Origin of the sequence: Streptomyces adelaidensis (genome assembly GCF_016598475.1) — a bacterium.
GTDB lineage: Bacteria > Actinomycetota > Actinomycetes > Streptomycetales > Streptomycetaceae > Streptomyces > Streptomyces adelaidensis.
In genome coordinates, this window is sequence record NZ_JAEMUX010000051.1 from 1 (window position 1) to 57,671 (window position 57,671).

43 protein-coding genes, 9 tRNA genes, 1 other RNA gene and 2 pseudogenes (1 of these 55 running past the window's edge) are annotated in these 57,671 nt (G+C 70.2%); 27 read left to right on the top strand and 28 right to left on the bottom strand.

The features are described 5' to 3' along the window. Positions 1 to 93: 93 nt before the first annotated feature. Positions 94 to 1,356, bottom strand: a complete 1,263-nt coding sequence (locus I8N67_RS26185) for a DUF3631 domain-containing protein (protein ID WP_200306196.1) — start codon at positions 1,354 to 1,356, stop codon at positions 94 to 96. Between the two features lie 266 nt (positions 1,357 to 1,622). Next, positions 1,623 to 1,862, bottom strand: a complete 240-nt coding sequence (locus tag I8N67_RS26190; RefSeq protein ID WP_200306198.1) for a hypothetical protein — start codon at positions 1,860 to 1,862, stop codon at positions 1,623 to 1,625. Between the two features lie 111 nt (positions 1,863 to 1,973). Between I8N67_RS26190 and I8N67_RS26195 the strand changes: the two genes are divergently transcribed. Together I8N67_RS26195 and I8N67_RS26200 are read left to right on the top strand one after the other, a co-directional pair. After that, entirely contained in the window at positions 1,974 to 2,639 is a 666-nt protein-coding gene (locus I8N67_RS26195) for a helix-turn-helix domain-containing protein (protein ID WP_200306270.1), read from the top strand. Next, positions 2,636 to 4,231, top strand: coding sequence for a site-specific integrase (locus I8N67_RS26200; protein ID WP_200306200.1), 1,596 nt, complete (start codon positions 2,636 to 2,638; stop codon positions 4,229 to 4,231). Before I8N67_RS26195 ends, I8N67_RS26200 begins: the two co-directional genes overlap by 4 nt. Positions 4,232 to 4,323: 92 nt before the next feature. Here the strand turns inward: I8N67_RS26200 and I8N67_RS26205 are convergent, their stop codons facing one another. The 6 genes and pseudogenes from I8N67_RS26205 to I8N67_RS26230 form a co-directional block, all read right to left on the bottom strand. Next, complete coding sequence (locus I8N67_RS26205) at positions 4,324 to 7,848, bottom strand: WD40 repeat domain-containing protein (protein ID WP_234046306.1); 3,525 nt, start codon at positions 7,846 to 7,848, stop codon at positions 4,324 to 4,326. A gap of 269 nt (positions 7,849 to 8,117) precedes the next feature. Beyond that, positions 8,118 to 8,190: transfer RNA gene (locus I8N67_RS26210), tRNA-Lys, on the bottom strand. Positions 8,191 to 8,517: 327 nt separating this feature from the next. After that, positions 8,518 to 10,100, bottom strand: a pseudogene (locus tag I8N67_RS26215) (amino acid permease). A gap of 159 nt (positions 10,101 to 10,259) precedes the next feature. Then, the gene (locus I8N67_RS26220) at positions 10,260 to 12,710 is read right to left on the bottom strand and encodes a DEAD/DEAH box helicase (RefSeq protein ID WP_200306204.1); all 2,451 of its coding nucleotides are present in this window, start codon (positions 12,708 to 12,710) and stop codon (positions 10,260 to 10,262) included. Positions 12,711 to 13,000: 290 nt separating this feature from the next. Continuing rightward, entirely contained in the window at positions 13,001 to 13,531 is a 531-nt protein-coding gene (locus tag I8N67_RS26225; RefSeq protein WP_200306206.1) for a hypothetical protein, read from the bottom strand. Between the two features lie 113 nt (positions 13,532 to 13,644). After that, complete coding sequence (locus I8N67_RS26230; RefSeq protein ID WP_099505412.1) at positions 13,645 to 13,995, bottom strand: metallopeptidase family protein; 351 nt, start codon at positions 13,993 to 13,995, stop codon at positions 13,645 to 13,647. Positions 13,996 to 14,170: 175 nt separating this feature from the next. Here I8N67_RS26230 and I8N67_RS26235 point away from each other — a divergent pair, with 175 nt between their 5' ends. The 8 genes from I8N67_RS26235 (at position 14,171) to I8N67_RS26270 (ending at position 22,525) form a co-directional block, all read left to right on the top strand. Beyond that, positions 14,171 to 15,757: a metallophosphoesterase family protein gene (locus I8N67_RS26235; RefSeq protein WP_372443804.1), complete on the top strand. Its 1,587-nt coding sequence runs from the start codon at positions 14,171 to 14,173 to the stop codon at positions 15,755 to 15,757. A 200-nt stretch (positions 15,758 to 15,957) separates the two neighbouring features. Then, a tRNA-Glu gene (locus I8N67_RS26240) sits at positions 15,958 to 16,030 on the top strand. Positions 16,031 to 16,067: 37 nt separating this feature from the next. Next, positions 16,068 to 16,142: transfer RNA gene (locus I8N67_RS26245), tRNA-Asp, on the top strand. A 24-nt stretch (positions 16,143 to 16,166) separates the two neighbouring features. Beyond that, positions 16,167 to 16,240, top strand: a tRNA-Phe gene (locus I8N67_RS26250). Between the two features lie 63 nt (positions 16,241 to 16,303). Continuing rightward, entirely contained in the window at positions 16,304 to 17,935 is a 1,632-nt protein-coding gene (locus I8N67_RS26255) for a hypothetical protein (RefSeq protein WP_234046307.1), read from the top strand. A gap of 81 nt (positions 17,936 to 18,016) precedes the next feature. Further along, positions 18,017 to 22,021, top strand: a complete 4,005-nt coding sequence (hrpA, locus tag I8N67_RS26260) for an ATP-dependent RNA helicase HrpA (protein ID WP_200306208.1) — start codon at positions 18,017 to 18,019, stop codon at positions 22,019 to 22,021. 111 nt (positions 22,022 to 22,132) lie between these two features. Next, positions 22,133 to 22,207, top strand: a tRNA-Asp gene (locus tag I8N67_RS26265). Positions 22,208 to 22,345: 138 nt separating this feature from the next. After that, complete coding sequence (locus tag I8N67_RS26270) at positions 22,346 to 22,525, top strand: DUF6274 family protein (protein ID WP_200306210.1); 180 nt, start codon at positions 22,346 to 22,348, stop codon at positions 22,523 to 22,525. A gap of 568 nt (positions 22,526 to 23,093) precedes the next feature. On the opposite strand, the gene bldC is transcribed toward I8N67_RS26270, so the two are convergent. Beyond that, complete coding sequence (gene bldC, locus I8N67_RS26275; protein ID WP_003949541.1) at positions 23,094 to 23,300, bottom strand: developmental transcriptional regulator BldC; 207 nt, start codon at positions 23,298 to 23,300, stop codon at positions 23,094 to 23,096. Between the two features lie 591 nt (positions 23,301 to 23,891). After that, the gene (locus tag I8N67_RS26280) at positions 23,892 to 24,734 is read right to left on the bottom strand and encodes a DUF8083 family protein (protein WP_200306212.1); all 843 of its coding nucleotides are present in this window, start codon (positions 24,732 to 24,734) and stop codon (positions 23,892 to 23,894) included. 251 nt (positions 24,735 to 24,985) lie between these two features. Between I8N67_RS26280 and I8N67_RS26285 the strand changes: the two genes are divergently transcribed. Then, positions 24,986 to 26,080, top strand: a complete 1,095-nt coding sequence (locus tag I8N67_RS26285; RefSeq protein ID WP_200306214.1) for a Leu/Phe/Val dehydrogenase — start codon at positions 24,986 to 24,988, stop codon at positions 26,078 to 26,080. Positions 26,081 to 26,381: 301 nt separating this feature from the next. After that, positions 26,382 to 26,639 carry a DUF3073 domain-containing protein gene (locus I8N67_RS26290; RefSeq protein ID WP_200306216.1) on the top strand — a complete coding sequence of 86 codons (258 nt, stop codon included), beginning with the start codon at positions 26,382 to 26,384 and terminating at the stop codon, positions 26,637 to 26,639. Positions 26,640 to 26,834: 195 nt separating this feature from the next. Here I8N67_RS26290 and purM read toward each other — a convergent pair whose 3' ends face one another. The 8 genes from purM to purS form a co-directional block, all read right to left on the bottom strand. Continuing rightward, the gene (gene purM / locus I8N67_RS26295) at positions 26,835 to 27,905 is read right to left on the bottom strand and encodes a phosphoribosylformylglycinamidine cyclo-ligase (RefSeq protein WP_200306218.1); all 1,071 of its coding nucleotides are present in this window, start codon (positions 27,903 to 27,905) and stop codon (positions 26,835 to 26,837) included. A gap of 50 nt (positions 27,906 to 27,955) precedes the next feature. Beyond that, positions 27,956 to 29,482 (bottom strand): amidophosphoribosyltransferase, encoded by a 1,527-nt coding sequence (purF, locus tag I8N67_RS26300; RefSeq protein ID WP_200306220.1) that lies wholly within the window; start codon positions 29,480 to 29,482, stop codon positions 27,956 to 27,958. A gap of 84 nt (positions 29,483 to 29,566) precedes the next feature. Further along, complete coding sequence (locus I8N67_RS26305; protein ID WP_200306275.1) at positions 29,567 to 30,394, bottom strand: META domain-containing protein; 828 nt, start codon at positions 30,392 to 30,394, stop codon at positions 29,567 to 29,569. 42 nt (positions 30,395 to 30,436) lie between these two features. Then, positions 30,437 to 31,234 (bottom strand): maleylpyruvate isomerase family mycothiol-dependent enzyme, encoded by a 798-nt coding sequence (locus I8N67_RS26310; protein WP_200306222.1) that lies wholly within the window; start codon positions 31,232 to 31,234, stop codon positions 30,437 to 30,439. Positions 31,235 to 31,309: 75 nt separating this feature from the next. After that, positions 31,310 to 31,792, bottom strand: coding sequence for a hypothetical protein (locus I8N67_RS42905; RefSeq protein ID WP_234046308.1), 483 nt, complete (start codon positions 31,790 to 31,792; stop codon positions 31,310 to 31,312). A gap of 977 nt (positions 31,793 to 32,769) precedes the next feature. Beyond that, entirely contained in the window at positions 32,770 to 35,028 is a 2,259-nt protein-coding gene (gene purL / locus I8N67_RS26320; RefSeq protein WP_200306224.1) for a phosphoribosylformylglycinamidine synthase subunit PurL, read from the bottom strand. Next, positions 35,025 to 35,705, bottom strand: coding sequence for a phosphoribosylformylglycinamidine synthase subunit PurQ (purQ, locus tag I8N67_RS26325; protein ID WP_200306226.1), 681 nt, complete (start codon positions 35,703 to 35,705; stop codon positions 35,025 to 35,027). The genes purL and purQ overlap by 4 nt, the downstream gene beginning before the upstream one ends. Continuing rightward, a complete protein-coding gene (gene purS, locus I8N67_RS26330) occupies positions 35,702 to 35,965 on the bottom strand; it encodes a phosphoribosylformylglycinamidine synthase subunit PurS (protein WP_200306228.1) in 264 nt (87 codons plus the stop codon). The genes purQ and purS overlap by 4 nt, the downstream gene beginning before the upstream one ends. A 350-nt stretch (positions 35,966 to 36,315) precedes the next feature. On the opposite strand from purS, the gene I8N67_RS26335 reads away from it, so the two are divergent. From I8N67_RS26335 to I8N67_RS26370, 8 genes are all read left to right on the top strand, one after another. Continuing rightward, a complete protein-coding gene (locus I8N67_RS26335; protein WP_200306230.1) occupies positions 36,316 to 36,633 on the top strand; it encodes a histone-like nucleoid-structuring protein Lsr2 in 318 nt (105 codons plus the stop codon). A gap of 184 nt (positions 36,634 to 36,817) precedes the next feature. Next, positions 36,818 to 36,889 (top strand) — tRNA-Gly (locus I8N67_RS26340). Positions 36,890 to 36,967: 78 nt separating this feature from the next. Beyond that, a tRNA-Gly gene (locus I8N67_RS26345) sits at positions 36,968 to 37,040 on the top strand. 167 nt (positions 37,041 to 37,207) lie between these two features. Next, positions 37,208 to 38,227, top strand: coding sequence for an ABC transporter ATP-binding protein (locus I8N67_RS26350; protein ID WP_234046309.1), 1,020 nt, complete (start codon positions 37,208 to 37,210; stop codon positions 38,225 to 38,227). Next, positions 38,224 to 39,021 carry an ABC transporter permease gene (locus tag I8N67_RS26355; protein WP_200306232.1) on the top strand — a complete coding sequence of 266 codons (798 nt, stop codon included), beginning with the start codon at positions 38,224 to 38,226 and terminating at the stop codon, positions 39,019 to 39,021. The genes I8N67_RS26350 and I8N67_RS26355 overlap by 4 nt, the downstream gene beginning before the upstream one ends. A gap of 13 nt (positions 39,022 to 39,034) precedes the next feature. Further along, positions 39,035 to 40,303 (top strand): sensor histidine kinase, encoded by a 1,269-nt coding sequence (locus I8N67_RS26360; RefSeq protein WP_200306234.1) that lies wholly within the window; start codon positions 39,035 to 39,037, stop codon positions 40,301 to 40,303. Next, a complete protein-coding gene (locus I8N67_RS26365) occupies positions 40,300 to 40,932 on the top strand; it encodes a response regulator transcription factor (protein ID WP_200306236.1) in 633 nt (210 codons plus the stop codon). The genes I8N67_RS26360 and I8N67_RS26365 overlap by 4 nt, the downstream gene beginning before the upstream one ends. Before the next feature lie 23 nt (positions 40,933 to 40,955). After that, positions 40,956 to 41,028 (top strand) — tRNA-Gly (locus tag I8N67_RS26370). A gap of 58 nt (positions 41,029 to 41,086) precedes the next feature. On the opposite strand, the gene I8N67_RS26375 is transcribed toward I8N67_RS26370, so the two are convergent. The 6 genes from I8N67_RS26375 to ffs form a co-directional block, all read right to left on the bottom strand. Further along, positions 41,087 to 41,986, bottom strand: a complete 900-nt coding sequence (locus tag I8N67_RS26375; RefSeq protein ID WP_200306238.1) for a phosphoribosylaminoimidazolesuccinocarboxamide synthase — start codon at positions 41,984 to 41,986, stop codon at positions 41,087 to 41,089. A gap of 227 nt (positions 41,987 to 42,213) precedes the next feature. Continuing rightward, positions 42,214 to 43,731, bottom strand: coding sequence for a N,N-dimethylformamidase beta subunit family domain-containing protein (locus I8N67_RS26380; RefSeq protein WP_200306240.1), 1,518 nt, complete (start codon positions 43,729 to 43,731; stop codon positions 42,214 to 42,216). A gap of 292 nt (positions 43,732 to 44,023) precedes the next feature. After that, positions 44,024 to 46,069: a M48 family metalloprotease gene (locus tag I8N67_RS26385; RefSeq protein WP_200306279.1), complete on the bottom strand. Its 2,046-nt coding sequence runs from the start codon at positions 46,067 to 46,069 to the stop codon at positions 44,024 to 44,026. A gap of 502 nt (positions 46,070 to 46,571) precedes the next feature. Continuing rightward, entirely contained in the window at positions 46,572 to 47,825 is a 1,254-nt protein-coding gene (gene purD / locus I8N67_RS26390) for a phosphoribosylamine--glycine ligase (protein ID WP_200306242.1), read from the bottom strand. 217 nt (positions 47,826 to 48,042) lie between these two features. Then, positions 48,043 to 50,559, bottom strand: coding sequence for a DNA polymerase III subunit gamma and tau (locus tag I8N67_RS26395; RefSeq protein WP_200306244.1), 2,517 nt, complete (start codon positions 50,557 to 50,559; stop codon positions 48,043 to 48,045). A gap of 89 nt (positions 50,560 to 50,648) precedes the next feature. Continuing rightward, an RNA gene (gene ffs / locus I8N67_RS26400) (signal recognition particle sRNA small type) lies at positions 50,649 to 50,745 on the bottom strand. A 118-nt stretch (positions 50,746 to 50,863) separates the two neighbouring features. On the opposite strand from ffs, the gene I8N67_RS26405 reads away from it, so the two are divergent. The 4 genes from I8N67_RS26405 to I8N67_RS26420 all read left to right on the top strand — a co-directional run bounded on the left by I8N67_RS26405 (position 50,864) and on the right by I8N67_RS26420 (position 54,390). Continuing rightward, a tRNA-Ser gene (locus I8N67_RS26405) sits at positions 50,864 to 50,951 on the top strand. 298 nt (positions 50,952 to 51,249) lie between these two features. Beyond that, entirely contained in the window at positions 51,250 to 53,685 is a 2,436-nt protein-coding gene (locus I8N67_RS26410; RefSeq protein WP_200306246.1) for a helicase C-terminal domain-containing protein, read from the top strand. A 70-nt stretch (positions 53,686 to 53,755) separates the two neighbouring features. Continuing rightward, a complete protein-coding gene (locus tag I8N67_RS26415) occupies positions 53,756 to 53,971 on the top strand; it encodes a type II toxin-antitoxin system VapB family antitoxin (RefSeq protein WP_200306248.1) in 216 nt (71 codons plus the stop codon). Further along, a complete protein-coding gene (locus I8N67_RS26420; protein ID WP_200306250.1) occupies positions 53,968 to 54,390 on the top strand; it encodes a PIN domain nuclease in 423 nt (140 codons plus the stop codon). Before I8N67_RS26415 ends, I8N67_RS26420 begins: the two co-directional genes overlap by 4 nt. A gap of 259 nt (positions 54,391 to 54,649) precedes the next feature. On the opposite strand, the pseudogene I8N67_RS42910 reads toward I8N67_RS26420, so the two are convergent. Then, positions 54,650 to 54,865, bottom strand: a pseudogene (locus I8N67_RS42910) (site-specific integrase); the annotation flags it as partial. Between the two features lie 62 nt (positions 54,866 to 54,927). Here I8N67_RS42910 and I8N67_RS26425 point away from each other — a divergent pair. Beyond that, complete coding sequence (locus I8N67_RS26425; RefSeq protein ID WP_200306252.1) at positions 54,928 to 55,251, top strand: transposase; 324 nt, start codon at positions 54,928 to 54,930, stop codon at positions 55,249 to 55,251. Next, positions 55,188 to 55,823: an IS3 family transposase gene (locus tag I8N67_RS44670; protein WP_372443806.1), complete on the top strand. Its 636-nt coding sequence runs from the start codon at positions 55,188 to 55,190 to the stop codon at positions 55,821 to 55,823. The genes I8N67_RS26425 and I8N67_RS44670 overlap by 64 nt, the downstream gene beginning before the upstream one ends. Before the next feature lie 189 nt (positions 55,824 to 56,012). Here I8N67_RS44670 and I8N67_RS26435 read toward each other — a convergent pair whose 3' ends face one another. The 3 genes from I8N67_RS26435 to I8N67_RS26445 form a co-directional block, all read right to left on the bottom strand. Beyond that, complete coding sequence (locus I8N67_RS26435) at positions 56,013 to 56,414, bottom strand: PIN domain-containing protein (RefSeq protein WP_200306255.1); 402 nt, start codon at positions 56,412 to 56,414, stop codon at positions 56,013 to 56,015. Further along, entirely contained in the window at positions 56,411 to 56,659 is a 249-nt protein-coding gene (locus tag I8N67_RS26440; protein WP_058850160.1) for a hypothetical protein, read from the bottom strand. Before I8N67_RS26440 ends, I8N67_RS26435 begins: the two co-directional genes overlap by 4 nt. Positions 56,660 to 56,887: 228 nt before the next feature. Further along, positions 56,888 to 57,199, bottom strand: a complete 312-nt coding sequence (locus I8N67_RS26445; protein ID WP_200306257.1) for a hypothetical protein — start codon at positions 57,197 to 57,199, stop codon at positions 56,888 to 56,890. Positions 57,200 to 57,464: 265 nt separating this feature from the next. Here I8N67_RS26445 and I8N67_RS26450 point away from each other — a divergent pair, with 265 nt between their 5' ends. Beyond that, on the top strand, positions 57,465 to 57,671 hold the 5' end (the start) of the coding sequence (locus I8N67_RS26450; RefSeq protein ID WP_200306259.1) for an SCO1167/SCO6262 family helicase. It continues 2,601 nt past the right edge of the window; only the first 207 of its 2,808 coding nucleotides appear in the window; its start codon is at positions 57,465 to 57,467; its stop codon lies beyond the right edge, outside the window.

Consider the following 57,671-nt stretch of genomic DNA (forward strand, 5'->3'; position numbering starts at 1 on the left):
GGTCTTGCCCCCGGTTTCCGTCCCGGCCGCATGCCGTTTGACCTGCGAGATCACGGCAGGGACGGCAGGGACGCTCACCGGGGGAGGCGGGGCTCAGCCCGAGGCTGGGGTGGTGGGTTCGGCGTTCACTGAGTGAACGGTGGGGCAGTAGCGCCGCCACGCATCGAGGAACTTGTTGCGCGTGTAACCCTTGCGCTGGGTGCCGTCGGCGAGTCGGACGTTGCCGGGCCTGATGTCGAAGGCGCGCAGCAGCGAGCCGAGCTCACGCGGACCCAGCCCCTTGCGACCCCACTCCGCCCACGGGCCTTCCAGGTCCTGGCGCAGGTGGTGCAGGAGTTCGTCCGTGGAGAGGCTGTCGACCTCGCGCTGGGCTACGAAGACCCGGCGGATGTCGGCCAGGATCCGCGCTGAGCTGGGGTGGTCCTCCTCGGCCGCCACTTCGGCCGCCACCATCTCCGCGCACGCCGCGCGGGCGAGGCGGGGCCAAGGGCCGGCGGCCAGGTCGGCGACGATCACCAGAGGCTCCCAGGTGTCGGCGGCGCGGTCCTCCACCGGCATCGCCGGTTCCATGTCGGCGGCCTCGTCGAGCAGCGGCCGGGCCCAGGCGGCGATGCGGTCGCGCAGGTCGTGGAGGGCAGGGATGTCGCGGCGCGAGCGGAACGGCTTGACGCTCTCACCCTCGGCCCGGCGCCGCATCCGGATGACCACCGACCGGTCCATGATCGTGTCGGGCAGGTCGCCGATGCCCGCGAGGGCGGCCATGGCGAAGGTGGCGAACCGGTGCGGGGTGTGGTCGTTGCCGACCACCCGGGTCACGTACCGGTTGCGCTGGTGACCGGCGTTGAGCAGGCCGCGCATCTCCTCGTTCTTCTCCGCCTGCTTCGGCGTGCCGAAGATGGTGTCCGCCTCATCCACCAGCAGGGTGGGCGGCTCCTCGGTGATGGACCGGAAGACCGCCGCCGGGGTGGTGTTGATGGTGAGCATCGGCTCGTGGACCGTCTCGGTGAGCACGTCCAGCAGCCGCGACTTGCCACAGCGCTTCGCCGGCCCCACCACCGCCAGACGCGGGGCATGCTGCCACGCGGGCTGCAGATGCGTCGCCGCCACCCACAGCGTGACCGCGTCCAGCGCCTCCGGCGAGGGCAGGATCACGAACCTGGCTATCTTCGCGCGCAGTTCGTCCAGCAGCGCCGAGCCCGGTGTCGGCTCCGGATCCAGGGGTGTGTCCGAGGGCGCGGCGGCTTCGACCGGCACGGTGTCCTCGGGTTCGCGCTGGTCGGGGTTGCCCGGCACCGTGACCAGCGGCCAGGCGGCGGTACCGGGCGCGGAATAGGGCTCGGGTGTCGTAGGTTGCACAGGGCGGCTCCTCTTCTGCGGCAACCGGGCATCGCTGGCCCGGTGCGCGCGGATCGTTCGTTGGATGCGGGCGGCGGGGTTTCCCGAGCCTCCGGCGTTGCCGCGCCGGAGGCTCGCTGCGTTCAGAGACTGAACACTCGCTCTGTCCCGAGACGGGACGCTCGCGTTGTTCCCCGAGGGAACACGGACAGTACGTTCACGCCCGTCGACAGTCCAGCATTTCTGTGTCAGCTCAGCGCAGAACTGTCTGCTACGCTGCCCCGCTTTCACGCCGCCAGCCCGAGCAGCTCCAGCAGGTCTGCGGTCACGACCCGGTAGGCGTTGCCGAGCCGCAGCACCTTGCACGGATACTCGCCCCGCTTCGCCAGCTCATATCCCTTGCTCCGCCCCAGCCCCAGTGCTCGGTTGCTCGTATCCAGGTCAACAGCCACAGGCAGGGCGATCAGCTCTTCCCGGCTCATCCCCTTCGAGCCCTTCGACTGCCCGTTCGTCGCGTCTTCGCGCATACAGTGCGCCCCTTTCGGTACAGCCCTCGGCGAACGTGCCCATCACATCCGGCTCCAGGCGGGTACCAACCATCATGCGCAAGCTACTGTGTCTTCATGACACAACGCCGTATGGATGCTGATGAGGACGACTTCCCGGAGTGGGCAGATCGGATCAAGGCCAACGTGGCCGGCGAAGTCCGGCGCAGAAGGAAGGAGATGGGATGGAGCGCACAGGACTTGGCGGACCGGTGCGAGCAACTCGGGCATCCCATCCCGCGCAACGTGATCGCCAACATGGAGTCTGGCCGTCGGGCCAATCTGCCGCTCGTGGACGTCATGGTCCTGGCGGCAGCCCTGGAGACGTACCCGGTCTGCCTGATCTTCCCGGTCGGTTACGTCGAGGAGACCCAGGAACTCCCCTTCCAGCACCTCATCCCCACCTGGGACGCGCTACGGCACTTCACCGGTGAAGAGGAGGTGCCGATGTACGACGCGGGCCTGGTCCCCGACTTCGAGCGCCACGCCAGCCTCGTACAAACCGCCCTCGCCGCCCTCGAAGAGGAAGAACAGGCCCGGTTCGCGGCCAAGACGGCCACCAGCCGCGCCCAGCAGGAGGAAGCCGAGCGCAAGCGGACCAAGTACGCCGACCAGACCATCTCCGCCAAGTACAGCCTCCGCCACCTCCGTCGCGAGCTCCGCGAGGAGGGCGCCACCCCACCCCATCTGCCACCCGCACTGGGCGACGTAGACCCGCCCGATGAAGAACCCAACACCACCCCGGAGGAACGCGTTTGAAAGGCTCCACCCACCGCCGCTGCTACTGCCGCGACCCCAAGACCGGCAAACCGCTCGGCAAGAAGTGCCCCCAGCTCTCCAGCCGCAAGCACGGCGCATACTCCATACGCCAGGAGCTCCCGCCCCACGAGGACGGCACCCGTCGCTCCTTCAGCCGAGCTGGCTACGAGTCCCTGAAGGCCGCCCAGGCGGACCTCGACCACGTCCGCTCCCTGCTCGCCCTGGCGGACAAGGACGACCCGGACAGCCTCCAGCGCCTCGTCGCGATGCTGGAGGAGGTCGCGGTCGAGAAGGCCCCGCTGCCGGCCATCGAGGAGACCCGACGCCGTCTGAGGGCGGGTCTCGCTCTTCGTGGCAGCCTCACCGTCGGCGAGTGGCTCGACCAGTGGTTCGCCGCGAAGAAGCGCCGCAAGACCACGCTCAACGGCTACGCCTCCCACATCCGCGTCCATCTGAAGCCCCGCCTCGGGCACGTACGCCTCGACCGCCTCAACGTCGGCCACCTGGTGGAGATGTTCGACGCGATCGCCGACGAGAACGAGGTGATCGCGGCCGAGAACGAAGCCCGCCGTGAGCAGATCGCCCGCTGCAAGCCGAGCAAGCCCGGTCGCCCCGTCGGAGCCGAGCGCCAGCTGCTCGCGGCCGAACGGGCCAAGCTGGCGGAGATGAAGCCGTTCCGGAAGTCAACCGGCCCGGCCAGTCGTCAGGCGATTCGCCGCACTCTCCGCGCGGCCCTCAACTCCGCGATCGCCCAGCAGCTGATCACCTTCAACCCGGCCTCCCACGTCGAGTTGGACTCCGGCAGGCGCCCGAAGCCCCTCCTGTGGACGAACGAGCGGGTCCGGCGGTGGCGCGAGACGGGCGAGATGCCTGGCCCGGTCATGGTATGGACCCCGCAGCAGTTCGGCGCCTTCCTCGACGCCGCCGAGGGCGACCGCCTGTACGCGATCTTCCCTCTCATGGGTACGCGCGGCCTCCGGCGGGGCGAGGCAGTCGGCCAGGACTGGCACGAGATCGACCTCGACGCCGGCCTCATCACCCCCGCCAAGGAGATCGTGGTGGACGGCTGGGACCCCTACGAGTCCGAGCCGAAGACGGACGGCAGCGCGAACACGATCGCGCTCGACAGCATGAACATCGCCGCCCTGCGCGACCACAAGGCCCTCCAGGAGAAGGAGCGCAAGGAGTGGGGCACCGCCTGGCAGAACACCGGAAAGGTGTTCACCAAGGAGGACGGCTCCTGGCTCCACCCGGAGACGGTCTCGGAAGCGTTCCGCCGCATCCTGGCCACAACCGACCTGCCACCCATCACCCTGCGGGACCTTCGTCACGTCGCCGCGACGCTCACGCACGGAGGGGGCGGCGACATCCATACGGTGAAGGAGACCCTGCGCCACTCCACCATCACGCTGACCTCGGACACGTACACGAGTCTGCTCCCTGAGCTGGACCGTGAAATAGCGGAGAAGGCGGCGAAGCTGATCCCGCGGTCTCGTCCGGTAGCCATCGAACCGTCGGCCTCAGCCGCAACCGATCCGCAGGCCGCGGACACATCCGCTCACGCTTCGCGCACGCAGGGCCCCGAAAGCTGAGCAACGGCTGAGGCGGCCGAAGCCGACCCTCGCGCGGCGTATCAGGCCAGGGACGATCCCCTCCCGTCTCCGGCAGCAGCCGGACCGTGAATTCACCGGCTCGGGAGAAGAAAGCCCTGCCGTTCGTCCTCGGTGAGTTGCCGGAAGACGCGTGCACGAGCCGAGCCGAGCAGGGTGTCGAGATCTGTGGACGGCTCCCAGATCCTGACGGTGCGGTCGCGGGAGACCGTGGCCAGGAGCGAGCCGTCGGGGTGCCAGGCCAAGCCGTTGACCTGATCGTCATGGACTCCGATCACCTTCAGCTCCTGGCCGTCGGCCGGGTTCCACAGCCGGATGGTCCGGTCCCAGGACGCGGTGGCGAGACAAGCGCCGTCGGGAGACCAGGCAACACCCTGGACCCGTTCCCGGTGGCCGGTCATGGTGTGGAGTTCGGTGCCGGTGAAGGGGTCCCAGATACGGACGGTGTTGTCCCGGGAGCCAGTGGCGAGCCGCTGTCCCTCGGGAGACCAGGCGATGCTCCACGCATAGTCCGTGTGACCGTGGAGCGTTGTCGCAAGGGTTCCCGCTTCGACGTCCCAGACGCAGAGCGCCCTGTCCGTCAACGACGTGGCGAGATGGCGGCTGTCGGGAGACCAGACGGCGCCACCGAGCCAGTGGTCCCGGCCTTGGAGCACCATGAGTTCGGCGCCATCCGCCGCGTTCCACAGGCGAGCGGTACGGTCCCGCGAGGTCGTGGCGATCCGCGTGCCGTCAGGCGACCAGGAGGCGCTCGTCACCTCGTCACGGTGCCCGCGAAGCAGGAAGAGTTCGGTCCCGTCGCCGACGTTCCAAACGGTTGCGGTACCTCCTTGGGAAACCGTGACCACCCGTGTGCTGTCGGGGGACCAGGCCACGCCGGTCACGTCCCCTGCATGTCTGAGGGACGCCACCGCCGAGCCTCGGGCGACGTCCCAGATCACTGCCGTACCGTCCTGGGACGCGGTGGCGAGACGGGTGCCGCACGGGGCCCAGGAGACGTTCACGACCGATCCCTTGTGGCCGAGAAGGGCGCTGCTCTGTCCGCCGGGCGCGGTGCTGTCCCAGACGGCGACGGTCCGGTCGCGGGAGACGGTGGCTATCCGAGAGCCGTTCCAGGCAATGCCGTTGATGCTGTCGGTGTGACCGGGCAGCAGTGTCTGCTCGTCGGTGTCCAGGTCCCAGATGAGGGCTGTACGGACTTCGTCGCCCACGGCAAGACGCCGTCCGTCGGGGGACCACGCGACGCAGCTCAGTTTCTCCCTGCATTCCAACTGCTTCAGCAGCGATCCCGTACCAGGGGTTCCCGGAGGGGGGTCGACCTCGGCGACGGCCGAGACGAGGACCATGCGGTCCTCCGACACCGAGGCGAGCAGCCGACCGTCGGGCGACCAGGCCACAGCCGAGACCCCGGCCCTGTGCCTGGCCAGAGCGGCGGCTTCGCGGCCGGTGGCCACGGACCAGACACGCACCGTTCCGTCGTCCGACGCACTGGCGACCTTCCCCCCGTCGGGAGACCACGCCACATCCCACACGGTCCGCTCGTGGCCGGTGAACCGGGCCACCTCCACCGAGTTCGCCACGTCCCAGAGCCGCACGGTGCGGTCACCGCTCGCCGTGGCCAGCCGTTCCCCTTCCGGTGCCCACTCGATGCTCTCGATCGCCTCGCCATGACCGGTGAGCAGACGGGCCTCGGTCCCGGTCTCGACATCCCACACAGTGGCGGTGCCGTCCCGGGAGCCGCTCGCGAGATGCTTCCCGTCGGGCGACCAGGCCACCGACTGCACGCGGTGACCGCCGCCACCGGGCATGAGGATGACGGGATCAGCGGACCGCTCGGTGTTCCAGACCCGGATCGTCCCGTCGTCGGAGCCGGTGGCCAGGCGGGCTCCATCGGGTGACCAGGCAACAACGTTGATGTCCTGCCCGTGGCCGCGGAGGACCGCCCGTACCCGAGAGGCGTTGAGGGCGGTGTGCAGCGCCTGCTGGGCGGCCGAAGTAGGGGCGCACTCCTCAAGAGCGGCGAGCGCACCCAGGAGCGCCAGCTCCGGATCACTTGTGGCGATCTCCATCGCGCGGGCGGCCACCGCGTCGGCGAGCCGCTCCAGGGACGCTCGGTCCAGACGGGTGGAGCACTCCAGGAACTCGGCCACGAGCGGCACATTGGCCAAGAAGCCGTCCGCCTCGTCCACCCATTGGCGCGCCACGCGCAACCGCTCGCCGTTCAGCAGGTACGCCTCTTGGCGGGCCGAGCGCTCCCAGTCCCGTGCCCACCGTTCCAGCTCCGTACGGTGGCGAAGCTCCTCCGTACGGGCCGCGACAGCCTGGCGCAGCGGCGGCCACTGTCGGAACAGCGCCTCATGGGCGACGTCCAGCACGCCGTCGGCGCCGGTGAGCAGCCGGCCGGCGACGAACGCCTCGGCCACGGCGCGCTCCCGCTCCGTGAGGTGTCCGCGTTCGACGCGGCGGCGGGTCGGCTCGCCGTGCTCCATGGTGACGAACTTCAGCAGGGTCGTCAGTACCGGAGCGTCCCCGTCCGACGCCCGCAGCTCCGCGGTGATCCGGTCGGCCTGTTCGGACAGCGTCCCGGCGACACCGCCCAGACTGCGGTAGTCCTCCGCCGTCACGGTGCCGCCCGCGCCCACCCGCAGATACAGCTCCTGGAGCGTGTACGCGAGCAGCGGCAGCGCGTCGCCGCCTCCGGCGTCGTCCACCATCACAGCGGTGACACCTGGTGCGAAGGCCATGCCCGCGCACGCGGCCGGTTTCTCGATCACCTGCAGCAACTCCGGACGTCCGAGCACTCCCACCACCGTCGGTTGCCGCACCAACTCGGCGTGCCCGCTCTCCAGGAAATCCGTGAGGAAGTCCGACCGCAACGTGGCCACCACCCACAGCAGCGGATCCGCGGCGATCGCATCCCTGATCAGGGAGAGGAAGGTCTCCCGCTCCTGCTCCCCGCTCAGCGTGAAGATCTCCTCAAGCTGGTCGATGACCAGCAGCAGCGGCACGGCCCGCCCACCCCGCACGGCACGCAGCCGGTCCGCACACCGCCTCAGACCCGCCACGCCCACCGCCAACTCCGTCCGCACCTGCTCGACGGTCATGTCCATCCGCGTCGCGGCCAGACTCGACGCCAGGCTGGTCAGTGGATCGGTACCCGGCGCGCAGGGAGGCACGATCTCCCAGTGCCCTCGCCGCCGTCTGAGAGCCGGGAGCAGCCCGGCCGACACCAACGAGGACTTCCCGCTGCCGGAGGGGCCGATCACGCCGACGAACCGGTGCGCACGAGCTGGTACGGAGGGATGCAGCCTGCCGACGAGATCCCTGATCTCCGAGTCCCGGCCGAAGAACACGCCGGCGTCGTCTTCGGTGAATGCCTCCAGACCGGGATAAGGCGGCTGCGTGGCATTCCACTGCCGCCGGATCGAGGCGGGGCGCTCCAGGAGATACAGCCACACCTGCCCCGCGACCAGAAGCACGAGCGCGAGCACGATCAGCGGGACCGACCACTCCCGCAGCACACGCAGTCCCCAGGGCGCGGTATCCGTGTCGTCAGTGGCGTAATTGGTCGCGATGCCCAGCAGAGCACCGACCAACATGATCAGAACATCTGCGACAAGTCTGACCGGACGACGATCCACCCTTGCCCCCACCTCGACGGATCACCAACGTGCCGCCGACTCTATGCACACGCGTTCGCCGTCGACCAGCAACCGCCGGACGCGGACGGCCGATCCCCAGGCCACGGACACATCCGCTCACGCATCGCTCACGCAGAACCCCGGAAACGCCACAGCGCCCGACCCGACCGAAGTCGACTCGGACGCTGCACTGCAGGTCAGAAGGGGTATCCCCCACCCGCGAACCGTAGGCCCTGTGGGACTCGAACCCACAACCAATGGATTAAAAGTCCACTGCTCTGCCAATTGAGCTAAGGGCCCAGGCGATGTTGCCTACCCGAGCATAGCCGGACGTGGCCGGGACTCCGATCGGGTATCGGGGTCCCGGCCGCGTCGGGGGGCCGCAAAAAGGGCCGCCGTAGAACAGAACGGGCGGAAGATCGGCGGAAGTCGGGGGAGTTGGCTGGGGTGCGGGGCGCGGTCCCCGTCCTCGTGGTGGGGCAGCGGCGCGTGTGCGGTCGGGTAGCGGCGCGCGATCGGACCGCGCGCCCGACCTCGCCGCACCCGCCCCTCACCACCTGGCACCCCACCACCTGGCACCCCACCCCACCCCACTCCACCCCACCCCACCCCACGCCCCGCCCCGCCCTACAGATCCACCCCCTTCCGCGCCGCCTCCCGGGCCACGCTCCGTTCGTGTTCGGGGTTGAGGAACCAGTGGCGGGCGGAGGCGGTCCACCAGATCGCGGCGAAGCCGAGGACGGCCAGGACGGCGACGGGGGCGTAGTTGAAGGTCTCCCAGGTGACCGGGGAGAGCTGCGGGAGCATGAAGAGGACGGTGATGACGAAGACCCAGATCACCGAGATGAGGCCGATCGTGCGCGACCAGCGGCCCAGATGCCACGGCCCGCGTTCGAAGGCGTCGCCCTTGCGCAGCCGGAGCAGGGTCGGGATGACGTAGGCGATGTAGAGGCCGATCACCGCGATCGAGGTGACGGCGGCGTACGCGGTGACATTGATCAGGTACGGCAGGCCCAGGACCAGCGCGCCGCCAGCCACACCGCCGCCACCGGGGTGCGGGTGCGGGGGCTGACCGTGTGCCAGAGGTGGGAGAACGGCAGGGCGCCGTCGCGTGGGAAGGCGTAGATCATGCGGCTGTTCGCGGTGACGGAGGCCATGCCGCAGAAGAGCTGCGCCCCGATGATGACGAGGAGGAGCAGCTTGCCGCCGGTCGCGCCCAGGGCGTCCAGCAGGATCTGCGCGGGCGGCACCCCGGTCTTGGAGCCGAGGGCGCCGTCGTAGGACTGGATGGCGAAGGTGAAGCCGAGGAGGAGGACGAACCCGGCCACCCAGGACGTCCAGATGGACCGGACGATGCCCTTGGGGCCGGCCGTCGACGCGTCGTGCGTCTCCTCGGTCATGTGGGCGAAGGCGTCGCAGCCGGTGAAGGTGTACCGCGCCATCAGCAGGCCCAGCAGCACCACGTACAACCCGCTGCCCCAGCCCGTGTTGTTGACGAACTCGGTGAAGACGAAGGACGCCGACTGGTGGCTGTCGGGGACGATCGCGAGCGCGCCGACGATGACCACCAAACCCAGGACGTGCCACCACACGCTGATGCTGTTCAGCAGACCGACGATGCGTACGCCGAAGGTGTTCAGGAGGCCGTGCAGCAGCAGGATCGCCGCGAAGAGGAGGATCGTCCGGCCCGGCGTCACCTCGAAGCCGAATTCGAGGTTCAGGTACGCCGCAAGGAAGGACGCCGCGCCGAAGTCGATGCCGGCGGTCACGGCGACCTGGCCGAGCACGTTGAACCAGCCCGTGAACCACGCCCACGCGGCCGCGCTGCGCTCCGGCGCCAGCCGGTGGGCCCAGAAGTACAGGCCCGCGGAGGTCGGGTAGGCCGAACAGATCTCGGCCATGGCCAGGCCCACGAAGAGGGTCATCAGGCCGACCCCGACCCAGCCCCAGGTGATCACCGCGGGCCCGCCGGTGTTCATGCCGAACACGGGCCCGCCGGTGTTCATGCCGAACAGATAGAGCGTCATACAGCCGGACAGGACCGAGATGATCGTGAACGAGACCGCGTAGTTGGAGAACGCGGACATACGGCGGGCGAGGACCTGCGTGTAGCCCAGCTGGGCCAGCCGTTCCTCGTCGGACACCGAGACCGACACCTGGACCGGGGCGGAAGCCCCGGGCGCCCCACGGGCTATGTCGTCGTCTGTCATGCCCCCCAGCAATTCCCTCGCCGAGGGCATGACATGCGCCACACCATGGCCGAAAAGCGGCGGAGGCGGAACAGAGACAGGGCGGAGACAAACGGGAAGGGCCCGTACGACCGGAGTCGTACGGGCCCTTCCTCAGATCACGTGCTGATCGGTTCGACCTCAGCCGTTGCGCTTCCAGCGCGGCTTGTCGTCACGACGGCCGAAGGACGAGCCGGAGCCCGAACCGGTGCCGGTGCCGGTGCCGGTGCCGGTGCCGGTGCCGGTGCCGGTGCCGCTGCCAGTGCCGCGGTGGTCGTCACGACGGCCGTAGGGGCGCTCGTGGCCGCCGGAGCGGAAGCCCGGGCGGTCGCCGCCCTGACGGTCACGGTTGAACGGACGGTCGCTGCCACGGTGCCCACCGCGCTCGTCACGACGCTCGAAGGTGCGGCCACCACGGTCGTTGTCCCGGCGGAACCCGCCGCCACCGCTGCTGCTGCGGTTGTCGTCGCGACGCTCGAAGGTACGGCCGCCACGGTCACCACCGTCGCGACGCTCGAAGCCGCCACGGTCGTTGTCACGACGCTCGTTGTCCCGACGGAACCCGCCACCGCTGCTGCTGCCACGGTTGTCGTCACGACGCTCGAAGGTACGCCCACCACGGTCACCGTCACGACGGTCGTCCCGGCGGAAGCCCCCACGGTCGTTGTCGCGACGCTCGAACGTACGCCCACCACGGTCACCGTCACGACGGTCGTTGTCCCGGCGGAACCCGCCACCGGTGCCACCGCTGCTGCCGCGGTTGTCGTCACGACGCTCGAACGAACGCCCGCCACGGTCACCATCACGGCCACCGTCACGACGGTCGTCCCGACGGAAGCCACCGCGGTCACCCCGGTCACCACGGTCGTTGTCACGACGCTCGTAGCTGCCGCTGCCGCTGCCCCGCTCGTCGCGGCGCTGGCGCGGCTGGTCGTACGAGGAACGCTCGTACGCCGGACGCTCGGCCGACTGCTCGACGATCTCGACGGCGGCCGCGACGGGCGCGCCGTTCTGCTCGGCGGCGGTGGCCGTCACGGTGCCGGTGCCAGTGGTGGCCTCCGTCGCCGCGGCGACGGCCGCCTGCGGGTCCTCGCCCCGCTCCCGCGCGGCACGCGCGGTCAGCCGGTCGGCCTCCTCGCGCAGCTCGGAGGCGCGGCGCGTGGCCCGCTCCAGCTCCTTGTTGAGGTGAGCGACCTCACGCTCGGCCTGCTGCGCGGCGTTGCCGGCGGACTCGGCCTGGACCTCGGTCATCGACCGGGCGCCGGTGATGTCGGCGACCTCGGGGTCGAACGACGTACCGCCCTGGATGATGTGACGCCCGGCGTCGACGCCCGCGTCCTCCATCAGCCGGAAGATCTGGCGGCGCTGGTGCGGCAGGGAGAGGGACACGACCGTGCCCGTACGCCCGGCACGCGCCGTACGGCCGGCGCGGTGCAGGTAGTCCTTGTGGTCGCCGGCCGGGTCCACGTTCAGGACCAGGTCGATGCCGTCGACGTGGATACCGCGGGCGGCGACGTCGGTCGCGACGAGCGCGTTGACGTAGCCCTTCTTGAAGTCCTCCAGCACGCGGGTACGCGCGCCCTGCGTCATGCCGCCGTGCAGCGCGTCGGCCTTCACACCGGCGTCGCACAGCTGCTCGGCGATACGGTCGGCGCCGAGCTGGGTGCGGACGAAGATGATCGTGCGGCCCTTGCGGGAGGCGATCGCGGCCGTGACCGGCGCCTTGTCCTTGGGCTTCACGATGAGGATGTGGTGCGACATGGTCGTGACGTTGCCCTGGGCGCTGTCGACCTCGTGCGTGACCGGGTTGGTCAGGTAGCGCTTGACCAGCGTGGAGATCTCGTTCTCCATCGTGGCGGAGAACAGCATCCGCTGACCGCCGGCCGGCACCTGGTCGAGCAGCTCGGTGACCTCGGGCAGGAAGCCCAGGTCCGACATCTGGTCGGCCTCGTCGAGCACGGCGATCTGGACGTTCTCCAGCGAGCAGGCACCGCGGTTGATGATGTCGCGGAGACGGCCCGGCGTGGCGACCAGCACGTCGACGCCCCGCTCCAGGGCGTAGATCTGGTTGCCCATCGAGGTACCGCCGCAGACGACCTTCATCTTCAGGCCGAGGACGTCCCCGTACGGCTGCAGCGCGTCCGCGACCTGCATCGCGAGCTCACGGGTCGGGGTGAGGATGACGGCACGCGGCTTGTGCTTCTCGGTGCGACCGCCGGCCAGCGTGGCCAGGGTCGGCAGACCGAACGACAGCGTCTTGCCGGAGCCGGTACGGCCGCGGCCCAGGATGTCCTTGCCGGCCAGCGCGTCCGGAATGGTCGCGGCCTGGATCGGGAAGGGAGAGGTCACACCGTTCTGCGCGAGCTTGCGCACGATGCCCTCGGGAAGACCGAGCGTCGCGAACGTGACCTCGGGAGCCTTCTCGACGACGTCGACGACGTCGACGGCCTCGGCGGCCTCGGCGGGCTCGACAGCCGCGACGGCCTCGACAGAGAGGTTCTCGACGTTCTCGGGGTTCGTGATGTTCTCGGTGTTCTCGACGTCCTGGCCGTTCTCGGGCACCACGACGTGATCAGTACTGGAAATGGACATGCGTATGCGAAACCTTCCGGAGTCTCGTCGGCACGCGCCCGTCAACTCCGTGATTCGCACACGACCGCCTCTATGCGGTCCGCCACGGCAAGGGAGAGTACGCGCCACACGGCGCGCTCTGTAGTGGCGCCGGGCAATGGGATCAAACGATCTACTACCATACGCACCCACCGCCCATCAAGGCAAACTGAGTGCGTATCCGCAGGTCAGGGTGGATGACAGCCCCTGTGACGCAACAGCCACCCCGACCGGTCCCGCCGAACAGTCACCCCACCCCCGGTCCGCCGAAGCTAGGCCGCCGCGTCCCCCGCCTCGGGCGCCGGCTCCCGCTCCACCAACTGCGCCCCTTGCTCGTGCGCGGACGACGACGGCTCCGCCGAGGGCTCGGGCGTCGGCGACTCCACCGGCTTCGTCGGCTCGGGTTCCGGATCCGGCACCGTGGGCGTGGGAGTCGGCTCCTCCTTCGTCGGCTCGGGCTTCTCCGGCGGTTCCTGCTCGCCGTCGCCCTTCCCGCCCTTCGGCGGCTTCGCCTTCCCGGACGGCTTCGCGCTACCGGAGGCCGACGCCGACGGGGTCGCCGACCCGGACCCGGAGGGGTCGGGCTCGGCGGAACCATGCCGCTTCCCCCGCCCGGCCTCGTACCCCGAACCGCCGTCGCCCGTCACCGCGGAGCCCCCGTCCGGCTTCTCACCGCCCGACTGCCCGACGGAGGGCGACGGCCCGGGCTTCCGCCCGTCGTCCCCCACGCTCATGCAGCCGGCGGCCGCCGCGACGGCCATGACCGTGGCGGCCAGACGGACAGGTACGTTCAAGGCGCGCACGGCAGCCACCTCCGAGGGGGGCGGAAAAAGGAATCCCCCTGCCCAACTCCCGCCGCCCACAAGAAGACACGCGCCGTCCTCGGCCCCGCACACGCCCCGGCCGGACCCAGCGGCTATCCGTACCCCAACGCGTGCAACCGCGCGTCGTCGATCCCGAAGTGATGCGCGATCTCGTGCACCACGGTCACCTCGGTCTCCGCGACCACGTCCTCCCGCGTATCGCACATCCGCAGGGTCGGCCCCCGGTAGATCGTGATCCGGTCCGGCAGCACTCCGGCGTACCACTCCCCGCGATCGGTGAGCGGAGTCCCCTCGTACAGCCCGAGCAGCTCGGGATCATCGGCGGGCGGCTCGTCCTCGACGAACACCGCCACGTTGTCCATCAGCCGCGTCAGCTCCGGCGGAATCCGGTCCAACGCCTCGGCGACCAGTTCCTCGAACTCCTCGCGCGTCATCTCCAGCACACCGCCATTGTCATGCACGACCCGCTCGTACGAGAGATACCAGCGGGCCCAGGGATACGGGCAGCGGCGCCGAAGGCACGTCAAGCCACGGAAGTCGCGGCAGACACGGACCGCACGGCAGGCGCGGCAGGGCTCCCGCCGCATATCCACCCCCACCCTTGGGCATACGCGACCAATGGCCCGCGTCCCCGCAGCCCTGACCACCGCCACCAACGCAGCCGCCACCACGGCCACCACCATCGCCCACGCCCTGCGCGGCACTCTGCGCCGTATCCCCCGGGCCATGCCGAAGGCCCCCCGCGCCCTCGCCCGCCACTACCGCTCGCGCCGCACGCACCCGACCGTCGAGCTGGTCCACCACCCCCACCCCTGGGGACGGGCCCTCGGCCTGATCGCGGTCGTGCTGCTCGGCGCCTGGCTGGGCCTGCTGATCGTGGGGAACGTACGCGCCCCCGTCGGCCCCATGAACACGACGATGACCCTGCGCCCGTCGCTCACCGGCGGCACGAAGATCAACGTCTCCCCGCTGGGCGCACTGGAACTGCGCAGCCACAACGCTCCCGTACGGCTGGACGTGAACGTCGACCAGTTGGACCCGGACCGCGCACAGGCGCTGGTGGACCACCCCGAGCGGATCTCGGGCCTGCAGGACGAGATCGCCTCGGACGTACAGCACGGCACCCTGGACCTGGCCGTACGGTCGGGCGTCGCCGTCGTCTCCGGGGCCACCGCGCTCGGCCTGGCCGTCTTCCGCCGCCCCCGCCGCGCCCTCGCGGCCGGCGGCCTCGCCTTCGCCCTCCTGGCCGCCTCCGGCGGGACCGCCGCAGCCACCTGGAACCCGAACTCCGTCCTGGAACCGAAGTTCTCCGGACTGCTGTCCTCCGCCCCGTCCATCGTCGGCAACGCGCGCAGCATCGTCACCGAGTTCGACGTCTACCAGAAGGAGTTGGCGCGCCTGGTGACGAACGTGACCAAGCTGTACGACGTCACGTCGACCCTCCCCGCGTACCAGCCGGACCCGACCACGATCCGTGTCCTGCATGTCTCGGACATCCATCTGAACCCCGCGAGCTGGAAGATCATCGCCTCGCTGGTGGAGCAGTACGAGATCAACGTCATCGTCGACTCCGGCGACACCATGGACCACGGCACCGCCGCCGAGAACGCCTTCCTCGACCCGATCGCCGACCTCGGGGCGCCGTACGTCTGGGTGCGCGGCAACCACGACTCGGGCGAGACCCAGCGCTATCTGGAGAGCATCTCGAACACGCACGTCCTCGACGAGGGGAAGGCGGTGAACGTGGGCGGGCTGCGTTTCGCGGGGATGGGTGATCCGCAGTTCACGCCGGACCGCTCGACCGGCGAGTCGGGGCTGCCCTCGGAGGAGGCGGCCGGGCAGCGGCTGGCGGGCGCCCTGCGCGCGCAGGAGGCGGCCGGCACGCCCGTGGACATCGCCGTCGCGCACAACCCGGACGCCGCCCGCGAGACGGACGGCGAGGTCCCGCTGGTCCTCGCGGGGCATCTGCACCACCCCGAGATGGAGGTCCTGAAGGGGGGCACCCGGCTCCGGATCGAGGGGTCCACCGGCGGCAGCGGTCTGCGCGCGCTGGAGGGGGACTACCCGGACCCGATCGAGGCCTCGGTCCTGTACCTCGACCGCGACACCCACCGCCTCCAGGCCTGGGACGAGATCAAACTCGGCGGCCTGGGCCTGACGACCGCCGAGGTCAGCCGCCACCTGCCCGAAGGGAACCGGCCCTGAGCGGCCGCGCCTATTCGGTTTGGCCCACGTCCAACTGCCGTAGTACAGTCTCGTCGTGCCCAAGGGCACCGGTCAGGGCTTGACCGTCCCGAGCCTCGTAAGAGGTGAAGGAGACGCGGAACCCCTCGGGGGAAGCGGAGTCACATGCTTCTCACGTCCCCTCTGGGGCGCTGAGACGAAGCAGAGCAGTATCTGTGTTCGCCCTCATCGTCTAGTGGCCCAGGACGCCGCCCTTTCAAGGCGGTAGCACGGGTTCGAATCCCGTTGGGGGCACGCAACACTCTGTGCGAGACTAGTCCCGCACAAGCTTGGTCCTGTGGAGCAGTTTGGAGTGCTCGCCACCCTGTCAAGGTGGAGGCCGCGGGTTCAAATCCCGTCAGGACCGCTGGTGTTTCACGTGAAACATCGCGGCTGGGTAGCTCAGTTGGTACGAGCGATCGCCTGAAAAGCGATAGGTCGCCGGTTCGACCCCGGCCCCAGCCACATCGCATGAAAACCCCCTCCGGATGACCGGAGGGGGTTTTCGTCGCTCACCAAGGGGGGTCCTTGAGACGCATCACCAGGGGACTTGTGACGGCCGGCGCCGTCCTGTTCTCCACGCTCGCGATACCCGGCACGGCCCACGCCGCCGCTCCGGTCGTCAAGGAAGCGGGCAGCTCCGGCGACTGGGCAGCCATCGACGTACGCCTCAACCACGGCAGCGCCATCGGGGAGGACGTCACAGAGATCACCGCGACGCTCCGCCCGGCCGGAAGTGCCGAGTCGGACGCCCCGGTGGTCAAGGTCACCGATTTCAAGCAGACGAACTGGATCAGCAACTGGGAGGGCGTGTGGTCCTCCCAGCCCGTCCACCTGGACACCCTCGGCGACTACACGATCGACGTCGAGGCCACGACCAGCGCGGGTGAGACCACGGTCCGGAAGGACGCCGGCACACTGCGGTACCGCGAGCAGCCGGTCTTCCAGGACTTCACCGTCACACCCACCGAGCCGACCATCGAGGACAAGACGGTCACGGTCAGCGGTGACCTGGTCGTTCGCAATCCGAGCACCCGCGCGACCGAGCCGCTGCCGGGCGCCTCCGTGAACCTCAGGATCGGCCAGCGGATCGAGACGACCGCCACCACGGACGAGAAGGGCCACTTCTCCGTCTCCCGCGAGCTGGCGGAGGGCGGCTGGGCCTGGGCCACGCACCAGGGCGACCTGGGCTACGCCTCCACCTCCTGGGTCGACATCGCGCCCAAGCCGGCCCCGACCCGCTTCGTCCTCGACAAGGCGAGCTTCCACCCCACGGCGGGCGAAAGGATCACGGTCTCCGGCACGCTGCAGTACCAGAGCGGCTCCGAGTGGAAGCCGCTGTCCGGCATCCCGCTGGAGATGGACCACAAGGACAGCAGCACCTCCAACCCCATCGAGGCAATCACCGACGCCGCCGGCCGCTTCAGCTTCGCCGCCGGCCCGTACCAGAAGACCGTGTACGAGCTGGCCTTCGCGCCGTACCCGCACAACCAGTGGATCCAGCGCTCCGCGACCGCCGACATCTCCGTCTCGGTCACGGCTACGACGAAGTTCCGGGGGTTCACGGCCTCGCTGGACAAGTACGCCGAGCTCAGCGTCTCCGGCACCCTCGGGATCGTCGGTGACGACCACAGCGAGCGGGTGAGCGTCGCCGTTCAGTACTCGCCCGACGGCAAGACCGGCTGGACCACGGAGCAGACCGTGAAGACCAGCTTCGACTCGCAGTTCCACACCAGGCTGCCGGGCTACACGGACGGCTACTGGCGACTGAAGTACGCCGGTTCCACCACGTACGACGTCAAGGGCACCACCAGCGGCGCCCTGCGCGAGAACCGGGCCCTCACCCGGATCAAGGACGCGAACGCCTCGCCCGAGCCGGTCCGCAAGGGCCGGACGATCACCGTCAAGGGTGTGCTCCAGGAGCGCAAGGCCGGCTCGTCAACGTGGAAGGCGTACGGCACCAAGAAGGTTCAGATCCTCTTCCGGCCCAAGGGCAAGAAGACCTGGTACCTGATGACGACCGTCACCTCGAAGGCCAACGGTTCCTTCGGCAAGGGCATCACGGCCCGGCAGGACGGCACCTGGGTGCCGGTGTTCCTGAAGCCCGACAGCAAGCACTTCGTCGGCAGCGGCAAAGAGGACTACGTCGACGTGCGGTAACGCGCATCACAGGCACGGGACGAGGGGCGGACGCAAAAGCGTTCGCTCCTCGTTTCGTCGAGGTGAGATCCTGGTCCGCGTATGTCCACTCACCCTGCCCCCGCCTTCGGCGCCCTCGCCCCCCGTCTGGCCGAGCTGTCCCTGCGCGACGCGCACCGGCTCGGGCGCAGACTCGAAGGCGCGCGCAAGATCCGTAAGCCCGAGGCCCGGGCCGCCGTGCTCGCCGAGATCGAGGCGGAGGTCGCCAAGGGCGAAGTCCGCATGGCCGCGCGCGCCTCGCGCGTGCCGGCCGTCTCGTACCCCGAGCAGCTGCCCGTCAGCCAGAAGAAGGACGAGATCGCGGCGGCCATCCGCGATCACCAGGTCGTCATCGTCGCCGGCGAGACCGGCTCCGGGAAGACGACCCAGATCCCCAAGATCTGTATGGAGCTGGGTCGCGGCGTACGCGGCATGATCGGGCACACCCAGCCCCGTCGTATCGCCGCTCGTACGGTCGCCGAGCGGGTGGCCGAGGAGCTGCGCACGCCCCTCGGCGAGGCCGTGGGCTGGAAGGTCCGGTTCACCGACCAGGTGAACCCGGACGCCACCTTCGTCAAGCTGATGACCGACGGCATCCTGCTCGCCGAGATCCAGACGGACCGCGAGCTGTACGCCTACGACACGATCATCATCGACGAGGCCCACGAGCGGTCCCTCAACATCGACTTCCTGCTGGGCTACCTCGCCCAGCTGCTGCCCAGGCGCCCGGACCTCAAGGTCGTCATCACCTCGGCGACCATCGACCCCGAGCGCTTCTCCCGCCACTTCGGCGACGCCCCGATCGTCGAGGTCAGCGGCCGTACGTACCCCGTCGAGCTGCGCTACCGCCCCCTGTTGGAGGAGGACGGCGACGACTCCGACCGGGACCAGATCACCGCGATCTGCGACGCCGTCGAGGAGCTTCAGGGCGAGGGCAAGGGCGACATCCTCGTCTTCCTCTCCGGGGAGCGGGAGATCCGCGACACCGCCGACGCGCTGATCAAGAAGAACTATTCCCGCGCCGGAGGCGCTAATGGGCAGGGCACCGAGGTCCTGCCTCTCTACGCCCGGCTCTCGCACGCCGAGCAGCACCGGGTCTTCCAGGCACACACGGGCCGCAGGATCGTGCTGGCCACGAACGTCGCCGAGACCTCCCTCACGGTCCCCGGCATCAAGTACGTCATCGATCCCGGCTTCGCCCGTATCTCCCGCTACAGCCATCGCACGAAGGTCCAGCGCCTCCCGATCGAGGCGATCTCCCAGGCCAGCGCCAACCAGCGCAAGGGCCGCTGCGGCCGTACGTCGGACGGCATCTGCATCCGGCTCTACTCCGAGGACGACTTCGACGCCCGCCCGGAGTTCACGGACGCCGAGATCCTGCGTACGAACCTGGCGAGCGTCATCCTCCAGATGACCGCGGCCGGTCTCGGCGACATCGAGAAGTTCCCCTTCATCGACCCGCCGGACCACCGCAACATCCGCGACGGCGTCCAGCTCCTCCAGGAGCTCGGCGCGCTCGACCCGGCGCAGAAGGACGCACGCAAGCGCCTGACCGAGATGGGCCGCAAGCTCTCCCAGCTGCCCGTCGACCCGCGGCTGGCCCGCATGGTCGTCGAGGCCGACAAGAACGGCTGCGCCCGCGAGGTCATGGTGATCGCCGCCGCGCTCTCCATCCAGGACCCGCGCGAGCGCCCCGCCGACAAGCAGGCCCAGGCGGACCAACAGCACGCCCGCTTCAAGGACGAGACCAGCGACTTCCTGGCGTTCCTCAACCTCTGGCGGTACGTCCGCGAGCAGCAGAAGGAACGCGGCTCGTCGTCCTTCCGCCGCATGTGCAAGCAGGAGTACCTCAACTTCCTGCGCATCCGCGAGTGGCAGGACATCTACAGCCAGCTGCGCACGGTCGCCAAGCAGATGGGCATCCACCTGAACGAGGAGGACGCCCCCGAGCAGCACGTCCATCTCTCGCTCCTGGCCGGCCTGCTGTCGCACATCGGCATGAAGGACGTGAAGGAGGCCGGGGGCGAGGGCGGCGGGCGGAACACGGGGAAGAACGAGTACCTGGGCGCGCGGAGCGCCAAGTTCGCGATCTTCCCGGGCTCGGCGCTCTTCAAGAAGCCCCCGCGGTTCGTCATGTCGGCCGAGCTGGTGGAGACGAGCCGCCTCTGGGCCCGCGTCAACGCCAGGATCGAGCCGGAGTGGGTCGAGCCCCTCGCCGAGCACCTCCTGAAGCGGACGTACAGCGAACCGCACTGGGAGAAGGACCAGGCCGCCGTGATGGCGTACGAGAAGGTCACGCTGTACGGCGTGCCGATCGTCGCCCAGCGGAAGGTGAACTACGGGCGTATCGACGCGGAGGCCAGCCGCGAGCTGTTCATCCGCAACGCGCTCGTCGAGGGCGACTGGCGTACGCACCACAAGTTCTTCGCCGACAACCGCCGGCTGCTCAGCGAGGTCGAGGAGCTGGAGCACCGCGCCCGGCGCCGGGACATCGTGGTCGACGACGACACGCTGTTCGACTTCTACGAGCAGCGGGTCCCCGACCACGTCGTCTCCGGCGCCCACTTCGACTCCTGGTGGAAGCACAAGCGGCACGAGCAGCCCGACTTTTTGGACTTCGAGCGGGAGATGCTCATCCGGGAGTCCGCGGAGGCCGTGACGAAGGCCGACTATCCGGACTCCTGGAGTCAGGGTCAGCTGAAGTTCCGCGTCACGTACCAGTTCGAGCCGGGCGCCGACGCGGACGGCGTCACCGTCCACATCCCCCTCCAGGTCCTCAACCAGGTCACGGACGAGGGCTTCGACTGGCAGATCCCGGGCCTGCGGGAGGAGGTGGTGACGGAGCTGATCCGTTCCCTCCCGAAGCCGATCCGCCGGAACTACGTACCGGCACCGAACTTCGCGCAGCGCTTCCTGAAGCAGGCGGTCCCCCTCCAGGAGCCGCTGACGGTGACGCTGGCGCGTGAGCTGAAGGGCATGGTGGGCGTCCCGGTGACGCCCGAGGACTTCGACTGGTCCCGGGTCCCCGACCATCTGAAGATCACGTTCCGGATCGTCGACGAGCGGCGCCGGAAGCTGGCCGAGGACAAGGACCTTCAGGCCCTGAGTCTCCGGCTGAAGCCGAAGGCGCGCCAGGCCCTCTCCCAGGCGGCCGCGGCCACCGCCGAGCGCCAGGGCGGCGAGTCCCTGGAGCGCAAGGGCCTCACGGACTGGACGATCGGCTCGCTCACCCGGGTCTTCGAGACCCGCCGGGCCGGCCAGCCGGTGAAGGCGTACCCAGCGCTCGTCGACGACGGACCGACGGCGAACACCGTCTCCGTGCGCCTCTTCGACACGGAGGCGGAGCAGGCGGAGGCGATGTGGAAGGGCACGCGCCGGCTGATCCTGCGCAACATCCCCGTCAATCCAGCGAAGTTCGCTTCCGAAAAACTGACGAACGCTCAGAAGCTCGCGCTGTCCGCGAATCCGCACGGTTCGATCCAGGCCCTGTTCGACGACTGCGCGATGGCCGCGGCCGACCGGCTGATCGCCGACTTCGGCGGGCCGGCCTGGGACGAGGAGTCGTACCGCAAGCTGTACGACAAGGTCCGCGCCGAGATCGTCGACACCACCGTGCGGACGGTCGGGCAGGTGCAGCAGGTCCTCGCCGCCTGGCAGGCCTGTGAGCGCCGCCTGAAGTCCACCCGCAGCCCCACCCTCCTCGCCAACCTCACGGACGTACGGGGGCAGCTGGACGCCCTGGTGAAGCCCGGCTTCGTCACGGAGGCGGGCCTGCGCCGGCTCCCGGACCTGATGCGCTATCTGGTCGCCGCGGACCGCCGGCTGCAGCAGATGCCGACCGGCGTGCAGCGCGACACGGCGCGGATGGAGAAGGTCCATGAGATGCGGGACGAGTACGCCTGGCTGCTGGAGCAGCTCCCGCGGGGGCGGCCCGTGCCCGCCTCCGTCCTGGACATCCGCTGGATGATCGAGGAGCTGCGGGTCAGCTACTTCGCGCACGCCCTGGGCACGGCCTATCCGGTCTCCGACAAGCGGATCGTGAAGGCGATCGACGCGGCGGCCCCATGACCGGCCCGTAACGGGCCCTGCGCAGCGGGTGAGTTCGACCGGGGGGCTCCCGCTCCTGTACAGTCTCTTCTCGCAGGCCAGCGCGGGAACAAGGCGCGGACTGCGAAGCTTGGTCCTGTGGAGCAGTTTGGAGTGCTCGCCACCCTGTCAAGGTGGAGGCCGCGGGTTCAAATCCCGTCAGGACCGCATTGATTTACGAGAGGGCCCGCATCCCGCGAGGGATGCGGGCCCTCTCGCGTTGGCCGAGGCGGAGCGCCGGGGCTTGACGGCGTCACATTCCACCGGTACTTCAGATTCAGGGCACAAAGACCCTGGAGGTGGCGTATGACGGCGACCGCTCGGCACGAGACCCGCGCATTGCTCCGTGCTCACCTGGCGGCCGCCTCCGCGTACCGCCACCTCACCCCCCACTGCCCGATCTGCCACCGGCTCCTGCGGCTGGCCGCGGGCGACGAGGGCGCCGCGGAGCGGCCCACGGAGGACGAGGCGCCCGCCAAGGCGTGAGACGCCTTCAGCAGGGAACACACTCGGCGAGGGCGTGTCTCCTTCAACTCCCGCCTCTAATACCGCAGATGCCCCTGGGGCAGCAAGGACCACGGCATGTGACGGGTGTCACCGCACAAGTTTCCAGAAGGCCGGCGCTTACAGACCCCCTACAACTGGTCAATTTAATATGTGCAATTGCACCAGTCTCCGAAGGCCTGCACAGGAGATCCGACACCCCTCCCCAGAGTCCGACAAGCCCGCTCACAACCCGGCGCTTCCGTACGCGAAACGCCGACCCGCGCCCCAGGCTTGCGCACCTGCCACGCAGCCCGCACGCACTCGGCGCGCACCCCCGACGCACAAAAAAAGATCGCGCTGGACCCGGCGGAGTCCAGCGCGATCTACGACGCACCCTTGTTGCTTGCCTGGCGAAACCCAGATGACCCGAAGGTCCTGGAAAGCTCTGTGTGGCTGGGGCGTGGGACCTGTTGGGGCAGGACCCGCGTCGCTCGGAGCTGCTTGAGCGGTGCTGTCAGGCGCCTCGGCCGATTGGGGGACCAGCCGAAATGCCCTGTTGTGCGGTTCTTCAGGCCTCGCTGCGCTGCTGCGGAATGCCCGCGAGCAGTGCGCGGACCTCAGCCTCGCGATAACGGCGGTGTCCGCCGAGCGTGCGGATGGATGTGAGCTTGCCGGCCTTCGCCCACCGTGTGACCGTCTTGGGGTCGACACGGAACATGGTGGCGACCTCAGCCGGGGTCAGCAGCGGCTCGGCATCAGGGGTGCGAGCGGTCATGAGCGGCCTCCTCGGGAGAACCGAACCATCTCGGTTCTTTCCTCTAAATTCTGCACCTTGACCCGCGTTGCCCGAAATGGCGGACGCGAGTCGAGTCGGTTATAGGACGAACGGCTTGTCCTCGGCACTACAACTACACCATCTGTCCAGCGACGTCGGCCAAACCGATGGAATTGCCCTCCCAGGTGTTCATCAGCGACGGATGCCGATGGACCATGCCATAGCGGACAGTCACGCCACTGTGACGATCAGTCACAGTGGCGTGCAGGAGTCACGAGACCCCCCATAGCGTGCAATGCTGAGATTCCACCCATACACGGGCAGAGGGAGCCTCCCCCGGACTCCTTGTCCTATTTTGGCATGAGGAGGTGCGTAAGAGGCAAGGCCCGCGTAAGTGCAATCCGTCACGCTTGGCACCTGCTTGACACAAAAGCCCGGATCGGGACCTACGTCCCGTGATGACTCCCGCACACAGCTTCGGTGCGTCAAGCCTGGGCCAATGGTGGACAGTTCACCATGCTTCAGCTTTTGTGGAAAGCCTTTTCCCACAGGCCTCACAAGTCACAAGTACGGCTGAGAGGGCCGCTCGACTCAGTTCGCCGAGCGCCGGTCCAGGACCGCCCGCCACCGCTCGACCAGCCGCCCGTACGCCTCCCCGGCCGTGAGATCGTCCCCGCAGCGGAGGGCCTCGATGCCCTCGGCGACATCGGCGGCGGAGTGATCGCCGTCCAGTTCGTCGGCGGGCAGGACGTGCACGAGGCCGCCGTAGTCCAGCTCGACGAGCGAGCGCGGGTGGAACTCCTCCAGCCAGCGGCCCACGTCGATCAGACCGTCGACGAGCGGCCCCTCCTCGATGGCGTCCCGCAGTGCCCGCAGACCGCGCGCCACCCGCCGCCGGGCCTGCACCATGGGCGTGCGATAGCGAAGCACGGGCGAACTCTCGCCCGAACCCTTCTCGTACGTCCGCTCCTCGTCCGAGACGAGGACGAGCCAGTTCAGCGGCACCTGCCAGGTCGAGGTGCGGATCCACGGCCGGGCGTCGGGGTTGCGGACCATCCAGCGCTCGTAGTCCAGACTCGCCTGCCGGCGCACCAGCGGCGGCAGCACCGCGTCCAGGACCGGCGCGGGCAGCTCCTCGGCCAGGTCGCCGAGCGCCTGCCAGCCGCGCAGCCGGGTCCGCCAGGGGCAGACACAGACCACCCCCTCGACATCCAGCACGAAGGCGTCGCCGCTCTCGTGCACCGGCACCGCGACGGGCGGGGTCGGCAGCAGATCGGCCAGCGAGCGGCGCAGCTCCACCTGGTACGAGGGCCGGTCCGGGCGCCGGGCGTAACGGGCCCAGTGGCCGCGCTCGGGCTCGGGGAAGGCCGCCAGCGGCTCGTACACGCGGAGGTAGGACGCGTACGGGACGATCACCGAGGACACCTTGGGCACGCCTGCTCCCTCCCCCGGCTGCCACCGGGGAAACCTGCGAAACCCGCTCACACGGGGGCCGGAAACCTGTAGAGATCCCACCACGGCCGTACTCCGGGAGTGGGTGATCCTGAGGCTGCGCCGCTGTCGGGCGGACGCAGGCTCTACTCTCATGCTCACAGACCCCGCCGCCCTCCCCCACAGCCAAAAGCGCGGGGGGACCCCCGGGGAGCCTGTCACCCACCGCCGCTTCTTACCCAGGAGTCACCACCGTGACCGAAGTATCTGACGGCGTCCTGCACACCCTGTTCCACTCGGACCAGGGCGGTCACGAGCAAGTCGTGCTCTGCCAGGACCGGGCCAGTGGCCTCAAGGCCGTCATCGCCCTCCACTCCACCGCGCTGGGCCCCGCTCTCGGCGGCACGCGCTTCTACCCGTACGCGACCGAGGCGGAGGCCGTCGCCGACGCGCTGAACCTCGCGCGCGGGATGTCGTACAAGAACGCCATGGCCGGGCTCGACCACGGCGGCGGCAAGGCCGTCATCATCGGCGATCCGGACCGCGACAAGAGCGAGCGGCTGCTGCTCGCCTACGGGCGGTTCGTGGCCTCGCTGGGCGGCCGGTACGTCACCGCGTGCGACGTCGGTACGTACGTCGCCGACATGGACGTCGTGGCACGCGAGTGCCGCTGGACGACCGGCCGGTCCCCCGAGAACGGCGGCGCCGGCGACTCCTCGGTCCTGACGGCCTTCGGGGTCTACCAGGGCATGCGGGCCTCCGCCCAGCACCTGTGGGGCGACCCGTCGCTGCGCGACCGCAGAATCGGCGTCGCGGGCGTCGGCAAGGTCGGCCACCACCTCGTGGACCATCTGCGGGCGGAGGGCGCCGAGGTCGTCGTCACGGACGTCCGCGAGGAGGCCGTACGGCGGATCCTCGACCGCCATCCTGATGGGGTCACCTCCGTCGCCGACACCGAGGCACTGATCCGGGTGACGGGGCTCGACATCTACGCGCCCTGCGCGCTCGGCGGGGCCCTCGACGACCACTCCGTGCCCGTTCTGACGGCCGCGGTGGTGTGCGGCGCGGCCAACAACCAGCTCGCCCACCCCGGAGTCGAGAAGGACCTCGCCGACCGCGGGATCCTCTACGCGCCGGACTACGTGGTGAACGCCGGCGGGGTCATCCAGGTCGCCGACGAACTCCATGGGTTCGACTTCGAGCGGTGCCGGGCGAAGGCCGCGAAGATCTACGACACCACGCTAGGAATCTTCGCACGTGCGAAGATGGATGGCATTCCGCCGGCCGCGGCGGCCGACCGGATCGCCGAGCAGCGGATGCACGAGGCGACCGCACGGCACGGACGCTGATCCGTCCGCGCGAGGTCGCGCGGTCTCGGCCGGTACCCGCCGGTGGCTTGAGAGAGAACTCTCACTCCAACCGGCGGGTCGTCGGCCGAGAAACGGTTAAAATCACCCTTGACCAGCGAGGACAGGGCACCTCGCGGGTTCTGGGTACCGCCACGTCCTGCGGGCGACGTACCGTATGGGCGTGGGCTCAGGTACCGTGGAAGCCCTACGGACCGGTCTCTCTGCGGAGAGCCCGTTCCAGATCATGAACGCGTGTCAAGACTCTGGGGCCACCGAGCCCCGTATCCGAGGGGGTCGAGCCATGGGGCGCGGCCGGGCAAAGGCCAAGCAGACGAAGGTCGCCCGCCAGCTGAAGTACAGCAGCGGCGGGACTGACCTCTCGCGTCTGGCCAATGAGCTGGGCGCTTCGACTTCGAACCAGCCGCCGAATGGCGAGCCGTTCGAGGACGACGACGAGGAAGAAGACGACCCGTACGCCCAGTACGCGGATCTCTACAACGATGACGACGAGGACGAGGACGATGAGTCCGGTCCCGCGTCGCATCGTCGCGGGGCTTGACGCTCCAGCTGCGCTTCACCCGGTCGGCGGTTGCTACCGCCGGACCGGGTTTTGTGCGTTGTCGCTCCGCTGGGGGAGCAGGGCGCCTAATAGCTCGGGGCCCACTGTGAGTTGCGAGTGCGAGTGCGTTGTGGCTGGTCGCGCAGTTCCCCGCGCCCCTATTGGGCCTTCGGCCCATCAGGGGCGCGCCGCCGCCTAGGCCCGTGCGTAGTCGTTCACCAGTTCTGCGCCCGTGGTGTGGGTGTTGCGGTCGGTGATTTCGCCTGCTACCCAGGCTTCGACGCCTCGGTCCGTCAGGGTGGTGAGGGCCACGTCCGCGGATTCCTGCGGGACGATCGCGATCATGCCGACGCCCATGTTGAGGGTCTTCTCCAGCTCCAGGCGGTCGACCTGGCCGGTGCGGCCGACGAGGTCGAAGATCGGGGCCGGGGTCCAGGTGGAGCGGTCCACGGTGGCGTGCAGGGCGTCGGGGACGACGCGGGCCAGGTTGGCGGCCAGGCCGCCGCCGGTGACGTGGCTGAAGGCGTGGACCTCGGTGGTGCGGGTGAGGGCCAGGCAGTCCAGGGAGTAGATCTTGGTGGGCTCCAGGAGCTCCGCGCCGAGGGTGCGGCCGAGGTCGGCGATCTCGGCGTCCAGGGAGAGGCCCGCCTGGTTGAGGAGGACGTGGCGGACGAGCGAGTACCCGTTCGAGTGAAGGCCGGAGGCCGCCATGGCGATCACCGCGTCACCCGTACGGATACGATCCGGGCCGAGCAGGTGCTCCGCCTCGACCACGCCCGTGCCGGCGCCCGCGACGTCGAAGTCGTCCGGGCCGAGGAGGCCCGGGTGCTCGGCGGTCTCGCCGCCGACGAGGGCGCAGCCGGCGAGGACACAGCCCTCGGCGATGCCCTTGACGATGGCGGCGACACGCTCGGGATGGACCTTGCCGACACAGATGTAGTCGGTCATGAACAGCGGCTCGGCGCCGCACACCACGATGTCGTCCATCACCATCGCGACCAGGTCGTGGCCGATGGTGTCGTACACGCCCAGCTGACGGGCGATGTCGACCTTCGTGCCGACGCCGTCCGTGGCGGAGGCGAGCAGCGGGCGCTCGTAGTGCTTGAGGGCGGAGGCGTCGAAGAGGCCGGCGAAGCCGCCGAGGCCGCCGAGGACCTCGGGGCGCTGCGTCTTCTTCACCCACTCCTTCATCAGCTCTACGGCGCGGTCGCCCGCCTCGATGTCGACGCCCGCGGCTGCGTAGCTGGCACCAGTTGTCTCAGACATGACGGTGAGAACTTTCGTGTCGTACTGCGGAGAAGCAGGTGTACGGGGCCCTACGGGCGACGGATCGCGTCGGCCGCGGCCGTGGCGGCGGGCCCGGCGGCCAGCTCGGTCTCCAGCAGCTGCTTGCCGAGCAGCTCGGGGTCCGGCAGCTCCATCGGGTACTCGCCGTCGAAGCAGGCGCGGCAGAGGTTCGGCTTGGCGATGGTGGTCGCCTCGATCATGCCGTCGATGGAGATGTAGGAGAGGGAGTCGGCGCCCAGCGAGGTGCCGATCTCGTCGATGGTCATGCCGTTGGCGATGAGCTCGGCGCGGGTGGCGAAGTCGATGCCGAAGAAGCAGGGCCACTTCACCGGGGGCGAGGAGATCCGGATGTGGACCTCCGCCGCGCCCGCCTCACGGAGCATCCGCACCAGCGCGCGCTGGGTGTTGCCGCGCACGATCGAGTCGTCGACGACGACCAGGCGCTTGCCCTTGATGACTTCCTTCAGCGGGTTCAGCTTCAGGCGGATGCCGAGCTGGCGGATCGTCTGGGAGGGCTGGATGAACGTACGTCCGACGTAGGCGTTCTTCACCAGACCGGCGCCGAACGGGATGCCGGAGGCCTCCGCGTAGCCGATGGCGGCCGGGGTGCCGGATTCCGGCGTCGCTATGACGAGGTCGGCGTCGACCGGGGCTTCCTTGGCGAGCTTGCGGCCCATCTCCACGCGGGAGAGGTACACGTTCCGGCCGGCGATGTCGGTGTCCGGGCGGGCCAGGTACACGTACTCGAAGACACAGCCCTTGGGCTTCGCGTCCGCGAATCGGGAGGTGCGCAGGCCGTTCTCGTCGATGGCGATGAACTCGCCCGGCTCGATCTCGCGGACGTAGGAGGCGCCGCAGATGTCGAGGGCGGCGGACTCGGAGGCGACGACCCAGCCGCGCTCCAGGCGGCCGAGGACCAGCGGGCGGATGCCCTGTGGGTCGCGGGCCGCGTAGAGGGTGTGCTCGTCCATGAAGACGAGGGAGAAGGCACCGCGCACCTGCGGGAGGACCGTGTGAGCGGCCTCCTCGATGGTCAGCGGCTTGCCGTCGGAATCGACCTGGGCCGCGAGGAGCGCGGTGAGCAGGTCGGTGTCGTTGGTGGCCGCCACCCGGGGCGTACGGCCCTCCTGCTTGGGCAGGTCGGCGACCATCTCGGCGAGCTGCGCCGTGTTGACGAGGTTGCCGTTGTGGCCGAGGGCGATGGAGCCGTGCGCGGTGGCACGGAAGGTCGGCTGGGCGTTCTCCCACACGGAGGCGCCGGTGGTCGAGTAGCGGGCGTGACCGACCGCGATGTGACCTTGGAGGGAACCGAGCGAGGTCTCGTCGAAGACCTGGGAAACGAGGCCCATGTCCTTGAAGACGAGGATCTGGGAGCCGTTGCTGACCGCGATACCCGCGGATTCCTGGCCCCGATGCTGGAGGGCGTAGAGCCCGAAGTACGAAAGCTTGGCGACCTCTTCACCCGGGGCCCAGACACCGAAGACGCCACACGCGTCCTGGGGGCCTTTCTCACCGGGGAGAAGGTCGTGGTTGAGTCGTCCGTCACCACGTGGCACGCCTCCGAGTGTAGGCGAGATCGTGCACCGGTCCGAATCCGGTGATCCCGCCCGCCCCGGTTCCCGACTGCGGGCCGCCGCATGTCACTTGTCGGCGACGGCACCGATACCGACGTTGTTTTCGCTGGTCAGCGTGATACTGCGGTGATCGATCCGATATTCCACCGTGCCCTTGAAGACCTCCAACAGGGCCCGCTCGGTGGCCATGAGTGAGTCGGAGCACATCTTGCGCGTGGTACGCGGGTTGCCAAGGGTGATCTTGTCGTCGCTCACCGTCGCCCTGGCGGAGACCTCGTTGCAGCCGAGGCTGCCGTTGACGGTGCCCGCCTTCTTGTCGAGGGTGAACCAGGCCTTGCCCTCGGCGGCCTCGGGAAGGGAACTGGCCACGTCGTGGTCGAGGAGGGAGTCGACGCGCCACTTGGTGGCGTACAGCTCGGCGGGCTTCTCCTCGCTGAGCTTGACGGTGTCGCCGTCGGCCGTGGTGAGGGTCAGTCCACCGTCGGTGGTCTCGGCGGTGAACTTCTCGGCGTCGAGCGCGCGGGCGAAGCTCTCCTCGAACTTCATCGGGGCATCGCCGCAGGCCATCTCGGTGGAGCGGGCGGCCTCGAAGTCGATGCCGTCGTCCTCGAAGGCGGCGGTCGAGCCGAACGTGTTGCAGCCGTAGTTGCCGTTGACCTCGCCGTCGTCGGCGATCTTCAGATAGGCACCGCCGGGGGCCTGCGCCGTCTTGCCGTCGACGGTCAGGCTGTCGACGGCCCAGCGGACGCCGGTGACGGAGGCCTTCGTGGTCCCCGAGCCGACGGAACCGCTGCCGGAGCCGCTGCCCGACTCGGTGCCGCAGGCCGCGAGGAGCGGCAGCAGGGTCAGGGCCGTCAGGGGCAGAGCGGTGCGGGTGAGTCGCTGCATGTCCATGCCGGTGGGACGGGTGGGGTCCGTGGGCGGTTCCACCTGGGCTCAGCCCATGAGGGGCAACAGCTTGCTCAGGTCCGCGCGCTCACCGCTCGCGCTCACCTTCGCCTCGTCGAGGGCGGTGGCCCAGTCCAGCCGGCCGGTCGCGAGCCGGATCCAGGTCAGCGGATCGGTCTCGACGACGTTCGGCGGCGTGCCCCGGGTGTGCCTCGGCCCCTCCACGCACTGCACGACGGCGTACGGCGGGATCCGCACCTCGGTCGAACCGCCGGGGGCGCGCGTGGCGAGGGTGTCGGCGAGGAGGCGGACGCAGGTGGCGAGGGCGTGCCGGTCGTACGGGATGTCGAGGCCGGGGACGGCCGCGTTCAGGTCGTCTGTGTGGACGACCAGTTCGATGGCGCGGGTCAGCAGGTAGTCGTCGAGCAGCATGCCGCCGGCGCGGGTGTCGATGACCCGGCCCGGTCCGGCGGCGGCGAGCGCGTCGGCGATCCGCTGCCCGACCCGGGCGTAGAGGGCGGTGACGTCGGGGTTGGCCTCGGCCAGGGTGCGGCTGCCCTCGGCGATGGCACCGGCGTACGCGCCGGTGGCGGAGGCGTAGTCGAGCGGGTCCAGCTCCGCCTTCGCGGGCTCCGGCCGCTCCAGCGCCCGGCTGACGCTCTCCACGGCCATCGTGATGTGCGCGGCCAGGTCCCGCACGGTCCACTCCCCGAGCCGGGTGGGCAGCGCCAGCTGTTCCGGGGTGAGGGTGCCCACGGCCGCCCGTACGTTCTCGAACTGGGCCGGCACGGCCTTGCGGGTCTTGGCGGGATCGTAGGTGCGGGGGCGTTTCCTGGCCGGGGGCATGGTGGGGAGCCTATGGGGAGGGGAGGGCGGAGGTGGTGGGGAACTCGATGTTCGTGCAGTCGCGGTCCGGGAAGCTCAAGACGCGGCCCTCTCGGCGTACGAAGCCGTGAACGTCTCGTACGCGGGGAACTCGATGTCCGCGCAGTTGTGGCGTTCGGCGGCGTCGGTGACATACGCGCGGAAGACCTTCTCGTACGCGAGGGCGGTCAGCTTGTCGTAGCCGACGGCGATGGTCATCGTGTGGATCCGCGGCTTCCCGTCGCAGACGGAGGAGGCCCACCAGACGGCCTCGCCCTGGTTGTCGCGGCCTGCCTCGCCCGGTGCCGCGACAGCCGGGGCCTCGTCGGGGTCGGGGTCCCTGAGCTGGACGTTCTTCGCGAGTTCGCCGGAGTAGGTGTGGAAGGAGACGAACCACTGGCCCGGGTTCACCGGCCTGACGACGTAGCCGTACTTCTCCTCGTCCGCGTGGAGCCGGTAGAGGCCGCTCGCCCGTTCCCGGCTGAGCACCAGGGCGCAGCGCTCGTCCCACGTCTCGCCCTTCCGACGGCTCTCGAACACCTGGTCGGCGAGTCGGTCCTGGCGGGCGAAGCCGGCCTCGCGGTACCAGGCGCAGGTCGCCGTTCGCCCGGGAAGCCGGGGTCGGGCCGTCCGTCAGGGCGGGGATGTCCTCCGGCGGATCGGGCAGCCGGTCGGCGCAGCCCAGCCGATCGGCGAAGTTGTTGGCGGTGAGCACGGCGGTCTCGGCGAGAATGTTCCGGTCGTGGTCGGTGAGCTGGCCGTTGTCGTGGAACGCCGACCCGAGGTCCATCAGCGAGGCCCTCGCCCACAGCGGCTTGACCGGCCGTCCGTCCGACTCGCCCTCGGCGCAGGGCAGTTCGACGATGACAGCCGAGTCGGTGACCAGACCCGCGATGCCGCCGCCGAGCGGCTCGGTCGGGTGGTTGGGCTTGCCGAGTGGGTCGAGGAGGAAGTCCCAGAAGCCTTCCGGAACCGTCGGGACCTCATCCGGGTAGACGCCCACCGCGGCTGTGAAGAACCACCTCTCACCGGAGCGCGTGCCGAGTTTCCCGCCCGCCTCGGTGCTGAAGATCTCGCAGTCCTGGGGCAGCCCGGCGTCCAGTTCGATCGTGCCCTCGTCGCCCAGGCGGTGTCTGATGCTGCCGCCGGCCGGGGAGAGCGCCAGCACCCGCCCGGCCGGGACGAGTCCCGCGCAGCCCGCGCCGATCTGGCGTCGGTTGTTCCAGACCTGCCAGATCTCCTTGCCGCTCCACCCGATGCCCACGAGCGCGACCAGACACAACAGCACGTTGAGGGACTTGCGTATCCCGTCAGGGACTCCCACCGATTACTTCCCCGTTCCACCGACGGCCGTGTCCTCACCGAAGGCCCGCGATCTCACCGGCCGGCTGTCGAAGTCAGCAGCGGTACCAGGTGGTTCGGAGGTGGAGTCCCGCATCCCTACAGGACCGTCACGCATGACTTGGGCCCCGCCTGTCGTGACAGGCGGGGCCGAAGTGCCGTACGGGGAAGAGGACTTACGCCAGCAGCGCCGGGATCGTGCCCTCGTGTGCCTCGCGCAGTTCCTCCAGGGTGAGCGCGAACTCGCCCTGGATCTCCACCGAGTCGCCGTCGACGACGCCGATGCGGGTGGCCGGGAGACTCCGCGCGCCGCACATGTCGTTGAAGCGGAGTTCCTCGGAGCGGGGGATCGCGACGATCGCGCGGCCGGCCGACTCCGACAGGAGGAAGGTGAACGCGTCGAGACCGTCCGGGACGACCAGGCGCGCGCCCTTGTCGCCCAGCAGGGCCGACTCCACGACCGCCTGGATCAGGCCGCCGTCCGACAGGTCGTGCGCGGAGTCGATCATTCCGTCGCGGGAGGCGGAGATGAGGATCTCGGCGAGGAGGCGCTCGCGCTCCAGATCCACCGCCGGGGGCAGCCCGCCGAGGTGGTCATGGACGACCTGGGACCAGGCCGAGCCGCCGAACTCCTCACGGGTGTCGCCGAGGAGATAGAGGAGCTGGCCCTCTTCCTGGAAGGCGACCGGGGTGCGGCGGGCGACGTCGTCGATGACGCCCAGGACCGCGACGACCGGGGTGGGGTGGATGGCCACCTCGCCCGTCTGGTTGTAGAGCGACACGTTGCCGCCGGTGACCGGCGTGCCCAGCTGCAGGCAGGCGTCCGCCAGACCGCGTACGGCCTCCGCGAACTGCCACATGACCGCCGGGTCCTCGGGGGAGCCGAAGTTCAGGCAGTCGGAGACGGCGAGCGGCTTGGCGCCGGTCGTCGCCACGTTCCGGTACGCCTCCGAGAGCGCCAGCTGCGCGCCCGCGTACGGGTCGAGCTTGGCGAACCGGCCGTTGCCGTCCGTCGCGATGGCGACACCGAGGCCGCTCTCCTCGTCGATGCGGATCATCCCGGAGTCCTCGGGCTGGGCCAGCACCGTGTTGCCCTGCACGAAGTGGTCGTACTGGCTGGTGATCCAGGACTTGGAGGCCTGGTTGGGCGAGGCCACCAGCTTCAGGACCTGCTCGCGGAGCTCCTCGCTCGTCGCCGGGCGCGCAAGCTTGTTCGCGTCGTCCGCCTGGAGCGCGTCCTGCCAGGACGGGCGGGCGTACGGGCGCTCGTAGACCGGGCCGTCGTGCGCGACCGTGCGCGGGTCGACGTCGACGATCTTGCCGCCGTGCCAGAAGATCTCCAGGCGGTCGCCGTCCGTCACCTCGCCGATGACGGTGGCGATGACGTCCCACTTGTCGCAGATCTCCAGGAACCGGTCGACCTTCTCCGGCTCCACCACCGCGCACATGCGTTCCTGCGACTCGCTCATGAGGATTTCCTCGGGAGAGAGGGTCGAGTCGCGGAGAGGTACGTCGTCCAAGGTCACACGCATGCCGCCCGAGCCGTTCGAGGCCAGCTCGCTCGTCGCGCAGGACAGGCCGGCCGCGCCCAGGTCCTGGATGCCGACGACCAGCTTCTCGGCGAAGGCCTCGAGCGTGCACTCGATGAGGAGCTTCTCCTGGAACGGGTCACCGACCTGGACGGCGGGGCGCTTCGACGGCTTGGCGTCGTCGAAGGTCTCGGAGGCGAGGATGGACGCGCCGCCGATGCCGTCGCCGCCCGTGCGGGCGCCGTAGAGGATGACCTTGTTGCCCGCGCCGGAGGCCTTCGCGAGGTGGATGTCCTCATGCCGCATGACGCCGATGGCACCGGCGTTGACCAGCGGGTTTCCCTGGTAGCAGGCGTCGAAGACGACCTCGCCGCCGATGTTGGGCAGGCCCAGGCAGTTGCCGTAGCCGCCGATGCCCGCGACGACGCCGGGCAGGACGCGCTTGGTGTCGGGGTGGTCGGCCGCGCCGAAGCGCAGCGGGTCCACGACCGCGACCGGGCGCGCGCCCATCGCGATGATGTCGCGGACGATGCCGCCGACGCCGGTGGCCGCGCCCTGGTAGGGCTCGACGTACGACGGGTGGTTGTGCGACTCGACCTTGAAGGTGACCGCGTAGCCCTGGCCGACGTCCACGACGCCCGCGTTCTCGCCGATGCCGACGAGGAGCGCGTCGGACTGCGGGGCCTTCTCGCCGAACTGGCGGAGGTGGACCTTCGAGGACTTGTAGGAGCAGTGCTCGGACCACATGACCGAGTACATGGCCAGCTCGGCGCCGGTCGGACGGCGGCCGAGGATCTCCACGACCCGCTCGTACTCGTCCTTCTTCAGGCCCAGTTCGGCCCAGGGCAGCTCGACGTCGGGGGTCTTTGCCGCGTGCTCGACCGTGTCCAGAGGCGTCCGGCTCATGCGTTGACCAGCTTCTTGAGGATCGAGGTGAAGAAGGGGAGGCCATCGGTGCGGCCCGAGCCGATGAGGGGCTCGACGGCGTGCTCCGGGTGCGGCATGAGGCCCACGACGTTGCCGGCCCCGTTGGTGATGCCCGCGATGTCGTTGAGCGAGCCGTTGGGGTTGAAGCCGAGGTAGCGGAAGGCGACGCGGCCCTCCGCCTCCAGCTCGTCCAGCGTGCGCCGGTCGGCGACGTACCGGCCGTCCATGTTCTTCAGCGGGATGTGGATCTCCTGGCCGGCCGTGTAGTCGGTGGTCCAGGCGGTCTCCGCGTTCTCCACCCGCAGCTGCTGGTCGCGGCAGATGAAGTGGAGGTGGTCGTTGCCGAGCATCCCGCCCGGGAGCAGGTGGGCTTCGGTGAGGATCTGGAAGCCGTTGCAGATACCGAGGACCGGCAGTCCGGCCTTCGCCTGCTCGATGAGCGTCTCCATCACCGGCGAGAAGCGGGCGATGGCTCCGGCGCGCAGATAGTCGCCGTAGGAGAAACCGCCGCACAGCACCACGGCGTCGACCTGCTTGAGATCCTTGTCCTTGTGCCAGAGAGCGACGGGTTCGGCGCCCGCGAGCCTGATCGCACGCTGGGTGTCCCGGTCGTCGAGGCTGCCCGGAAAAGTGACGACGCCAATACGTGCGGTCACTTCGCCGCCTCCGCGACTTCTTCGACCTTGACGGTGAAGTCCTCGATCACGGTGTTGGCGAGGAAGGATTCCGCCAGTTCATGGATGCGGGCGAGCGCGGCGTCGTCCACCGGTCCGTCAACTTCCAGTTCGAATCGCTTTCCCTGACGTACGTCGGAGACGCCCTCGAAACCGAGGCGCGGCAGCGCGCGCTGCACCGCCTGGCCCTGGGGGTCGAGGATCTCCGGCTTGAGCATGACGTCGACTACGACGCGTGCCACTGGCACTCCCGGTGTTGTGGTGCTGAGCGTTCCTACAGGTCTGTTCAGACTACCCGTACAAAATTTCTACGCGAGTAGATTCGTAGGAAACTACAGAGAATGCAGGTGATGGCGGTCACGATCAGGTATCAGGTGATCACCCTCGCGAAAACTTCCGGGAAAGATCCATGAACCCTATTGCGCGCGGGACACGCGGGCGGATTAAGTCTGTCTTCACATTGCAATGCCGGGCACTGTACAAATGAATTGGCAATAGCCGATACTTTGCCCAAATAACAGCCGGACAGCCGACATCTCCCTGACGTCAGGGCACGTCAACGGAGAGATGTCGCACGAAGGGACCGATATTCGTGGCGCAGCGTGTCGTGGTCACTCTCTCCGACGACATCGACGGCTCGGAAGCGGCGGAGACGATCGCCTTCGGACTCGACGGAAAGTCGTACGAGATCGACCTGAACGAAGCCAATGCCAAGAAACTGCGTAAGGCGCTCGCGCCCTACGTCGACGCCGGCCGTAAGCGGTCGAAGTCGGGCAAGGCCTACAAGCAGACCCAGATCGCCCCGGACCCGGCGGCGGTCCGCGCCTGGGCCCAGGCCAACAAGCTGGACGTTCCCGCGCGTGGCCGGATCCCCAAGAGGGTCTACGAGGCGTTCGCCGAGGCGCAGTAGAGCGGCGGCGCGGCAGACGCGCACACCGGCCGTCCGTGGGGTTCGTCAGGCTTCGTCAGCGAGCCCCGCGGACGGGCGACTTGGTCCCTGGCGGACAACCGACTTGCGTTGCCCCCCGGCCGATCAGCTAGAGTCTGGAGCACGCCGAGGGGCAAGGCCGAAAGGTCGGGCTCACCGGAGTCACGCGGGTGTAGTTCAGTAGCAGAACATCCCCCTTCCAGGGGGAAGGCGCAGTGTGCAATTCCTGTCACCCGCTCTGATCACTTACCAACCACTCCGGTGGATCAGGTAAAGTGGTCGACGCGCCGATCAGTGAGAGCCGGTCGGAGGCAATGCGGACGTAGCTCAGTTGGTAGAGCGCAACCTTGCCAAGGTTGAGGTCGCCAGTTCGAACCTGGTCGTCCGCTCGTGAAAGAAGGCCCCGGTCCACTGGACCGGGGCCTTCTTCGTGGTCTTGTTCGTGGTCTTGTTCATGGGTCTTCTTCGTGCCGAGGCGGGCGCGTCTGACATTTGTCATGCCGAGTGATGACACCGCGCACTGCTGTCCGGCCCGTATCGCCGAGACGCTGAAGGCATGAAAACGAACGCACACGACGAGGTGAACACCCCCGATCACGAGAACGTGATCGAGGTCACCGACCTGCGGCGCGTGTACGGGGGCGGTTTCGAGGCCGTACGGGGAATCACGTTCTCCGTGGGCCGGGGAGAACTCTTCGCGCTCCTGGGCACCAACGGCGCGGGCAAGACATCCACGGTCGAACTGCTGGAGGGGCTCGCGCCGCCGTCCGGCGGCCGGGTGCGGGTCCTCGGCCACGACCCCTACGCCGAGCGCGCCGCCGTACGCCCCCGGATCGGCGTGATGCTCCAGGAGGGCGGCTTCCCCTCCGAGCTGACCGTCGCGGAGACGGTGCGGATGTGGGCGGGCTGCACCAGCGGGGCACGGCCCATCGGGGAGGCGCTGGATCTCGTCGGGCTCGCACGGCGGGCCGGCGTACGCGTCAAGCAGCTGTCCGGGGGCGAGAAGCGGCGCCTCGACCTGGCGCTCGCCCTCCTCGGGCGCCCCGAGGTCCTCTTCCTGGACGAGCCGACCACGGGACTCGACGCGGAGGGCCGCCAGGACACCTGGGAGCTGGTGCGGGAGTTGCGCGACGAAGGTACGACCGTGCTGCTCACCACGCACTACCTGGAGGAGGCGGAGGACCTCGCCGACCGGCTCGCCATCCTCCACGAGGGCGTCGTCGCGACGACCGGCACCCCGGCCGAGGTGACCGCCTCCCAGCCGTCCCGCATCTCCTTCGACCTGCCCGCCGGCTACTTCCTCGGCGACCTGCCGCCGCTCGGCGAACTCGGCGTCACCGGGCACGAGGAGACGGGCCGCACGGTGGTGCTGCGCACGCACGAACTCCAGCGGGCGGCCACCGCGCTGCTGCTCTGGGCCGAACGGGCGCGGGTGGAACTGGGGCGGCTGGAGGTGCGGTCGGCCTCGCTGGAGGAGGCGTTCCTGCGGATCGCCCGGGAGACGGCGGCCGCGTCGGCGGCCGCCGCGACAGCCGAGTCACACACGGAGTCCCGTACGAAGGAGCCGACCGCATGAGCACCGTCCGCACCGTCACGTCCCCGAGCCGTACGACGGCCAAGGGCCGTATGACCGCCCTCGTCCGCGCCGAGCTGACGCTGCTGGGGCGGAGCCGGGCCACGCTGGTCACGGCGGTGCTCGTGCCCTTGCTGCTGCCGCTCAGCGTGCGGTCGGCGACGGACGAGATGGATCTGGCGAAGGCGGGGCTGAGCGTCGGGACGGTCATCCTGCCCGCCGCGGTCGGCTTCTCGCTGCTCTTCGCGATCTACACCACCCTCACCAGCGTCTATGTCGTACGCCGCGAGGAACTGGTCATCAAGCGGCTGCGGACCGGTGAGCTGCGCGACCCGGAGATCCTGGTCGGGGCCGCGCTGCCCGCCGTCGGCATCGGGCTCGCGCAGTGTGTGCTCGTCACGGCCGGCAGCACGGTCCTGCTCGACGTCGAGACCCCGCCCGCTCCCCAACTTGCCGTACTGGGCGTGCTGTTGGGGGTCGTGCTGTGCGTGGCGCTGGCGGCGGTCACGGCGGGCCTCAGCCGTACGGCCGAGAGCGCGCAGGTGACCAGCCTGCCGCTGATGTTCGTGTCGATGCTCGGCTCGGGCATCACCATCCCCCTCGAAGTGCTGCCCGACCGCGTGGCCGCCGTCTGCGAACTGCTGCCGCTCTCCCCTGTCATCACCCTGGTGCGCGGCGGCTGGACCGGCGACCTGTCCGCCTACGAGGCACTCGGCGCCATCGCCACCGCGCTGGCCTGGACCCTGCTCGCGGTGTTTGCTGTACGGCGGTGGTTCCGCTGGGAACCGCGCCGGTGAGAGGGGTTGGGTCATGCGGGGGCCGGGGGCATGGTGGCGGGGAAAGAGCACGCCGGCGAAGGTGGAGACGTACACGCGGTGGTCGTTCCACTCGTTCCCGTTGATCGAGATCGGCGGGTTCGGGATACCGCTCTTCGGCCAGTTGTCGCTGCGGTACGCCGGCTGGTTCTTCGCCCTGGTGTGCGCGCACGCCGCGCTCTCCTCGATCACGGTCTCCCGGTCGCTCGACTGGGTGCGCGGCAGCCGTGAGCAGCCCGTACGCCTGCTCTGGACGCTCGGGACCGCCACCGCGCTGGTAGGGCTCGTGGCGTTCGTCCTCGCCCACGGCGGGGCCCCCGACGACGACGCCAGGACGGCGCTGGGCGTGATGTTCGGAGGCGTCCTGATCTTCGGCGTCGGCATCATCGCGCTCGGCCTCCGCAGCCGACGGCGCGTACTGGCCATGGTCGTGGCCTTCGTCGCGGTCAGCGGGGCCTCGGCCCTCGCCGTCGGGGCCAACGGGGCCGAAGTCCTGGCCACCGTGCTGGCGATGCTGTTCGGCATCACGGCCATCGCCTTCACCTCCATCTTCTCCGTCTGGCTCCTCAGGGCCGTCTACGAACTCGACGACGCCCGCGAGACCCGCGCCCGGCTCGCCGTGGCCGAGGAACGGCTCCGCTTCGGACGCGACCTGCACGACGTGATCGGCCGCAACCTCGCGGTCATCGCCCTCAAGAGCGAACTGGCCGTCCAGCTGGCCCGCCGGGAACGCCCCGAGGCCGTCGAGCAGATGATCGAGGTCCAGCGGATCGCGCAGGAGTCCCAGCGCGAGGTGCGCGATGTCGTACGGGGGTACCGCGAGGCCGACCTCGGCGTGGAACTCTCCGGTGCGCGCGGTGTGTTGGAGGCAGCCGGCATCGACTGCTCGGTCGCCGGGGCGGACACCGCCGGGCTGCCCGGCGAGGTGCAGTCCGCGCTCGCGTGGGTGGTGCGGGAAGGAACGACGAACGTGCTGCGGCACGGGAACGCAGGGCAGTGCGCGGTGGTGTTGAAGGTGACGGAGGGGCAGGTGGTGCTGACCGTGGAGAACGACGGGCTACGGGTGGCCGGGGACGGAGGCGGGGACACGGAGCGCTGCGGCGGGGGCGGCGGGTCCGGGCTCGCCGGGCTGCGAGAGCGGCTGGCGGTCGTGGCCGGGACGCTGGAGGCGGGACCGGTGGGCGGGGAGGCGTTCCGGGTGGTGGCCCGGGTGCCGCTGCCGTCGCCGAGAGCCGCGGTCCCCGTGGGGAAGGGCACGTCATGAGCGCCGTACCGGAGGCCGGGCGGCGTGTGCGGCTGCTGCTCGCCGATGACGAGCATCTGATCAGGGGGGCGCTGGCCGCGCTGCTGTCGCTGGAGGACGACCTGGTGGTGGTCGCGGAGGCGGCGAGCGGTCCGGAGGCGCTGGCCATGGCGCGGGCGCACGAGCCGGACGTGGCGGTGCTGGACCTGGAGATGCCGGGCGCGGACGGTGTGAAGGTGGCCACATCCCTGCGGGCCGAACTGCCGGGCTGCCGGGTGCTGATCGTGACCGGCCATGGGCGGCCGGGGCATCTGAAGCGGGCGCTTGAGGCGGGTGTGCGCGGTTTCGTCCCCAAGACCGTCAGCGCGCAGCGGCTCGCCGAGATCATCCGGACAGTGCACGCGGGAAGCCGTTATGTGGACCCGGAGTTGGCGGCCGACGCCATCTCCGCGGGGGACTCGCCGCTGACCGCGCGGGAGGCCGAGGTGCTCGAATTCGCCGGCGACGGGTCGCCCGTCGCGGAGATCGCCGAACGCGCCGCGCTCTCCCAGGGGACCGTACGGAACTATCTGTCGTCGGCCGTCTCCAAGCTCGGGGTGGAGAATCGGCACGCGGCGGTGCGGCTCGCACGGGAGCGAGGTTGGGTATAGTGGGCTTCGCGCCACGGCGCAACGCGGACGTAGCTCAGTTGGTAGAGCGCAACCTTGCCAAGGTTGAGGTCGCCAGTTCGAACCTGGTCGTCCGCTCGTGAAAGAAGGCCCCGGTCATCGCGACCGGGGCCTTCTTCGTGTGCCTGTCGCGGCACTAGCTCCAGGTCAGGCCCGTCAGACGCTCGTACGCCTCCACGTACTTGGCGCGGGTGGCGGCGACGATCTCCGCGGGGAGCGGCGGCGGGGGCTGCTCGCTCGCCCGGTCCCAGCCGGACTCGGCGGAGGTCAGCCAGTCGCGGACGAACTGCTTGTCGAAGGACGGCTGGGCGTGGCCCGGCTCCCACAGATCGGCCGGCCAGAAGCGGGACGAGTCGGGGGTGAGGACCTCGTCGGCGAGGACAAGGGTGTCCTCCTCGTAGCCGAACTCGAACTTGGTGTCGGCCAGGATGATGCCCCGGTCGCGGGCGATGTCCCGGGCCCGGGCGTACACGGCGAGGGTCGTCTGGCGCAGCTGGGCGGCGGTCTCCGCGCCGACCTGGCGGGCCACCTCCTCGTACGAGACGTTCTCGTCGTGCTCGCCGACGGCGGCCTTGGTGGCCGGGGTGAAGATCGGCGCCGGCAGCTCCGAGCCGTCGACCAGGCCCTCGGGGAGGGCGAGGCCGCAGACCGTACGGGAGTCGTTGTACTCCAGCAGGCCCGAGCCGGTGAGATAGCCGCGGGCGACGGCCTCCACCGGGACCATCTTGAGCGACTTGCAGATGAGGGTGCGGCCCGCCCAGTCGGCGGGGGCGCCCGGTGGGAGTTCGCTGCTCAGGACGTGGTTCGGGACCAGGTCGGCGAGCTGGTCGAACCACCAGAGGGACAGCTGCGTGAGGACGCGCCCCTTGTCGGGGATCTCCGTCGGCAGCACCCAGTCGAACGCGGACGTTCGGTCGCTGGCGACCATCACGAGGTCGCCCGCCTCGTTCTGGTACAGCTCGCGCACCTTGCCGGTGTGCAGATGCACCAGGCCCGGAACCTGAACAGGCTCGGGCTTTTCTACGAATCCGGACACGGTTCCTCCCCGTGGTGATGTCCAATGGCCTGATTGTCCCGTACACCGGGATCGATCTCGGACAGAGGGTGGGGCGCGCGAGTCGGGGGGCGCGGGGCGGGGGGGCCGGGTGGTGCGCTCCGGCGCCTCGGGGTGGTCGGAGAGGTGCCTCGGTCGCGGTGGGCGGAGAGGTGCCTCAGTCGCGGTGGGCGGAGAGGTGCCTCAGTCGCGGTGGGCGGAGAGGTGCCTCAGTCGCGCTTGCAGATGCGGTCCAGGAGGTTCGCGGTGGCGCGCTGGACGCGGGTGTCGACGTGGCCGGGGCGGTCCAGGGCCGGGGACCAGGCGAATGTGCCGGATGCGAAGACCCAGGCGCCGGAGGGGGCGCGGTAGAGGGAGGTCTCCTGGTGGCGGACGACGTCCTCGCTGTCCCTGTACGGGGAGTGGGCGAGGAGGATGCGGCCGTGGTGCTCGGGGAGCGGGGTGCGCGGGAAGTAGCGGTCGGCCTCGCCCGCGACCATGCCGGCCAGCTCGTCGCCCTCGTGGGCGCCGGTCGCGTCCCAGAGCCAGTGGTCGGCGTTGCGCACGACCAGGGGGTGGGGGTCGGGGACCCGGCCCGCGTACTGGATGCCGATCACCTGCTGTTCGGGGCGGTCGATCTCGCGCCAGAGGGCGGGTTTGCCGGGGCCCCGGCGTTTTCGGCAGGTGAGGAGGCGGTCGGGGACACCGGACGGGGACGGGCTCAGCTCCACCTGCCAGTACATGCTGTTGGAGGAGAGGAAGACCAGCGAGGTGCCGGTCTCGCGGGCGATCTCGGTGGTCCGGCGCATCTGCGGCGACCAGTACTCGTCGTGGCCCGGGAAGACCAGCCCCCGGTAGCGGGTCGGGTCGACGCGGCCGGAGTGCAGGTCGCGGGCGTCGGCGTAGGCGAGGTCGTAGCCGTAGCGCTCGGCCCAGCGGATGAAGTCGTAGGCGTGGCCGACGTGGAGGGGGAGGCCGGCTCCGGCGTACGGGCGGTCGAAGGAGACCGTCGTCGCCGCGTCGGACTCGCCGAGCAGCCGGCCGTCCTCGTCCCAGGCGTGGTAGAGGCTGGCGCCGGTGCGGCCGTCCTCCGGGTACAGGTTGTACGCCTGCCAGGTGATGTCCGGCAGCACGAGCAGCAGGTCGGCCGGGTGGTCGTCGCGGACGGTGAACGGCACGTGGGAGCGGTAGCCGTCGGCGGTGGTGAGGACCGCCACGTACGCGCCGGCGTTCCAGTAGTTCGGGATCTGCAGCCGCCAGGACAGCCACCAGTGGTGGCAGGAGACCGTGCGGTCGGCGGTGAGGGGCGGCGGCTGGACGATGCCGGCGAGGCGGGGGCTGGTGGTGATCTTCGCTGCGCCGTCGCCGCTGTAGTGGCCGATGCGGTAGATGTCGACGCCGAATTCCTGGGGCGGGTCCACGGTGATGTGGAAGTCGATGGACTCGCCGGGTGCGGCGACGCCGGTCGCCGTGAACCCCTTGATCTGGCGCCGCACGTCGTCCGCGGAGCGCGGGCCCGACGAGGAGCGCGGGGCGGGGACGCGGGCGCCCTTGCCCGGTGCGCCCTTGGCCGCCGTGCCGGATTCGGGCGGGCCCGGGTCCAGATACCAGGGCACTACTTGGCCGGTGTCGTCGAAGTACGTCACATTGCCCCGTAGCCAGGGGACGGGACCCAGGCCGAAGGGGTCCGTCACGGCGTGGGCGAGGGCGCCCGATTCCCAGCGGCGGATGTGTTGCTCCGAACCCATGAGTTCTCCCCTCCCTCGTCCCCCGTGAACTGACGCAAGCCCTTGCTACGTACGCGATCGGTCCCAGCACATCACATTACGCACGCGCTCCGTCACCGTTCGTCGCTAATTGGCAGGAGTGGAACGGGGGGCTCCGGGTGGGGAGTTGGGGAGGGTGGGTGGTTCGGGGGGCGGTGGGGGGGGGTGGTTCGGGGGCGGTGGGGGATGGTCGGGGGCGGTTGGTGGCGGGCGGGGGTGGGTGCTGGCCGGCCGGTCGGGTGCCGACAGGTCCGTCACGTGCCGTCAGGTTCCGTCAGACCAGGCGGACCGGTTTTTCGGGGCGGACGCCGAGGGTGCGGAGCCAGTCACGGAGGGGGGCGGGGTCGCCTTCCTCGACGAGGGTGAGGACGCGGGGGGTGAGGTCGGCGGCCCGTTCCCCGTGGACGAGGAGGGAGGGGCCGTCGAGCCAGTCGAGGCCGGGGGTGGCGCCGGCCGTGTCCATCGCCGCGCAGCAGACCATCGCGGTGACGTGATCCGCCAGCAGTTCGCGGCCCGTGCGGGGCGGCTGCATCGGGAACAGTGGCAGCAGGCCGTCGTCCCACAGGTCCCGGTCCGGGCCCTGCGCTTCGGCGCCGCCACCGGCCGCGCCTGGCCCGGCGGCCGGGGCCGCCGCCTCCTCCCGCGCCAACTCGGCGGTGAGGCCTGCGGCGAGGGCGGCGGAGTGGGCGTTGGTGAGGCGGGGTTCGTCGTCGTCCTCGTCGTGCGCGGCGTGGCCGTCGTGCGCGGCGTGGCCGTCGTGCGCGGCGTACTCGCCGGGCTCGGGGTTGTCGGGGGTTCCGGGGGCCTCTGGGGTGTCGTCGGCGTGAGGGGATATGTGGTGCTGGTCCGGTTCTTGGTCTCGCTCTCGGCCTCGGTCTTGGGCTCGGTCTCGGTCTTGGGCTCGGTCTTGGGCTTGGGCTCGGTGGCGGTCTTGATCCTGGTCGTGCTCGTGGGTCTGTCGGCTCTCAGAAGCCGTCAGGTGGTCCAGTACGCGGGCCAGGGTCGGGCCGCCGGGGGCCGGGCCGTTCGGGTCCGTGCCCGTGCCGCCTGTCCTGTGGCGGACGCCCAGCGCGTCCAGGACCCGGTGGAGGCGGGCCGCGTCGGTACGCCATTTGCGGTCGACGACCTCGTCCGGGTACTCCTGCCAGTCGACGGGGGCCCAGTCGGGGCCGGACTCGGCGGGGCCGCCGTGGAAGAGCCGGGCGGCGAGGAGGGACGCGGCCTCGTCGATCGTGCCGGGCTCTTCGAGGAGGTCGCAGGCGGGGCGCTCGCCGAGCCGGGAGGCGAAGCCCTCGGCGAGGCGGTCGCGGCGGGACAGCTCGGTGAGCGCGGCGACGACACCCGCGTCGAGACGGGACGGCCAGCGGCCCATCCGCCAGGCCGGCAGCGCCACCCGGGTGAGGAGGCGGTCCCAGCCCGCGTAGGCGAGGCCCACCTGCTCCTGGGCGACGATCCGCAGACCGTAGTCCACAGCCTGTGCGCGCTCGGCCGCGGCTGCGGCGACCCCTCGCTCCATCTCGGCCGCGTGCCCCCGGCAGCCGCGCAGCAGCAGCCGGGTCACCCAGCCGACACCGGCCAGCACGGTCCGGACGAGCGGACCGCGCGTCGGCGCCGAGGCGACGGCCACGGCGGCGTCCAGGCCGCGTACGAAACGGCGGGCCGCGGCTATGTCGGGGTGCGCGGACGGTCCCGTACCCGCGACGACGGGTGCCAGCACCGCCCGTAGCTCACCGACCCGCATCCACCACAGGAACGGTGAGCCGATGACGAGCACGGGGGCGGTGGGGGCGCGGTGGCGACGGGGCGAGGACAGCCCGGACGACAGGCCGCGTACGCCGGTCATCTCGTCGTGGGATCCGTCGGCCGAGGTCGGTGCGGGGATGGCGGGCGGGCGGGGGGCCGGCGGGGCGTGAGCCGGGTGGGTGCGGTCCTCCAGCCAGCTGTCGCAGTCCGGCGTGAGCGCTATCGCGGAGGGGGGCGGGACGTCCAGGCGGTCGGCGAGATCCCGCACCAGCCGGTAGAGGTCGGGCGCGGACTCCTCGGCGATCGCGACCGTGGGGCTCACGGCGGGCCGGGCGCGGGCGACGACGAGGGAGATGCCGGCGGCGGCGAGCAGCACGACGGCGGCGATGCCGGACATGATCCAGCTCGCCACGGACCAGCCCCGGCCGGTCAGGTGGCCGGTGGACCCACCGGCCAGGAGGACGACGGCGACGGCCGCGGGCAACAGGGCCACGGCCAGTGCCCTGCTGCGGACACGCAGCACGGCGAGGGCCCTGGCGCGCGCGGCCTGCGCGCCCGCCTCCTCACCACCTGCCATACCGGTCACGACCCGACGTCACCCCCTGCTGTCCCGTGCGGCGCGCACCGCGACGACTGCTCGTCACTGACGACTGCTCGTCACTGAGGTCGCCGCCGAATGCCCTGACGTTGCTCACTCCCCCACTGTGGCACCCACCACTGACATCGCAATGCCGGTGGGCCAAGTGCCGGAACGCTTGCGCCGCACCCTAGTTGGGGCCCAGGCCGTCGTCAGCCGGATGGACCATCGCTCACTCGATGGAATGGCTTTGGGGAGAGGTGGATGACGCTGGGCAAGGATCGGGCCCCGGATTCCGACGGATTTTCCAGGGGTTGTGGGGGTGTCCGAGGGATTCCGGGGCCTGAGGTTCGTACCCGTTGCTGGTGGTTCGTATGCGGATGTCAGGAGGGGGTGCGGAAGGCCGTGGTTGCGCGGAAGGTCACGGTTGCGCGGCAGGGGCGGCCGTCGGCCGGTCACGCCCTGTCCGGCGGCCGGAGACCGCCGGCCTCCGGCCGGGCCGTCACGCCTCGGCGGCCGCCTTCGCCGCGATGTCCATACGGTGCTGGGAGCCGTCGAGGTCGATGCGGGCGACGGCGGTGTACGCGCGGTCGCGGGCCTGGGTGAGATCCTTGCCGGTGGCCGTGACGGACAGGACGCGTCCGCCGGCGCTGACGACGTCGTCGCCGGCGCGCTTCGTACCGGCGTGCAGGACGTACGCGTGCGGCGCGTCCACGGCGGCCACCTCGTCGAGGCCGGTGATGGGGTCGCCGGTGCGCGGGGTGCCGGGGTAGTTGTGCGAGGCCACGACCACGGTGACGGCCGCGTCGTCGCTCCAGCGGAGGGGTTCGAGGTCGGCGAGGGTGCCGTTGGCGGCGGCGAGCAGGACACCTGCCAGCGGCGTCCTGAGGCGGGCGAGGACGACCTGGGTCTCCGGGTCGCCGAACCGGGCGTTGAACTCGATGACCCGTACGCCGCGGCTGGTGATGGCCAGGCCCGCGTAGAGCAGGCCGGAGAAGGGAGTGCCCCGGCGGCGCATCTCGTCGACGGTCGGCTGCAGCACGGTCTGCAGGATCTCGTCGACCAGCTTCGGGTCGGCCCACGGAAGGGGCGAGTACGCGCCCATGCCGCCGGTGTTGGGGCCCTCGTCGCCGTCCAGGGCACGCTTGAAGTCCTGCGCCGGCTGGAGCGGGACGACGGTCACCCCGTCGGTGATCGCGAAGAGGGAGACCTCGGGGCCGTCCAGGAACTCCTCGATGACCACGCGGCCACAGGCGAGCGCGTGCTCGCGGGCCTCGGCGAGGTCAGCCGTCACGACGACACCCTTGCCGGCCGCCAGCCCGTCGTCCTTCACGACGTACGGCGCGCCGAACGCGTCCAGCGCCTCGTCGATCTCGTCGGGGGTCGTGCAGACGTACGAGCGCGCGGTGGGCACAGCCGCCCCGGCCATGACCTCCTTCGCGAAGGCCTTGGACCCCTCCAGCCGCGCGGCCTCCCCGGAGGGACCGAACACCGGGATGCCCGCGGCGCGCACGGCGTCGGCGACACCCGCGACCAGCGGGGCCTCCGGCCCCACGATCACGAGTCCGGCCTCCAGCCGGGTGGCCAGCGCGGCCACGGCGGCGCCGTCAAGCGCGTCGACCGAGTGCAGCTCGGCCACCTCCGCGATGCCCGCGTTGCCGGGCGCGCAGTGGAGCGCGGTGACGTCGGGATCGAGGGACAGAGAACGGCACAGCGCGTGCTCACGAGCACCGCTACCGATGACGAGGACCTTCACGGGGTCAGCCTAACCGGAGGGGGCGGGTGACTTTGTGGGGGCTTCCGAAGAGGGGGGTGGTGAGGGTTTGTGGGATCACACGAACGGGCTCCCACGAAGGGCTCTCGCGAAGGGCTCTGACGAACGGACCCCCATGAACGGACTCCCATGAAGGCGCTCGCCCGAGCGGTCTCGCGGCGGCGCGGCTTTACGGTCGGCGCGACGCCGCCCTCGCTCGCTACTGCTCGTTCGCGATCTCGTCCACCACCGTCGCCCCCAGCTCCCGCACGATCAGGTCGTGCCCGGAGAGGGCGGCGGACTCGTCGAGGTCGGGGTCGTCGTCCTCGGGGGTGTCGTCCTCGGGGGAGACGGGCGGGGGCTCGGGGGCCGGGGGTGGTGCGAGGGGAGACGAGGCGGACCGGGCGGACTGGGTCGACTGGTGCGGCGCGGCCGGGGAGGCCGGGCGGGGCGCCGGGGCCGAGGGCTGGGCCGCGGCGGGGCGGGCCGCCGGGGCCGGGGAGCTGCCGTAGCCTCCGCCCGCGCCACCGCCTCCGCCGTATCCGCCGCCGTAGCCACCGGCGGCCGGAGCGGGGGCGCCGTAACCGCCGGGGGCGCCCGGCGGCGGGGCCGAGCCGCCCGAGGTGTCGATGACCGCCTCGATCTTCCAGTGCACGTTGAACTGCTCGGTCAGCGCCGCCCGCAGGACGTCCTCGCTGCCGCTGCTCGCGAAGTTGTCCCGCGCACCCGAGTTGACGAAGCCGATCTGCAGGGTCGTGCCGTCGAACCCGGCCACATGCGCGTTCTGGCTGAGCAGGATCCAGGTGAATCGGCGGCGGTTCTTCACCGTCTCCAGAATGTTCGGCCACAGCACACGCGGGTCGGGCCCGCCGGGGGCCGGGGTGTGGGCGGCGGGAGCGTGGGTCGCCGCCGGGGGACCGGACTGGGCATACGCCCCCGGCCCGCCCGATGCGGCAGGCGGGGCGGGCGGGGGTGGTGCGGCCGGGCCGGGTGCGGAACCGGCCGGGGCCCCGGGCGCGGCTCCGCCACCGGCGGGCGCGGCCGTCGGCCACCCACCGGGCCGCCGCCCACTGCCCGCGGCGGCGGGGGTGGGCCAGGAGCCGGGGGCGGATGCGGGGGCGGGTGCGTTGGCAGGTGGCTGGGCGTGGGGCTGGGCGCCGGGGTTGGCGTTCGCGGGAGCGGCGGGCGCGGCGGGCGCGGGCGGAGGGCCGGTCGCGGCGGCCGGGGCGATCGGCGGTGCCTCGTGCGGGGCAGCCGGAGCCGCCTCGGCGGGGGCGGGGGCGCCTTCGACGCCGTACGCATCCGGACCCGGGCCTGGTCCCGGACCAGGCCCGGAACCTTGACCCGGACCTGAAGAGGGACCCATGCCCCCCCGAACCGCAGCCCGAGCGGCGGCAGGCCCGCCCCCCGCCGGAACCTGTGGCGCATGCGACGCCTGTTGCATCTGCTGGGGAGCCTGAGGAACCTGGGAAGCCTGCGGAGGCAAGCCGCCGCCCATGGGCGGCGTGGCCGCTCCCCCATGCGCGTCGGGCCCGGGGACGTACCCCATGGCGGGCCCGGCGCCGGGCCCGGCGAAGTTCACCCCGCGCTCCAGCCGGTCGAGGCGGGCCATGACGGACCGTTCGTCGCCGTAGGTCGCGGGGAGGAGTGCGCGGGCGCAGATCAGTTCGAGCTGGAGGCGGGGGGAGTTGGCGCCCCGCATCTCGGTGAGTCCCTCGTTGACGAGGTCGGCGGCCCGGCTGAGCTCGGCGGCGCCGAAGACGCCGGCCTGGGCCTGCATCCGCTCCACCACATCGACGGGCGCGTCGATGAGCCCCTTCTCGACTGCGTCGGGCACGGCGGCCAGGATCACCAGGTCCCGCAGCCGCTCCAGCAGGTCGGTCACGAACCGCCGGGGATCGTTGCCCCCCTCGATGACGCGGTCCACGACCTCGAAGGCGGCGGCCCCGTCCCCCGAGGCGAAGGCCTCGACGACCGAGTCGAGCAACGACGCTTCCGTGTAACCGAGGAGGGACGTGGCCATGGCATACGTCACGCCGTCGGCGGTCGCGCCCGCGAGCAGCTGGTCCATGACCGACATCGAGTCACGCACGGACCCGGCCCCGGCCCGCACGACCAGCGGCAGGACGCCTTCCTCGACCGGGATCGCCTCCTTGCCGCACACCTCGCCGAGGTAGTCCCGCAGCGTGCTGGGCGGCACGAGCCGGAAGGGGTAGTGATGCGTACGGGAGCGGATCGTGCCGATGACCTTCTCGGGCTCGGTGGTCGCGAAGATGAACTTGAGGTGCTCCGGCGGCTCCTCGACGACCTTCAGCAACGCGTTGAAACCGGCCGACGTGACCATGTGGGCCTCGTCGATGATGTAGATCTTGTACCGGCTTCCGGCGGGCCCGAAGAAGGCCTTCTCGCGCAGGTCACGGGCGTCGTCCACACCACCGTGCGAGGCCGCGTCGATCTCGATGACGTCGATGGAACCCGGCCCGTTGCGCGCCAGGTCCTGGCACGACTGGCACTCCCCGCACGGCGTCGGCGTGGGCCCCTGCTCGCAGTTCAGGCACCGCGCCAGGATCCGCGCGCTGGTCGTCTTGCCACACCCACGCGGCCCGCTGAACAGGTACGCGTGATTGACCCGGTTGTTCCGCAGCGCCTGCTGCAGCGGGTCGGTGACATGCTCCTGCCCGATGACCTCGGCGAACGACTCCGGGCGATAGCGGCGGTACAGCGCGAGAGACGACACGCTTACGAGGTTATAGGCGCCCACTGACAACACGGACCGCCCCGGGACGAGACGAAAGGGGGCATACCCGTGGACATGGGTCCCAAGACAGCAAAGACCCCTCACGCACCCGCCAGAGCCAACTTACCCTTGCTGCCTTCCGGCCCTGGGGGAGTTCAGTCAGATAGCGCCGCGTGAGGGGCTGCCCCCAGCCTACCCGATCCCCAGGGGCCCCCGGCCCGCCTCCCCGACCTGCCACCCCCCTTGATCACCCGACCCCGAACGAGTTCGCAACCACCCTCCATCGTCATGTAATGTTCCCGGCGGAGGATTCGCCTAGTGGCCTAGGGCGCACGCTTGGAAAGCGTGTTGGGGGCAACCCCTCACGAGTTCGAATCTCGTATCCTCCGCCAGTGCCTCACCGGGCACGATGTCGAAGGGCCCCACCGTTCGCGGTGGGGCCCTTCGTCGTGCGTGGTTGCAGTTTTGGTTGCGTTTATATACGCCTATTAAGGATATTTCGCGAGCGGGTAGCTCGCGCCTTCTCCTGCCGCCGGGCACCTCCCGCAGGACGAGCCCGGCGGGGGGCGGTGCCCCGGACTCTGTCTTCGTACGGCATCCGCGGATCATGGAATTGCGCCATCCTTGACCTTGGCGCCGATGCGGCTTCGGCCCGCCCGTGACGTTCCCCGTCTGTCGAGGTGCACCTTCATGAAGTCCCGATCGACGCTTGCGACTTGGCTGAGCGAACTCGACGGTTCCCGCCTGGCACGCGTACTCGCCATGCGAAAGGACGCAGCCTCCTCTCCGGAACCGCGATCGGTGGGAGAACTGGCGGACCGTCTCCAACGTCCGGGGTCCGTGACACTCGCCCTGCCCCAACTCACGCTGCCGTGCTTGCAGGCCGCCGAGGCGCTGGCAGCCCTGGGAGCACGAGCGACCCGGGACAGCCTCGCGGAGTTGCTCGGCTCGACATCTCCTGCGGCGGTACACGCGCTGGACGCGACCCTGGAGGCGCTGTCGGATCGGGCGCTCGTGTGGCACGACGGCAACGGGACCCTCCGTATGCCGACGCCCTTGCGGCAGGCGTGGGACACGCCACTCGGACTCGACGCCCCGCTGGAAGAGCTGCTGGCCGGCACCACCTCGGAGGAACTGCGCGGCATGCTGGCCATCCTGGGTATCAAGCCACCCGGCACCAAGCAGCAGCGGCTCGCGGCTCTGGTGGAGCATCACAGTGACGCGGAACGGGTCGTCGCGTTGGCGGCCGGGGCACCGGCGGCCACACGGAAGTTGCTTGAGCAGAGCGCCAGGTCCACACCGCGTCAGTCGCTGTTCGTGGTGTTCGGGGATCCTGGCCGCGACCTCCAGCCAGGCGCCCGATGGGCACTCGACCGCGGGCTTCTGCTCCAGAACCGTCACCGGTACGGGCCCGTCCGGATGCCGGTCGAGGTGGCCCTGGCTCTACGGGGCCCCGATTGGCACGCTCCGTTCGAACCTCTGCCGCCCGTCACACAGCTGGTGCCCGTCACCTCCTCGGAGGTGGAGCGGGAGGCCGCGGTGGCCGCCACCTCGTTCGCGGCCCAAGCCGCCTCCGTCCTTTCGGCGTGCGCGACAACTCCACCGACCCGGCTGAAGTCGGGCGGGATCGGCGCGCGTGAACTGGCCCGGCTCGGCAAGGCAGCCCAAGCGGACGACGCCGTCGTACGCATCGTTCTGGAGACCGCGTACGCCGCCGGACTGCTGGCCCGCGACGGCGATCGTGTACCCCCCACCGAGGCGTACGACGCCTGGGCCGAGCAGGAGCCCGCAGAACAGCTCGCCGTACTGCTCCGGGCATGGCGGGACCTGCCACTCACCCCCACCCGGGCCCGCGACGAAGACGACAAGGCGCTTCCCGCGCTCGCCGGTACGCCTGACTGCGGCGGCTGTCTGCAGGCCCGCCGCGGGCTGCTCACCGCGGCTGCGGGGCTCCCGGCAGGACAGGGTGTGAAGGTCGCTTCGGAGCTGGGGCCGCTCGTGGCCTGGCACCGTCCGCTCGCCGACGACGTCTCGCCCGAGGACACGGCAGCGTTCAGCACCGTGATCCGCGAAGGCGAACTGCTGGGCGTGCTGGCGCGGGGTGCGCTGTCCCCGCTCGGCGTCCACCTGGCGGCCCACGCCGATGAAGAGCTCGACATCACGGCCCGGAGGCTGCTGCCCCCCGCGACCACGACCGCCCGGATCGGCGCCGACCTCACCGCCGTCGTCACCGGCACCCCGTCCGCTCGACTCGCGGCGCTGCTGGATTCGACGGCCGACCGGGAGACCAGTGGCACGGCGTCGGTATGGCGCTTCAGTGCCGGCAGTATCCGCCGGGCTCTGGACGCCGGCCGCACCCCGGACGACATCACGGCCGGCCTGGCAGCCGCCTCCGCCACGGCCCTGCCACAGCCACTGACCTATCTCATCGCCGACACCGCACGAGGTCACGGACGGGTGCGCATCGCCCCCGCCGCCTGTGTCATCCACGGCGACGAACCGGCGCTCCTGGCCGAACTCGCCGCCCACCGCGCACTGTCCAAGCTCGCCCTGCGGCAGCTCGCCCCGACGGTCCTGATCAGCGGCAGCCCACCCTCGGCGACTCTCGCCGCGCTCCGTGCCGCGGGCTACGCCCCGGTCGCCGAGACCGCCGGGGGAACCGTACGCATCGAAAAGCGCCTGCCACAGAGGGCCGCCGCTGCCGTCCCGCCCCCGCGAGGGAACGTCGGGCGGCGCGGCCCCCGGACCACCGCGACCCACGCCTCGAAGATGCCGATCGACGCCGGGACGGACGTGGACGTCCTGGCCGACCGGTTGCTCAAGGCACCGCCGAACGCCCCGGAACCCGACCCGTTCGGCAGCGGGGTGCCTTTCGCGACGGACACCGAGGAAATCGTCTCCGGGTACGCGAAGCGGCTGTCGTACAGCGACGTCCGCCAGCTCGCCCATGCCCTCGACGCCGGTACGGCCATCACGGTCGAATACGTCGCCGCCTCAGGAAGCCACACCGTACGCACCCTCAGCCGCCTCGCTCTCGACCCGCCCTATCTCGACGCCTGGTGCCACCTGAGGGACGACGAGCGTGTCTTCACCCTCTCCCGGATCCACAGCGTCATGCCCGCGTAGACCGCGCGTACAGCGCATCCCGGGTCAGGCGGGATATACTCTCGTCGATACTTGATACCTGGAGGTACACATGAGTCGAACCGTGATCGATCTCGACGACGAGCTCGTCGCAGATGTGGCGAAAGCCCTGGGGACGGGCACCAAGAAGGAGACCGTCAACACCGCGCTGCGCGAGGTACTGGAGAACCGGCGCCGCGCCCTGGCCCTCACCCGGCTCCGCGCCGCAGCCGACGACGGCGCGTTCGACCTGGAGCTCTTCGAGGACAAGGGAAATTACCGGCGGTGAACGCAGCGCAGTTCCTGATCGACACCAGCGCACTCGCGCGCTTCCTCCACGGGAACGCGGAGCAGTACGGCTGGGACCAGGCGGCAGCAGCCGGGCTCATCGCCACATGCCCGATCACAGAGCTCGAATTCTTCTACAGTGCCCGGTCGGCCGCCGACCGGGCACGCGCCATCGAGGACATGCGCTCGATCTTCGGCTGGGTTCCCGTCGACGACCGCGCCTACGACCGTGCTTGGCAGGTTCAGGAGGCCCTCACCAAACAGGGCAAGCATCGCAGCGCCGGCGCGGTGGATCTCGTCGTCGCCGCGACGGCCGAGCTGCAGGGGCTCACCCTCCTGCACCGCGACCACGACTTCGAATGCATCGCCGCAGTGACCGGGCAGGCCCTCCAGTGGTACGGGCCCGAGCCAGGCAAGTAGCCCGCGCCTGGTTGCAGTTCTGGTTGCGTTCACCGGCGTACGGCGCCGTTCAGGAGGTCCGCCCGCACCCGTTGCACCGCAGGTCAGGACGCTCGCGCACACCGACGGACCCCCAGACGAACATTTGGAAAGCGTGTTGGGGGCAACCCCTCACGAGTTCGAATCTCGTATCCTCCGCCAGTGCCTCACCGGGGACGATGTCGAAGGGCCCCACCGTTCGCGGTGGGGCCCTTCGTCGTTGTCCGTCTCAGTTTCCGTCTCAGTTCGTTTTCGGGAGTTCCCACAGAGCGTCGCCGACTTGCTGCGCGACCTTGCGGAGCATGGTGCCCGTCACGTGCATGTACCGGGCCCGCATCCGGGCCGCTCCTCCAGGCTCCCAACCCGTGATCGAGTCGATCACGACGTCAGGGACGCCGAGGATCAGCAGGACGGTCGCGGCGGTGTGGCGAGCGTCGTGGAGACGGCCGTCCCTGAGGTGACTCCCGTGGTGTGGACACTCCGACAATGGATCTTGCAGATCCAAGGGAAGGTGTCCTGGTGGGACGTAGGTCTCCGTATCCGGAGGAGTTCAGGAACGAGGCGGTGGCGTTGTACCGCGCGGCGGGCGGGAAGCGCACGTACGCGGCGGTCGCGGCGGATGTCGGGGTGACCGGCGAGAGTCTGCGGAGCTGGGTGCGGCAGGCCGACGAGCAGGCGGGCCGTGGTCACGTCCGCAGCGACCGAAGTGGGGAGAGCCGGGATGAGGAACTGGCCCGGCTGCGGGCGGAGAACGGCCGGCTGCGCAAGGCCGAGAAGGAATGGGAAATCGAGCGGGAGATCCTGCGGCGGGCGGCGGCCTATCTCGCGAAGGGGATGAAGTGAAGACCCGCCGCTGGGACTTTGTCTCCGCCCACGCCGAGAGCTTCGGTGTCCAGCGGATATGCCGGGTTCTTCAGGTCTCGCGCTCCGGCTACTACCGGTGGATCGCCGGTGCGAGGGCCCGACTGGAGCGGCAGGTCGCCGACGACAACCTGGTCGCGGAGATCCGCGAGGTCCACACCACGCACAAGGGCACCTACGGAGTAAGGCGTGTCCATGCCGAGCTGCGGGGCTTTGGGCACACGGTCAACCGCAAGCGTGTCGAGCGGTTGATGCGCCTGAACCGGATCGAGGGCCGCCACCTGCGTCGGCGCAAGCGCACTACCGTCCCGGGCCGGCTCGCACCGCCCCGCCTGAACAGGCGAAACGAAGGGCTGGGCCGCTCTGTGCGGTCCAGCCCTTCGGCATGCCTTGGTTACAGTTTCGGTTGCATTTATAGGCGATATTTAGGACATTGCCCCAAGCGGGAGAGCGCACGCTCACGTCCCATGGGGCGATCGGCGCAGACTGCGGGAGCCACACCATCTGACGGGATACGTCACGACGGTTACCGGCCGCCAGGACCCCCACGATGAGTTGGCCGTCCTCAACGGCGTAGACGAAGAGGCAGTCGCCGCCCTGAGCCGCCAGCAGGCGTTGCACCGAACGCAGTCATGCCTCCGCATCCGTCGATGCCTTGTTCGCCCATCACGGGTTGGCTTGCGGCGACTCCGGTCTCGGCGGATCCACGTGGATCTGTCCATGGTCCCGGGACGATGTCGCGGTCATAGCCCGATCATCCGGACCTTGCCGCCGCATAGCCGGGTCATGTCATCGACATCCGACGTGAGGATGGCGACCGGGCCAGGCTGACGCAAGGCCGCTTCCGCGACGGTGGCGTCGATCGCGTACCTGTGTCCGTGCAGACCGGCACCCTTGAGCAGTTGTGCCGCCGCCTTGGCCGCTGCCTCCGTGATCGGCTCCACCTTGACCCGGGAGAGCGCCCATTGCAGTCGGGGCAGGTTCACCCTGGCGTGGCTCACCTCCACGATGGTGTTGGCGCTGACGACAAGGTCCGCTCCCAGGTCGTGGAACACCTGGAACATCGCCAGAACCTTCCGGTCCTGCGCCACCCAGGCCGACAGCCCCTCACTGTCCAGGACGACGGTCTCGATGTGCCCGCTCACGCGGCGCTCGCCCCGCCGGCGGCCGACGTCGTACCGAAGATCCGCGCCCGCGCCTCGGCCAGCTCTTCCTCACTGAAGGCCCCGTGCTCGTCTGTGTGGCTGCGCAGGTCGGCCCCCAGGAGCTGGTGCCGGATCTGCCTGGCGACCGCTTCGGCCACGTAGCCGGAGATGTTGTCCGTGATCTTCTTCAGCTCCGCCACCTGCTCGGTGGGGAGTGTCACCGTGATGCGTGTGGTGTCAGCCATAGCCGCAAGCATACTGCGGTATGCGCGCTACGTGTTGTCTGTTTCCCCGCAGTCCGGTCCCCGCAGTCCGGTCCCCGCAGTCCGTTCCCCGCAGTCCGGTCCCCGCAGTCCGTTTCCCCGCGGTCCGGTCCCCGCAGTCCGTTCCCCGCAGTCGGTCCGGTCAGCGGCAGTCGGGGCGACTGTCCGTTCGGGCAGGGGCTCAGCTGGGCAGTTGTACGACGCGCCGGTTCAGCGGGCCCAGTAGCGGTATGCCTCGATCCATTGCGAGCCCTCGGGGGCGGGTTCCGGCAGCGGCAGGTCCAGAATTCCGATGTCCTGTCGGACCGACCCCCGGGCACAGCGTGCGACCACGCGTCCGTCCTCGGCCAGATCGACACCGACCACGCTCACCTCGACGCCGAGAACAGTCGTGGTGAATGGCACGGCAAGGCTCTCCTCGATCATCGTGAAGAGGCCGGTGAGCTGCTCATCCTCGCCGTAGGCGTCGACGGTGGCCTCTTCGATCAATGCCTCCAGCGCGGCTGGGGCCCAGGTGCTCATCGCCTCACCGTAGCGGTGCACCGTAGGGTTGAGGACCGGTGTGTTTCAGTAGCGGCGTATCCGTCGTGGCGCCGTCGCCAGCAGTCAAGCCAAGGCCCGTGGTTGCCAGCGTGTGACCTTGCCTGGTGGGGTTCGGTAGTGAGCGGCCCAGGGTAGGGTCCGGTAAGCGACAGGGCGGAAGAGAGTGGCACGAGTCGTCGTACGAGAGCCGAGTACGGGCGCGAGGAGCGCACCGCCGCTGGCCCGGCAGGAAACATCCGCCTTCGTGAGGGAGCTGCTCGGCGCCGGCTGGGCGGCGGTGTTCCTGCCCGGTGAGCCCGCCCGCCTCGGGCGGCTGCTGCTGTGGAAGCCGACCGGGGCAGCGGCCGGAGACAGTATGGCGCCCGCCGGCCTTGAGACCGAGGCGGTGGAGCTGGTCCTGCCGCACGGCCGCTCGGTCAGGCGGCGCAGGGTCGAGGGTTACGCGGTGCCT

Bases quoted from the DNA above. Each gene is read 5' to 3' on its own strand.
- I8N67_RS26190 (WP_200306198.1), bottom strand. From the start codon at position 1,862: ATGCGCGAAGACGCGACGAACGGGCAGTCGAAGGGCTCGAAGGGGATG.
- I8N67_RS26195 (WP_200306270.1), top strand. From the start codon at position 1,974: ATGGATGCTGATGAGGACGACTTCCCGGAGTGGGCAGATCGGATCAAG.
- I8N67_RS26205 (WP_234046306.1), bottom strand. From the start codon at position 7,848: ATGTTGGTCGGTGCTCTGCTGGGCATCGCGACCAATTACGCCACTGAC.
- I8N67_RS26220 (WP_200306204.1), bottom strand. From the start codon at position 12,710: ATGTCCATTTCCAGTACTGATCACGTCGTGGTGCCCGAGAACGGCCAG.
- I8N67_RS26235 (WP_372443804.1), top strand. From the start codon at position 14,171: ATGGCCCGCGTCCCCGCAGCCCTGACCACCGCCACCAACGCAGCCGCC.
- hrpA (WP_200306208.1), top strand. From the start codon at position 18,017: ATGTCCACTCACCCTGCCCCCGCCTTCGGCGCCCTCGCCCCCCGTCTG.
- I8N67_RS26270 (WP_200306210.1), top strand. From the start codon at position 22,346: ATGACGGCGACCGCTCGGCACGAGACCCGCGCATTGCTCCGTGCTCAC.
- bldC (WP_003949541.1), bottom strand. From the start codon at position 23,300: ATGACCGCTCGCACCCCTGATGCCGAGCCGCTGCTGACCCCGGCTGAG.
- I8N67_RS26290 (WP_200306216.1), top strand. From the start codon at position 26,382: ATGGGGCGCGGCCGGGCAAAGGCCAAGCAGACGAAGGTCGCCCGCCAG.
- purM (WP_200306218.1), bottom strand. From the start codon at position 27,905: ATGTCTGAGACAACTGGTGCCAGCTACGCAGCCGCGGGCGTCGACATC.
- I8N67_RS26305 (WP_200306275.1), bottom strand. From the start codon at position 30,394: ATGGACATGCAGCGACTCACCCGCACCGCTCTGCCCCTGACGGCCCTG.
- I8N67_RS26310 (WP_200306222.1), bottom strand. From the start codon at position 31,234: ATGCCCCCGGCCAGGAAACGCCCCCGCACCTACGATCCCGCCAAGACC.
- purL (WP_200306224.1), bottom strand. From the start codon at position 35,028: ATGAGCCGGACGCCTCTGGACACGGTCGAGCACGCGGCAAAGACCCCC.
- I8N67_RS26350 (WP_234046309.1), top strand. From the start codon at position 37,208: ATGAAAACGAACGCACACGACGAGGTGAACACCCCCGATCACGAGAAC.
- I8N67_RS26355 (WP_200306232.1), top strand. From the start codon at position 38,224: ATGAGCACCGTCCGCACCGTCACGTCCCCGAGCCGTACGACGGCCAAG.
- I8N67_RS26360 (WP_200306234.1), top strand. From the start codon at position 39,035: ATGCGGGGGCCGGGGGCATGGTGGCGGGGAAAGAGCACGCCGGCGAAG.
- I8N67_RS26365 (WP_200306236.1), top strand. From the start codon at position 40,300: ATGAGCGCCGTACCGGAGGCCGGGCGGCGTGTGCGGCTGCTGCTCGCC.
- I8N67_RS26380 (WP_200306240.1), bottom strand. From the start codon at position 43,731: ATGGGTTCGGAGCAACACATCCGCCGCTGGGAATCGGGCGCCCTCGCC.
- I8N67_RS26385 (WP_200306279.1), bottom strand. From the start codon at position 46,069: ATGGCAGGTGGTGAGGAGGCGGGCGCGCAGGCCGCGCGCGCCAGGGCC.
- I8N67_RS26410 (WP_200306246.1), top strand. From the start codon at position 51,250: ATGAAGTCCCGATCGACGCTTGCGACTTGGCTGAGCGAACTCGACGGT.
- I8N67_RS26415 (WP_200306248.1), top strand. From the start codon at position 53,756: ATGAGTCGAACCGTGATCGATCTCGACGACGAGCTCGTCGCAGATGTG.
- I8N67_RS44670 (WP_372443806.1), top strand. From the start codon at position 55,188: ATGGGAAATCGAGCGGGAGATCCTGCGGCGGGCGGCGGCCTATCTCGC.
- I8N67_RS26440 (WP_058850160.1), bottom strand. From the start codon at position 56,659: ATGGCTGACACCACACGCATCACGGTGACACTCCCCACCGAGCAGGTG.
- I8N67_RS26445 (WP_200306257.1), bottom strand. From the start codon at position 57,199: ATGAGCACCTGGGCCCCAGCCGCGCTGGAGGCATTGATCGAAGAGGCC.